The following is a 57,118-nucleotide window of genomic DNA, read 5'->3' as shown; positions in this document are numbered from 1 at the left end:
GTGGTCGATATCTTCGGCGAGATCCTTCTTGCTCGGATCGTCCTTGGCGGCGATGTAGATCGAGATACCGTTCGAGGTCAGGAACAATTCGCCCGACAGGAAGGCCTTGTTGTTGGAGGAGTCGTTCCAGGACGCCACGCCCGGAATGAAGGTCTCCGACAGCGCCTTGGCGTAGTCCAGCGCCTTCATGGTCTCGGGCGAGTTGATGATGACCTTGTCGTCCTTGTCGACGGTCCAGCCATTGAAGCCCCACAGGATGTTGTGCACCCAGGCGTTGGCGTCGCCGGTGGCATGGCCGAGCGCGAAGCCGGCCGGCGTGTTGTTCTTCTTCAGCGCCTTGCACAGCTCGAGATAGGCCGGGAAGTCGGACGGCACCTGCTTGAAGCCGGCCTTCTCAACCGCCGACTTGCGATACGTCAGGTAGCCGCCGACGGTCGCGACGGGAATGCCGAGCCAGTCGTTGCCCTTTTTGCAGGTCTTGGCAGCGGCGTCGGTCCAGCCGCCGTATTTCTTGCCAAGATAATCGGCAACGTCGTTCATCGGGAGGACCTTGGTCGGGAACAGCTGCGGCAGCGTGTGCAGGCCCCAGGCCAGATCGAGGCCCGAACCAGTGTTGGCGGCGACGGAGGCCTTGGGCTGCACGTCCTCGAAGGATTCCGAGAACACATTCATCTCGGTGCCAGTCGCCGCCTTGAAGGCCGCGACCATCGCGTTGAACGCATCGTCTTCCGACGGCACGAAGCGCTTCCAGCGCATCACCGTGAGCTTGGCGCCGGGCTCCGCCTTCCAGGGCGCGCTCTGCGCCCAGGCCTTGGCGAAGTCAAACAGTGCCGGCCCGGTGAGCATGCCGGTTGCCGCCAGCGCCGTGCCGCCCTGAAGTAGCGAACGGCGGGTAAAATCGTGCATCGTCCTTCCTCCCTGATGATTGTGTTTTTCTTGTTTTTGATCTGGCCTGTTGGTCGGCCATTAAGATCGATCAGTCGGTCAGCTATTCAGTCGCTTCCCCGTCGAATCGTCGAACAGATGAACCAGCCCGGGATCCGGCTTGAGCCGAACCTTGTCGCCTGGGTTGAAGAGATGGCGCTCGCGGAACACGGCGACGACCTGCTCGCCGCCGAGCTTGGCGAACACCTGAGTCTCCGAACCGGTCGGCTCGACCACCACGATCTCGGCCTCGGCGCCGTCATCGGCGATGGTGAAATGCTCGGGCCGCACGCCGTAGACCGCGGGCTTGCCATCGGAATCGGCCGGCGCCGATTTCAACGGCAGCTTGACGCCATTCGGCCCCTCGAAATAGGCGGCGCCGTTCACCTTCACATTGCCTTTGAGGAAATTCATCGCGGGCGAACCGATGAAGCCGGCGACGAACTGGTTCGCCGGCGTGTCGTAGAGCTCGAGCGGAGAGCCCATCTGCTCGACAATGCCGTCATGCATCACCACGATCTTGTCGGCCATGGTCATGGCCTCGATCTGGTCGTGGGTGACATAGACGGTGGTGGTGCGCAGCCGCTGGTGCAGCTCTTTGATTTCGGTGCGCATCGCAACGCGCAGCTTGGCGTCCAGGTTCGAGAGCGGCTCGTCGAACAGGAACACCTGGGGATCGCGCACGATGGCGCGGCCCATTGCGACGCGCTGGCGCTGGCCACCGGAGAGCTGGCGGGGATAGCGATCGAGCAGCGGCGTCAGCGCCAGGATTTCCGCGGCGCGCTTGACGCCAGTCGAGATTTCCTCGGGCTTGGCGCCGCGCAGCTTGAGCGAGAAGCCCATATTGTCGGCGACCGTCATGTGCGGATAGAGCGCGTAGTTCTGGAACACCATCGCAATGTCGCGCTCTTTGGGCTGGACATTGTTGACGACACGGTCGCCGATCGAAATCGTGCCCGAGGTGATGTTCTCGAGCCCCGCCAGCATGCGCAGCAGGGTCGACTTGCCGCAGCCGGAGGGGCCGACCAGAACGACGAACTCGCCGTCCTCGATCGGGATCGACACGCCGTGCAGGACCTCAAAACTGCCGAACGATTTCCGCACGTCGCGAATCTGGACCGACGACATCCACTTCCCTCCTCAAGTTCCCGACGACGTACGACGAGTGCCGCCACCGCTCTGTTTTGTTCCGGCCGCACTGGGTGCGCGGCACTATCCGACCGACGTTATTGTCCGCAGTTTATCCGGTTTTGGCAATCGTTCGATTAGCAATCGCTTGGTAGCGCTGTCAATATCGGTTTGTCTGCGACGAAGGTCGTGATATGAGCGGCAAATGGCCCGAAAGCGCATCACGCCAGGCAAGATCCGGCTCGCCGAAGTTGCAAAGCTCGCCGGTGTCAGCCCGATTACGGCCTCACGTTTCTTCAGAAATCCGGAAGCGCTCTCGGCCGGCAAGCGCGCGCGGGTCGAAAGTGCGGCAAAAGAACTCGGTTACGTGCCCAATCTCGCGGCACGCGCGCTTGCGTCGCAGCGTACCGAGGTGATTGGTGTCCTGATCCCGTCGCTGACCAACAACGTGTTCTCCGACGTGCTGCGCGGCATCTATGACGCGCTCGACGGCAGCCGCTACAGCATCCAGCTCGCCAACACCCGCTACAGCATCCTCCAGGAAGAGCGCCTGTTGCATCTTTTTCTGGCACAGAAGCCGGCAGGCCTGATCATCACGGGGATCAATCAGACTCCCGATTCACGGGCCGTCATGAAGACGGTCGATTGCCCGATCGTCCAGATCATGGAGGTCGGCCCCTCCCCGATCGACATGATGATCGGATTCTCGCATTTTGACGCAGCAAAAGCCGCGATCGGCCATCTGCTTGCACAGGGCTACCGGCGGATCGGCTTCCTCGGCGCGCGGATGGATCCGCGGGTGCAGCGCCGGCTCGACGGCTATCGCGCCGCGATGACGGACGCCGCGCTGTTCGACCCGCAGCTCATCGTCACCACGGCGATTCCGACCTCGGTGACGTTGGGCGGAACGTTGTTTGCCGACCTGCTCGCCAAGGCCCCGGACATCGACGCGGTGTTCTGCGTCAATGACGACCTCGCACTCGGCGCGCTGTTCGAATGCAAGCGCCGGCACATGGCGGTGCCCGAGCAGATGGCGATTGTCGGCTTCAACGACCTCGAATTCATGGCGTCGAGCGAGCCGACGCTGAGCAGCGTCCGCACCAATCGCTACGAGATGGGCAGAAACGCCGCCGCGATGGTGATCGAGACGCTGGAGGGCCGCCGTCCCACTGTGCCCATCGTCGATCTCGGCTTCAGCGTCATGGAACGGCAGAGCTCGGCGCGACGCGGTTGACATCCGCCCGACACAAGGAAGCGAAAATGACAAAATGATAGCGCAACCAAGTCCCTTCAACTAAGGTCCAATCCACCGAGTGAAACACCAGTGCGTGATCGTCGAGGTTTGTAATGCGCGACGATTTGCGCAAGGTAGAACAGCGTTGAACCAGAGCCCTTGAATGGGCCCATCAAGAATTTGCATTGCGGGAGAAATCAATGACAAAACCCCACACCAATGGGCACAGCGCCGCAGGCGAGACCAACAAGGGCAAGGGCCGCAGGCTCCGCTCCCAGGAATGGTTCGACAACCCGCACAATCCGGGCATGACCGCGCTCTACCTCGAGCGCTACCTCAATTACGGCCTGACGCGCGAAGAATTGCAGTCGGGCAAGCCGATCATCGGCATCGCCCAGACCGGCAATGATCTGTCGCCCTGCAACCGGCATCACCTCGAGCTTGCGCACCGCGTCCGCGAGGGCATCCGTGCGGCCGGCGGCATCGCGATGGAGTTTCCGACCCATCCGATCCAGGAGACCGGCAAGCGCCCGACCGCGGCGCTCGACCGCAACCTCGCCTATCTCGGCCTGGTCGAGGTGCTGTTCGGCTACCCGCTCGATGGCGTGGTGCTGACGACCGGCTGCGACAAGACCACCCCGGCCTGCATGATGGCAGCGGCGACCGTCAACCTGCCCGCGATCGTGCTGTCGGGCGGGCCGATGCTGAACGGCTGGCACGAAGGCCAGCGCACCGGCTCCGGCACAGTGGTGTGGAAGGCGCGCGAGCGCCTCGCTGCCGGTGAGATCGACTACGAGCAGTTCATCGAGATCGTGGCCTCCTCGGCGCCCTCGGTCGGCCATTGCAACACCATGGGCACCGCCTCCACGATGAACTCGCTCGCGGAAGCGCTCGGCTTCTCGCTGCCGGGCTGCGCGGCGATCCCGGCGCCCTATCGCGAGCGCGGCCAGATCGCCTATGAGACCGGCAAGCGCATCGTCGATATGGTCTGGGAAGACCTCAAGCCGTCGGACTTCCTGACCCGCGAGGCGTTCGAGAACTGCATCGTGGTCAACTCCGCGATCGGCGGCTCGACTAATGCGCCGATCCACATCAATGCGCTGGCGCGGCATGTCGGCGTCGAGCTGTCGATCGACGACTGGCAGAAATACGGCCACGACGTACCGCTGCTGGTGAACATGCAACCGGCCGGCTTCTATCTCGGCGAGGAATACCACCGCGCCGGCGGCGTACCCTCGGTGGTGCGCGAGCTGATCAAGCACAAGCGCATCCATGAGGGTGCCCTCACCGTCAACGGCCGCACCATGGGCGAGAATTGCAAGGAAGCGCCGAAGCCCGACGGCGATGTGATCTGGGGCTACGACAAGCCGCTGGTGAAGGATGCCGGCTTCCTTGTCTTGCGCGGCAATCTCTTTGATTCCGCGATCATGAAGACCAGCGTGATCTCGAAGGAGTTCCGCGACCGCTATCTGTCCAACCCGAAGGATCTCAACGCCTTCGAGGGCCGCGCCATCGTGTTCGAGGGGCCGGAGGACTATCACGCGCGGATCGAGGATCCCGCGCTCGACATCGACGAGCACTGCGTCCTGTTCGTCCGCGGCACCGGCCCGATCGGCTATCCCGGCGGCGCCGAGGTCGTGAACATGCAGCCGCCGGCGTCGCTGATCAAACGCGGCATCCTGTCCCTGCCCTGCATCGGCGACGGCCGGCAGTCCGGCACCTCGGGCTCGCCGTCGATCCTCAACGCCTCGCCGGAGGCCGCCGCCGATGGCGGGCTCGCTATTCTCAAGACCGGCGACAAGGTGCGCATCGACCTCAACAAGGGCAGCGCCAACATCATGATCTCGGAGGATGAGCTGCGCACCCGCCGCTCGGAGCTGAAGGCCAAGGGCGGCTTCCCGCACCCGGCCAACCAGACGCCGTGGCAGGAGCTCTACCGCCAGACCGTCGGTCAGCACGCGACCGGCGCCTGCCTCGAGCTTGCGACGCGCTACCACGACATCGCCGGCAAGGTCGGCGTGGCGCGGGATAATCACTGATATCTCAAGCCGTCATTGCCGGGCTCGACCCCGCAATCCATCGCTCTTCGCAAGATGGATGCGCGGGTCAAGCCCGCGCATGACAGCGGAAAAGCATACAAGAGCTGAAGGGAGAACGTCATGTCCAATCGACTGAAGGGAAAGCGCGCCGTTGTCACCGCCGCGGCAGCCGGCATCGGGCGTGCATGCGCCATCGCATTCGCGCGTGAAGGCGCCACGGTGATCGCGACCGACGTCAACGAGAGCGGCATCGCCACCCTGGGCAAGGAAGGCGCCACCGAGATCGCCCGTCTCGACGTTCGCAACACCGCTGAGGTCAACAGTTTCGCCAAGCGCGTTGGAAAGATTGACATCCTGCTCAATGCGGCGGGGTTCGTGCATCACGGCACCATTCTGGACTGCTCGGACGAGGACTTCGATTTCTCGTTTGATCTCAACGTCAAATCCATGCACCGGACCATCAAGGCGTTTCTGCCGGCGATGCTGGAAGGCGGAGGCGGCAGCATCGTCAACATTTCGTCTTGCGCGGCCCTAAGGCCGCCGGCGAACCGCTATGTCTACAGCGCGTCCAAGGCGGCAGTTTCGCTGCTCACGCGCGCGGTCGCGCTGGACTTCATCACCCAGGGCATTCGCTGCAACTCGATCTGCCCCGGCACCGTTGAGACGCCCTCGATGCTCGAGCGCGCGGCTGCCGCAGGCCCGGACGGACGCGAGAAATTCGTCGCCCGCCAGAAGATGGGCCGGCTTGGCACCGCAGAGGAAATTGCGGCGATGGCGGTCTATCTTGCGAGCGACGAAGCCGCATTCACCACCGGCGTCGACATGGTCGTCGACGGCGGCTTCATGCTCTGATGTCCCCGATCAAAGGCATTCAGCAATGAACAAGATCGATCTCAACGGCCGCTGCGCTGTCGTCACCGGCGGCGCGCAAGGGTTCGGCCGCGCCATTACCGAGCGTTTCGTCGCATCCGGCGCCAAGGTCGCGATCTGGGATTTCGACCAGCCGCTCGCCGAGAAGACCGCCAGGGCGATCGGCGAGAACGTGATCGCGATCAAGACGGATGTCACCGATCCCGCCGCGGTCGACGCCGCGCGCGATCAGACGCTGCGGACGTTCGGCAAGATCGACATTCTCGTCAACAACGCCGGTATCACCGGAGCCAACAAGCCGGTATGGGAAACCGACCTCGACGACTGGCGCAAGGTAATGCGCATCAATCTCGAGGGTCCCTTCATCTGCTGCAAAGCGATCGTGCCGACCATGATCGGCCAGAATTACGGCCGTATCGTCAACATCGCCTCGATCGCCGGCAAGGAAGGCAACCCGAACGCCGCGCATTATTCGTCGTCGAAGGCCGGCCTGATCGCGCTGACGAAGTCGCTCGGCAAGGAACTCGCGCAGCACGACATTCTGGTCAATGCGGTGACGCCGGCCGCGGCGAAGACCGCGATTTTCGACCAGATGACCCAGCAGCACATCGACTTCATGTTGTCGAAGATTCCGAAAGCCCGCTTTGTGTTGGTCGAGGAGCTTGCCTCGATGGCGGCGTGGCTGGCCTCGGAAGATTGCGCCTTCTCGACCGGCGCGGTGTTCGACATTTCCGGCGGACGGGCGACGTACTAACTCCCTCGCCTCGCCGGCTGCCGAAGCGCCGTGACGAGATGATCGGCCAGCAGTGACGCAGCGCGCGCGAGGTTCGGCGCGCGGTGCAGCCGGATCTCCGCGCGCGGCAGTCGCGGCAGGCCGTCGCGCGAAGTCAGGCGGCGCAGCGTCGGCGGAAAGGTGCCCGACTTCACCACGGTCACGGCGAGGCCCTGCGCCGCGATCGCCTCGACCGCGGACAGGCTGTGGCTGACAAAGGCGAGCCGCCATGGCCGGTTGGCTTCGTCCAGCGCCTGCATCGCCCAGCTCCGGAACAGGCAGCCCTGCGGATAGAGCGCGACCGGCAGCGGATCGAGCTGTTCGGCGCGATGCGACGCGCTGGCGGCCCACACCGCCTGTTCGGTGCGCAGCAACTCGCCCTCGCCGCGCCCCTCGGGGTGCATCGCGATCACGAGGTCATAGGCTTCGCCGAGCCGATCCGTCATCGACGACGTCAGTCCCGTCTCCATCTCAACATGGATCAGCGGATAGCCCGCGATGAAGTCCTTGAGCAGCGGTGGCACGATCAACGTGCCGTAGTCGTCCATCACGCCCAGGCGAACCCGCCCGCCGGTGCCGTGCGCGCGGACCCGGCCGACCGCCTCCGCATTGAGGTTCAGGATACGTCGGGCGTAACCGAGCAGCCCTTCGCCGGCCGCGCTCAAATCGACACTGGACGTGCTGCGGTGAAACAGCTCGGCCTGCAACCGCTCCTCCAGCCGCTTCACCTGCATGCTGACGGCCGATTGCGTCCGGTTCAGCGCGGAAGCGGCCCGGGTGAAGGAGCGATGGTCCGCCACCGCGACGAAGGCCTGCAGGAGATCGGGATCCAGGATGGGTGCATTCATAACGATTCGTGATTTGATGGATCAAATCTATTCCATTCCCTGATTATGTCCTCTTCCCTAGATTGCGCAAGCGAAACAGAGGGATCGAAACGGGATGGGCGAGATCTTGGGAGTGTTGGCCGCGGTCGCTTCGAGCGCGCTCGGCGGAACCTCGATCGGGGCGACGCGGTTTCTCGTCGGCACAATCGATCCGCTGGCGATCGGCGCGTTCCGCTTCGGCATCGGCGTGTTGCTGCTGCTGCCGCTGGCACTGCTGCAACGTGGAAGTTGGCCGCCGCGGCGGGACTGGGTCAGTGTCGCCGGCCTCAGCCTGCTGTTCTTTGCGGCGTTTCCGATCCTGTTCAACGCCTCGCTGATTTTCACGACGGCCGCCCGCGGTGCGCTTGCGCTCTCGACGCTGCCGCTGCTGACCATGCTGGTCGGCGCTGCGCTCGGTGCCGAACCGCTCACCGCGCGAAAGACCGTCGGCGTGCTGGTCACCATCCTGGGTGTCTCGATGGCGCTGCTCTCCGGCCTGGCCACCGCGCCGCCGGGTGCCTGGCGCGGCGACCTGTTGATGGTCGCGGCCGCGCTGTGCATGGCGCTCTACAGCATCTGGTCAAAACCCTGTATCCGCCGCTCCGGCCCGATTCCCTTCACCACCCTCGCAATGGCCGCCGGGGCCGCGGTCCTCATAACGGCCTCGCTGCTGCGCGGCAGTTTCGCGCCGGTCGCGGATTTTGGCGCACCGCAATGGTTCGGCGCGACCTATCTCGGCGCCTTCGGCGCAGCGCTCACCTTCTATCTCTGGGCCTTCGCGCTGGAGCGGACGACGCCCACCCGGGTGGCGATATCCGTCACCGTCAATCCGATCTCAGCGTCGCTGGTAGGCGCAGCACTGCTCGGCGAGCCACTGAGCTGGCATCTGATGGCCGGCATCGTCACCGTGTTCGCCGGCATCTGGATCGCGACCACCCAGCCGCAACAGGCGCACGCGGCCGCGCCCGCCGTCGCACCGGACGCGCGCTGAGCCGGAGCGCCACGAGCCAAAGGCGTTACCGAATCCGTGCTAGCCTGACGATCCGGTCCCAGCGAACCCGAGGCGGCACGCAATTGAATATTTCCCTCTACGACGTCTCCGTCTGGGTGCTGCCGATCATCATCGCCATCACCTTCCACGAGGCGGCGCACGGCTTCGTCGCGCATCGGCTCGGCGACAACACCGCCTGGCAGCTCGGCCGCGTCAGCTTCAACCCATTGAAGCACATCGACCCGTTCGGCACGCTGATCCTGCCCGGCATGCTGCTGCTCGCACATTCGCCGTTCCTGTTCGGCTACGCCAAGCCGGTGCCGGTGAACTTCCGCAAGCTCAACCATCCCAAGCTCGACATGGTGTGGGTGGCGTTGGCCGGCCCTGTGACCAACATCATCCTGGCAATCGCGGCGGCGCTGGCATTCCACGCGCTGCCATACGTGCCGGCAGATGCGGCAAAATGGACCGCGGACAACCTGAAAAACGCGTTCCTGATCAACGTCGTGCTCGCGATCTTCAACATGATGCCGATCCCGCCGCTGGATGGCGGCCGGGTCGCGGTCGGGCTGTTGCCAAAGCCGCTGGCGATCCCGCTCGCCCGGCTGGAGCCCTACGGCATGCTGATCCTGATCGGGCTGTTGATCCTGCTGCCGGTGATTGGCAGGCAAGTCGGCCTAAATCTTGATGTTATTTCAACGATACTGCGAACTCTGACCGGCTATGTGATCAATGCCCTTCTCCTCATTACGGGAAACACATAGCCTTGCTTTAGGCATGATCCGATCGGAAAATCGGTACACATCTTTCCGGGCCATGCGCGGAGACAGGAACGCTTCGAGGCCATGGTGATCAAAGCTGCCGATATGCTGATTGCACGACGCGCCGACACCCGCGCGCGGGCAGACTTTGCGACCTGGAAGATGATGGCCAAGCTGAATGGCGCCTCCGCTTTGCCGCCGGACGCTCAGAATTCCTTGGCCATCTACAACAAGCTGCTGGGACAGATGAGCGAAGCCGACGCCAGCGAGGCGACCATCCAGGAGATGTATCGCACCTACTATGCGGAGATGGGTGGTGCCGGCAAGGCGCCCGAGGTTCCGGCGCGCTCGCGCGAACCGGTCGCCGACACCGGAAACGTCACCGCGTTCCGCCGCCTGCCCGCCAGGAAGACGAGCGCATCCGATCCGAACGCCAAACGTCCGATGCCGGTGGCGCTGATCTTCGCCTGCCTCGTCGTGGTCTACGTCGCGATCCGCTACTACTGGCGGTAGCGCCGTCAGCGCTTCACCTCGTCCGCGATTTTCATGATCGACATCGACGCGCGGATGCCGTGGCATCCCGTCGCGCGTGACCGGCCGTTCAATCGCCGCAACACGGAATATCGCGTGCGATCGATCGCGCCATGCGCCCTAGGCGATAAGCCCGATGCCGGGCATACTACGAAACTCAAAAAACAAAATCATACTGGAGGGAAGATGAAGCGTTCCATTGCAGCCCTGGTCATGACCACGAGCCTGGTGTTTACCGGCAGCGCGTCGACGCAGACGATGGACAAGGTCGCCAGGGTCGGCGCCCTCGGCGATCAGTCCGGTCTCTATCAGGATATCGGCGGTCCCGGCTCGACGGTGGCGGCGCAGATGGCGATCGAGGATTCCGGGCTGCTGGCAAAAGGCTGGAAGATCGATGTGATCTCGGCCGATCACCAGAACAAGCCCGACGTCGGCGTCAACATCGGCAAGCAGTGGATCGATGTCGAGAAGGTCGACGTGTTCGTCGACCTTGCAAGCTCGGGCGTCGGACTTGCGATCGCCAACCTCGCCAAGGAGAAGAACGTCGTCAACCTGAACTCGGGCTCGGCTTCATCGGACCTGACCGGCGCGCAGTGCTCGCCGAACACGGTGCACTGGGTCTACGACACCTACATGCTCGCCAACGGCACCGGCAAGGCGCTGGTGAAGTCCGGCGGCGACACCTGGTTCTTCCTCACCGCGGACTACGCGTTCGGCCAGGCGCTCGAGCGCGACACCGCGGCGGTTGTCACCGCGAATGGCGGCAAGGTGCTCGGCAGCGTCAAGCATCCGCTCAACAACGCCGACTTCTCGTCCTTCCTTCTCCAGGCCCAGAGCTCGAAGGCCAAGATCGTCGGACTGGCCAATGCCGGCGGCGACACCACCAATGCAATCAAACAAGCGGCCGAGTTCGGCATCGTCGCCGGCGGCCAGAAGCTTGCGGGAATGCTGATGTTCCTGACCGACGTCAACGCGCTCGGCCTCAACGTCGCGCAAGGCCTGAACTTCACCGAGACCTTCTACTGGGACCTGAACGACCAGACCCGCGCCTTCACCAAGCGCTTCATGGAGCGCTTCAAGAAGAACCCGCCGACCATGGTGCAGGCCGGCGTCTATTCGTCGCTGATCCACTATTTCAAGGCGCTGGAGGCGCTCGGCGGCAATCCGCATGACGGCCGCGCCGTGGTCGCCAAGATGAAGGAGATGCCGACCGACGATCCCTTGTTCGGCAAGGGCTCTATCCGCGTCGACGGCCGCAAGATCCACCCGGCCTATCTGTTCGAGGTGAAGAAGCCGTCGGAGTCGAAGTATCCGTGGGACTATTACAAGCTGGTCGCCACCATTCCAGCGGACGAAGCTTTCCTGCCGCTCGAGAGGAGCGTCTGCCCGCTGGTGAAGAAGAGCTGAGCCGCCGTCATCCGGGCCTCGCGAGACGAGAGCCCGGAATGACAGCGACTACTTCGGCTTGTGGTAGTTGACGTCGAGGCTGAAGGAGAACTGATCTTCGGGCAGTGCGGCCGGTGGTGCCGGGACCGGATCGGAACGGTGCACCATCGAGATCGCTGCGTCGTCGAAGGCGGCATCTCCCGACGATTCCAACACGGCAACCGACAAGACCTTGCCGACGCGATTGAGCACGAGGGCTATTTTCACCTTGGCCGCCCTGGCCTTGCCGCTCTCCGGGAATTTCTTGTGCAGGTCGAGATAGGCGCTGATCTTCTTGCCCCATTTGGCGGTCAGCGCGAGCTTGTCCTTGCCGATCCCGGGGTTGGGCGCCTTTGTCGTCTCCGACTGGCGCGCGTCGTCCAGCTTGGTCGGTGCGGCCGCCTCCGAGGCCTGTTGCGCTTCCTGGGCATTGGTCTCGACCTTGGCGACCTTGGCCTCGTCTTCCTTCTGCTTCTTGGCGGTATCCTCCGTCACGATGCGATCGGGGTCGTCGGCCTCCATCGGCTTGGCCTGAGGCAGATCGGTGTCCTTCACCTCGGCCTTCTGCTGCGCCATTTCCTGCACGGCCTGCTGCTCGTCAGCCGGCGCGCCGGGAGGTGCTGCATCATCGGGCACATCTGGCGAGGCGAGCTCGACGGCGTATTCCGCGCCGGCGGCGCCAAGCCCCTCGTCGCCGTCGTCGCCGCGCAAATTGGTCAGCGCCAGCGCCGCACCGCCCAGATGCAGCCCGACCGCCGTCACCGCGGCGATCACCCAGAGCCGCTTGGACGTCCTCAGATCGAGATCGGGGTTGGTGGACATCGCTGTTCGCCGTCAGGGTTTGGCCGGCTCGGCCTGCGCCGCCGCAGGCGCTCCCGGAACGCCCTCGAGCGTGACCAGCTTCACATGCGTGTAGCCACCCATTCGCAGGAGCTCCATCACGCCCAAAAGCTCGCCATAGGGCACCGCCTTGTCGGCGCGCAGGAACACGTATTTGTCCCGGCTCATGTCGGGCACCGCATCCAGCGAATTGACCAGGTCGGCCCGCTTCACTGCGTTCTCCCCGATCGCCAGCGTCAGGTCGGGCTTGATGCTGAGATAGGTCGGCTTGTCCGGCTTCTTCTGCGGCGTCGCACTGGAGGTCGGCAGATCGATCGGAAGGTCGACGGTCGAGAGCGGCGCAGCGACCATGAAGATGATCAGCAGCACCAGCATGACGTCGATGAACGGCGTGACGTTGATCTCGTGGGATTCCGAGAAATCGTCGTCGCCATCGTTCTCGGAGATCGAGACTGCCATCGCCTACTCCGCCGCCGCCGCGCGCGGATGCGCGCCGCGCGGAACGTCGCCATGGGTGCGATCGAGATCGCGCGACAGCAACCGTCCCGCGGCGCCCGAGGCGCGGTTGACGAGTTCGAGGTAAACCTTCGTGACGCGCGAGAAATGGTTGTAGATGATGACCGCCGGGATCGCCGCAACGAGACCGATCGCGGTCGCGAGCAGCGCTTCCGCGATGCCCGGCGCCACCACGGCAAGGTTCGTCGTCTGCGACTTCGAGATGCCGATGAAGCTGTTCATGATGCCCCAGACCGTCCCGAACAGGCCGACGAAGGGCGACGTCGCGCCGATGGTCGCAAGCAAGCCCATGCCGATGCGGATCTTGCGGGCTTCGGCGCGCACGATCTCGGCGAAGCTCGATGCCGCGCGCTCCTTGATGCTGCTGTCGCTGGAAATACCCGCCGACAGACGTCCCTCGCGCATCGCCGCGGCGATGAACGACGACAGCACGCTGCCCTTGGCGCCGAGTGCGAACTGCGCTTCCGCCAGCGACCGCGATTCAGCGATCTTGGCGAGCGCGCCGCGCAGCTTGCTCTGCGCCACTGTCAGCTCGACCATCTTGGCGATGAACACCGTCCAGGTGACGAGCGAGGCGAAGGCCAGACCGAGCATCACCGCCTTCACGATGATGTCGGCGTTCAGGAACATATTCCACGGCGACAACTCGCGCAGGCCGGTGGCGGTCGACTTCATCGATTTGCCATCACCGCCGGCGGGCGCGGCCGACGCATCGAGAGCCGTCGGTGCCGGAGCCGCCGCGGCGGGCGCCGGCGCGGCCTGCACTTGCGAAGCCGCGGGCGCCGGCGCGGTCTGGGCGGCGGCCGCAGGCTGGGCCGGGGCAGCCGGCGCTTGAGCCGCGGGTGCGGGCTGAGGCCGGGTCACGGGTGCGGGCTGCGTGGCAGGCGCCGCTTGCTGCTGCGCCGAACACGGCGCGGCCAGCATCAGCATCGCCAGCGAGGCGATCATGGCGGATGCAGCAGGGAACTTAAATGTCATCATCAGTTACACTTCAGCCCAGTGACGGATCAGGTTGTGATAAATCCCGGTCAATTTGACCGTTTCAGGGTCATCGCGCCCCAGCCGCTCCACCAGAGCCTGGATCGCAGCATCGAGATCAAAGATCAGGCTGCGCGCGTGTGCATCCCGTACCATGCTCTGCAGCCAGAAAAAAGACGCTACCCGGGTCCCCCGCGTAACCGGCGTGACCAAATGCAAGCTGGAAGCAGGATAAAGTACGAGATCGCCTGCCGACAGCTTGATTTCATGCGATCCGTAGAGATCCTCGATGACGAGCTCACCGCCATCATAGTCTTCCGGCTCCGATAAAAACAGCGTGACCGACAGGTCGGTGCGGATCCGCAAGCCCGTCAGGTGGTCGCCGCGCACCGCATTGTCGACATGCAGGCCGAAATGGTGGCCGTCGCTAGCGGCGTAGCGGTTGAACAAGGGTGGAAAGATTCTAAGCGGGATCGCCGCCGAGATGAAGCGCGGGCTCGCCGACAGCGCCGACAGAATGCGGTTGCCGAGCTGCCGTGCGACCTCGCTGTCGGGCGGCAGCTGCTCGTTGCGCTTGACCATCGCGGAAGCTGCGCCCGCGGTCGAGCGGCCGTCCTCCCATCCGCTGGCATCCATGATGCGGCGGAAGTCCGCCACATCAGCCTTGCTCAATACATTGGGAATACAGACCAGCATCTTGTGCCGCGAAGCCTCCCTCAGTAACGCGCAGAAACAACCAGATACACCGCGCGTCCTGGCGCTTCGAGCACGAACGGCGCTGCGCTCTGGTACAGCGCGTCGTAGTAGCGCTTGTCGAAGATGTTGTTGACGAACAGCTTCATGGTCCAGTGCTTGTCGATCTTTGCCTCGGCAAAGGCGTCGAAGCGCCAGTAGCTCGGGATCGACGTGCCCTGGTTCGCGGCGAGCAGCGTGCCGCCATAGACCTTCGAGCGATAGACCGCCTGTCCGCCGAGCTCCCACATGTCGGTGAGCTGGTACTTCGTCAGCATGCTGAACGACTGATGCGCGACGTTGGCGAGCGGCAGTCCGACATTGCTTGAGTACAGGATCGTGTTGGCCGGCGGCGCAAGCGACTTCGTGACCTCCGACTGCATCAGCACGAGACCGCCGAACACGCTCCATTTGTCGGTGATCTTGCCGCCGACGCCGAGATCGATGCCGCGGATGCGGTAAGCGGCGCCCGCGGTGATGCAGGAGACGTTGCCGGTCGTGCCGGCCGGATAGACGCATCCCGGGATCGCCGCGGCTGCAGTGGTACTGCCGACATTTTGCGCTTCGCGCGCGTTTTCCTTCTCGGTCTGGAACAATGCTGCCGTCACCAGCAAATGGCGATCGAACAGCTCCCATTTGGTGCCGACTTCAATGGCCTTGTTCTTCTCCGGCCCGAAGATCTGGTTATTGCCACCGTTGAGAACCGGATTGATGCCGCCATAGGCGGTGCTGGTGCCATCGAATTCGGCGCCGACAGGGTTGGACGAGGTCGCGTACGCCGCATAGACGCTGCCGTTCGGCAGCGGCTTCAACGTGAGGCCGACGTTGAAGTTCGGCATCCCGAACTCGGCCGACTGCTGGCCGAGCGTGCCATTCGTCGCGAATGCGGATGTGTTGATCTTGTAGTCATCGTAACGGACGCCGCCATTGAGAATGACGAAGTCGTTGTAATTGGCGGAATCCATGACGTATCCGCTCACGGTGTCGATATCGACCTTGGTCGGTCTTCCCGCGAGCGAGGGGATTCCGAACGGCTGATTTGTAAATTGCGGATTGAAGACGCTGACGCCGGAGAGCGAGCCGCCCCCTGTGAAGGCCGATGTGCCGGTCGTTATTTCGGAAGCAAGGCCGGTGTAGCTGTCGATCGAAGACCGCTCGTTGTCGTATTCGACGCCGGCCGTCGTCGTGTGCTTGAACCCAAGACCGTCGACCGACTTGTAGGTCGCCTCGGTCTGGTTGGCGAACACGTCGGTGACCTGGTAGCGGCTTTGCGGGTTGGCCGTGAGCGTATAGCTCGAGAACGGGGCGCCGGCGGCGAGCGTCGGCGATTCAGGCAGCGTGCCGATATAGTTCTGGGTCGAGCGCGATTCCCGGATCTTGTTGCTGATCGTCAGGTCCGGCGTGACCTGCACCTCGGCATTGATCGTGCCGATGTCCTGCCCGGTCCTGAAGAAGTCGCGATTGACGAAGCCGTAGAAATTGTTGCGGTTGACGCCGAAGTCCGGGAACGGACCGCCGGCCGTGCTCGCGGTGCTCGGCCGGTAGTACGGCACACCGAAGTCCGGGATGCCGGTGAGCTCGGTGTGAATGTAGTTGCCGGTGATCTTCACCGCGTCGACCGGCTTCCACGTTCCGGCGACGAACGCGCCATCGCGATTGTCGGTGACGTAGCTGCGGCCGGCGACGCCGGCATCCTGGAACAGGCCGCCGGCGCGGATCGCCAGCGTCGGACTGATCACCTGGTTGACATCCAGCGTCACCCGCTTGGTGCGATCGGTGCCAAATGTGGTGTCCATGTTGTAGAAGCTGTTCTCCGTCGTCGCCTGCTTGGTGACGATGTTGATCGCGCCGCCGGTGGTACCGCGGCCTGCAAAGGACGAGCCGGGGCCGCGCAGGATCTCGACCTGCTCGGTGAAGAAGTTTTCGCGGACGCTGACACCGGCGTCGCGCACGCCGTCGATGAAGATATCGTTGCGCGCGTCGAAGCCGCGGATGAAGAAGCGGTCACCGAACGCATTGCCGCCCTCGCCCGTGCCGAGCGTGACGCCGGCCGTGCTCAGGATCGCCGATTTCAGCGAGGTGGCGTTCTTGTCTTCGAGCACGTCCTTGGTCAGCACCGTGACCGATTTCGGCGTGTTCAGGATCGGCTCTGGATACTTCCCGGATGCCTGCAAGCGGTCGCCCTTGTACGGCGCGGCCGGATCGGCGTAGCGGTCGCGGTCAGCGGGAAGACCGCCTGCGTTGGGAAACGGTACCGGTGCCTGCTGCGCCTGCTGGTTGCTGCGGCGCGCGGCGCGTCGCAATGCATTACGGGCGCGGACCTGGTCCGACGTGGGCTTTGACGTGACGGGTCGCGGGCGCGCGACCGGGGCATCGACATTCACCGGCGGCAGGTTGGATTGCTGCGCTTCGGCCCCCGAAAACGACGCCACGGCGATCAGGCTCGCGACCGCGGAGACCTTCGTTGAGGAATAACTGGTATCTTCAGCCGAACCGATCGCCGCACCGAAGCGCAGCGATCTCGGCGCCTTCTCATTGCTCATGTCTTGCACGCCCCAGATCTTGCACGCCCCAGAAAACTTAGTTCGTGCGCGAAATCGCGGTGCAACGAACTGTCTCCATCGGTTATCGAGCGTGACTTTTTTTATCAATGCGATCAGCGCCACAGTCCGCTTGAATCGCCCCAATTCAAAGCGATTCTAATCTGTGGTTTGAAACCGTTCTAAACTCTAGTTTTTAAGTATTCTAATAATCGTTCTAAACTGATGCTCGCGCGCACTGGCCGCCCTCCTGCAAGCGCAGGTTCGTATGTCTTCCGATCACTCGGCGCTTGGCGGCTTCATCAGCGAAAACAGCTCGTCGATGGTCCGCTGCGCGACCTGTCGCACACTGTCGCTGTTCTCGAGGCCGGCGATATTGACGCCGTTGACGACTGCTTTGATCTCATCGCGGAAGTCGGTCAGGAAGCGCAGCGGGTCTCGCTGCTCACTAGCAACGCGTGCGATCAGTCCGGTGACCAGGATCTGGCACGCCATCATGCGTCCGTTCAACTCATCCATCGCTGCCCTCATCCGCTCGCATCGTCGCTGCGCGATATGAACGACATCGCGCTGTGTTTCAACCGGGTCGCGCAAGCTGCGACGGGTGAGCGGATGGAGAGCAAGTCTGCGCGCGTCGAGACGCACGCTATTTCGCAGCGACGCGCTCCGCCTCCTCGCTGAGCACCTTGATGCGATCCTTGACCTCGCGAAGCGTGGCGAGGCCGCTTTCGACATGCTTATCCGAGACGTCGCGCAGCACGTCGCTGGCGATCGCATCGCGCAAGCCGTCGAGATCGTCGACGAGGCGGCGCCCGGTCCTGGTCAGGAACAGGCGATTGGCGCGGCGATCCCTGGGATCGGGACGGCGTTCCAGCAGGCCATGCTCGACGAGGCGGTCAAGCAGCCGCACCAGCGAGATCGGCTGCAGTTCGAGTACGTCGGCGAGATCGACCTGGGACAGCCCCTCCTGCTCGCGCAGGCGGAAGAGCACGATCCACTGGGCGCGCGTGGTGCCTCGCGCCTTGGCGCGATGATCGATATAATTGCGCAGCAGCCGGGAACTCTCGACGAGCTGCGCAATGAACTGGCGTTTGAGATCGAGCGACATAGGGGTCCTCGGTGGGTTTCCTAGACGGAATGTTTCCGCTCGTTTCTGACCTAAACCTTTCCGAATGTTTAGGATTCTCAAGCCTTGGTGTGTTTACACATTAAGTGCACGCATATTATATCCGCAAGCTCTGTGAACCGTTTCAATCACCCTTTATTGTTACGTCGAACCCAAGAGTCCGCATGTCAAAGTCACGCACCATCGGTTGGGTTTTAGTGATCGTTGCGGTCGGCACGGCCGGTTATTTCGGCTGGCAGAAACACACCGGCAGCCAGCAAGCGGCCGAAGCGGCGCAGAAGCGTTCCGTCCAGCGCCCCGCCGTTCCGGTCAAGATCTCGCCGGTCGAGAAGGCCGACTTCCCGGTCTATCTCACCAGTCTCGGCACGGTGCAGGCGTTCAACACTGTCCAGGTCCGCACCCGGGTCGATGGCCAGATCACCAAGCTCGGCTTCAAGGAAGGCCAGTTCGTCAAGGCGGGGGACACGCTGGTTGAGATCGATCCGCGGCCCTATCAGGCCGCACTCGACCAGGCCAAGGCCAAGAAGGCCCAGGACGAGGCCAATATCGCCAACGCCAATCTCGACCTGCAGCGCACCACCAAGCTCGGCGAATTCGCGACGCGCCAGCAACTCGATACACAGCGCTCCACCGTGGCCCAGCTGACCGCCCAGATCGCGGCCGACGACGCTGCCATCTTCAACGCCCAGACCCAGGTCGACTACGCCACCGTGAAGTCGCCGATCGACGGGATCGTCGGCCTGCGACTGGTCGATATCGGCAACATCGTCAACGCCTCGGCCCAGACCGGCATCGTGACGATCACCCAGATCGAGCCGATCACGGTGATTTTCACGGCGCCCGAAGACCAGCTGCCCGACATCAAAGCGGCGCTGGCCGTGGCACCGCCCAAAACCATTGCCCTGACCACCGACGGCAAGCGGGTGCTGTCTACCGGCACGCTCGCATTGATCAACAATCAGGTCGACACCACCAGCGGGACTGTTCGGCTGAAGGCGGTGTTTGATAACAAGGACCATGCGCTGTGGCCGGGCCAGTCGGTCTCGACCCGGCTGCTGGTCAGAACCTTGAAGGATGCAACCGTCGTCCCCGATGACGCGGTGCAGCATGGCACCGAAGGCCTCTACGCGTATTCAGTTAATCAGGAGAACAAGGCCGAGCTTCGCAAGATCAAGGTCAGCCAGTCGATCGACGGCAAGTCGGTCATCGACGAGGGCTTGTCGCCGGGACAGCAGGTGATCACCGCGGGCCAGTACAAGGTCTCGCCGGGAACCCTGGTGACAACGGCGGTGGCGAGCTCGGATCCGTCGCAGTCGAAGGTTACGCAGGAATGAGCGCCGGAATATCCGCACCATTCATTCGCTTCCCCATCGGCACCTCGCTGCTGATGGCGGGCATCCTGTTCGTCGGCCTCGTGGCCTATCCGCTGCTGCCGGTCGCGCCGCTGCCGCAGGTCGACTTCCCCACCATCCAGATCACCGCGACGCTCCCGGGCGGGAGCCCGGAGACCATGGCAACTTCGGTCGCCCAGCCGCTGGAACGCCAGTTCGCGCAGATCCCCGGCATCGCGCAGATGACTTCAACGAGTTATCTGGGCACGGCATCGGTCACGATCCAGTTCGATCTCAACCGCAGCATCGACGGCGCCGCCAATGACGTGCAGGCCGCCATCAACGCCGCCAGCGGCCAGTTGCCGAAGAACCTTCCCTCGCCGCCGACCTATCGCAAGGTCAATCCTGCCGACGCGCCGATCATGCTGCTGTCGGCAACCTCCGACACGCTGCCGCTGACCACGGTCAGCGACGCCGTCGACGCCCAGCTTGCCCAGCAGATCAGCCAGATTTCCGGCGTCGCACAGGTCATCATCGGCGGCCAACAGAAGCCATCGGTCCGCGTCCAGATCGACCCGGCCAAGCTGGTCGCAAAGGGCCTGTCGCTGGAAGACGTCCGCTCTGCGATCAACATCGCTACCGTCGACAGCCCGAAGGGCAATATCGACGGCACCACTCGCGCCTATACCATCTATGCCAACGACCAGCTGCTCACGGCAGACCCGTGGAATGACGTCATCATCGCCTACCGCAATGGCGGACCGTTGCGCATCCGTGACGTCGGCCATGCCGTCACCGGGCCGGAGGACGCCAAGCAGGCCGCCTGGGCCAACGGCAAGCGCGGTGTGTTCCTCGTCATCTTCAAGCAGCCCGGCGCCAACGTCATCGACACCGTAGACAAGATCAAGGCGACGCTGCCCAGGCTGGTGGCGGCGATCCCGCCGGCGATCAAGATCGAGGTCATCTCCGACCGTACCACCACGATCCGCGCCGCAGTGGAGGACGTCCAGTTCACCCTGCTGTTGACCATTTTCCTGGTCGTCATGGTGATCTTTGCCTTCCTGCGCAGCTTCTGGGCGACCGTCATCCCTGCCGTGACGGTGCCGCTGGCACTGCTCGGCGCCTGCGCGCTGATGTGGGTGTTCGGCTACACCCTCGACAATCTGTCTCTGATGGCGCTGACGATCGCGGTCGGCTTCGTGGTCGACGACGCCATCGTGATGCTCGAGAACATCAGCCGCTACATCGAAGAGGGTGAGAGGCCGATGGCCGCCGCCTTCAAAGGGTCGCAGGAAATCGGCTTCACCATCGTCTCGATCAGCATTTCGCTGGTCGCGGTGCTGATCCCGCTGCTGCTGATGGGCGGCATCATCGGCCGCCTGTTCCGCGAATTCGCCGTCGTGCTGGCGATGACGATCTTCGTCTCGATGTTCGTGTCGCTGACGCTGACCCCGATGATGGCTTCGCGCTTCCTGCGCGCCCATAATGAGCAGAAGCATGGCCGCTTCTACCAGCTCAGCGAGCGCGGCTTCGACGCGATGCTGCGCGGCTATCAGTACGCGCTGGACGTTGCGCTGCGGTGGAAGTTCACGACACTGATGGTCTTCTTCGCGACGCTGGCGCTGTCGGTCTATATGTTCGTCATCATCCCGAAGGGCTTCTTCCCCCAGCAGGACGTCGGCCTGATCACCGCGACCTCGGAAGCCGGCCAGGACATTTCGTTCGCTGAAATGAAAGGGAAGCAGGAGGAGCTCAGCAAGATCGTCATGCAGGATCCGGGCGTGGCGACGGTGGCGATGGCGATCGGCGGCAGCGGCCGCGCCGGCAACAACGGTAACATGTTCATCACGCTCAAGCCGCTCAACGAGCGCGATGCCAACGCGCAGCAGATCATCGCCCGCCTGCGGCCGAAGCTCGAGAAGGTGCTGGGTGCCCGGCTGTTCATGCAGGCGGCACAGGACGTTCGCCTCGGCGGCCGTCCGACCCGCACCCAGTTCGAATTCACCCTCCAGGATGCCAACCTCAGCGAGCTGAACGAGTGGGCACCGAAGATTCTCGGCAAGATGCAGACGCTGCCGCAGCTGCGCGACGTCGCCACCGACCAGCAGACCAACGGCACCACGCTGGAGCTGAAGATCAACCGCGACACCGCCTCGCGTTACGGCATCCAGCCACAACTGATCGACGACACGCTCTATGACGCGTTCGGCCAGCGCCAGGTGACGCAGTACTTCACCCAGCTCAACAGCTACCACGTGATCCTCGAGGTGCTGCCGGAGCTGCAGGGGTCGATTGATACGCTGAACAACATCTACATCAAATCGCCGCTGACCGGCGAACAGGTACCGCTGTCGACCTTTGCGAAGTGGACCACCGTGCCGGTGCGGCCGCTCTCCATCAGTCACCAGGGCCAGTTCCCGGCGATCACCATCTCGTTCAACCTCGCGCAGGGTGTCGCGCTCGGTCAGGCGACGGAAGCCGTGCAGCAGGCAATGGTCGACCTCGGCGCGCCGCCGACCCTGAGCTCGAGCTTCCAGGGCACCGCGCAGGCGTTCCAGCAATCGCTATCGAGTGTGCCGCTGTTGATCCTGGCGGCGCTCGTGGTCGTCTACCTGATCCTCGGCATTCTCTACGAGAGCTACATCCACCCGATCACCATTCTGTCGACGCTGCCCTCGGCCGGCGTCGGCGCGCTGGCGATCCTGATGGCGGCGGGCTTCGACTTCTCGCTGATCGCGCTGATCGGCATCATCCTCCTGATCGGCATCGTGAAGAAGAACGGCATCATGATGGTCGACTTCGCGATCGCCGCCGAGCGCGACCAGCATATGGAGCCGGTGGCGGCGATCCGTCAGGCCGCCCTGCTCCGCTTCCGCCCGATCATGATGACGACGATGGCCGCAATGCTCGGCGGCGTGCCGCTGATGCTCGGAACCGGCACCGGCTCCGAAATTCGCCAGCCGCTCGGCTACGCCATGGTCGGCGGCCTGATCGTCAGCCAGGCGCTGACGTTGTTCACGACGCCCGTCGTTTATCTCTATCTCGACAGGCTCTCCAACGCGTTTGCGAACTGGGGCCGCTCGCCGCGCGCCGACCACGACGCGGACGACGGCGAGGATGGATCGGTCAAGCAGGCGGCCGAGTGACTTGACTTTGCCCACATACCGGCACATCCGAAAGATGTTCATTTCGGAGCCGGTACCGTGAAGATTGTCGCAACGTCGCTCTTCGTCCTGTTCACCGTGTTCGGTGCGGCCGGCCTCGGTCATGCCCAGGCGCCCAAGGGAAGGATTGCTCCGGCAGCCGCTCCCGCCGCGCCTCAAGGCGAGGCCGCGTCCTCCAGCAATTCCGGCTGGGTCGCGCGCTGCACCAGCGCGAGCCGCGAGGCGCCGCTCGAATGCGCGATGGAGCAGACCGCGGTGCTCAGCAAGACCGGCCAGCTCGTCGTGCTGGTCAATATCCGCGTTCCCGGCGACACGCGCACGCCGGTGGTGCTGATCCAGCTGCCGCTCGGGCTGAACCTGCCGGTTGGCGCCAAGCTGCAGGTCGATGACGGCAAGGCCGTCGACATGCCGATCCAGACCTGCGAGGCGCGTGGCTGCTACATCAATGCGCCGATCGCCGCCGATGTCCTGACCCAGCTGAAATCGGGCAAGCAGCTCAAAGTGTCGTTCCAGAATCTCGGCAAGGAAACCATCAGCATCCCGATGCCGCTCGCAGATTTCGCGACGGTGTACGACAGGATCAAGTAGCTCCGCGCAGCGAGCCGTCCGCTATCGCTCCCGCTTGTAGAGGAACGCGTTGTCCGGCTGCGGCATGCCGATGGTCTTGTAGAATCCAATCGAGTCAGGCGCCGACAGCAACAGGCACATCGACTCGGGTCCAGCGAGGCGCCGCGTTTCCGCGATCAGGCGCTTGCCGATACCGTGCCCCTGATACTCCCGATCGACCGCGAGATCGGACAGATAGCAGCAATAGGCGAAATCGGTCAGCGCGCGCGAGACGCCGACAAGCTTGCCCGCCTTCCGTGCCGTCACGATCAGGTTAGCATTGGCGATCATGCGCGCCATCCGGTCGGTATCGGCCAGCGGACGCCGCTCGCCGAGGCCCGACTGCTGCAGCACCTCGATGAACTCATCGACCCCGATCGACGACTCGCGGGCATAAAGAATTTCGTCCATCAGCTTAAACCTCCGTCGCAACGGTCAAGACCACACGCGCGAGACCATGGTGGATCACGCCGGGCTAATCCACCCTTGATGCCGTGATGGCACACGCGGCGTTACGACCGGTCCTCGCATCAGGAACGGGCCTTGCCCGGCAAATCTCATTGGGATTTTGGAGGATAGTCGCGCCACAAAAGCAGATTGGCTGGGGAACCTGGATTCGAACCAAGACAAACAGAGTCAGAGTCTGTTGTGCTACCGTTACACCATTCCCCAAGAATTGCCCACAAAATCAACAACTTAGTTGAATGATTGGACATCTCGGTGCAGCGGGTTCGCCTGCCAAATCAGCGCCCGCGCGAGTGCGACCTTCTACCTGCTTGGTTGTGGGCTTGGCAAGCATTGTTGGCCGCGAATGGGCGTGAAAATCGCAGCCGAAAGGGAGGCGATCGGCGGCGGCCAGAGACGTTACATTCCGGCGAGCAGTTCAAGGAGCACTTCAGGGCAGGCGGCAAGCAGGGCTCCAGCGCCAAATCCTGCGGTGCCGAACCCGATAGCGCCGACCCAGCCGCAACACCCCAATCCGAGCACCGCGCCCATCAAGGTTGCAGCTCCGACTACTGAAACCGTCCAGATTACCTGAACCACGGCGACCAGTGTTTGTATTGGTCTCACGCACAATCGATTGTCAGAGCAATCGCCTCCGAACCCCAGACGCCGCCTCGCTTCCGCGCGGACTTCGCGACCGCCTTCTCTATTTGGTGCGCCTCATCGGCAAACTGTTCACGCACCTCCCCCGGAGTTGATCGCCCAGAGGCAGCCGAGCATCAGCGCGACGGCAAGTACCGCGAGGCGCAGGCCTTGCTTCTTGCCGCGCGACATTGACGGCCTGTCGATCAGAAAATTGATTGCCATCACGGTGATGGCGCCAGACACGACTGCCATGCGCACGCCCCTGCATTGCCAACGCTACGCCTATGCGGGGCCGCTCAAAATAATCCTTCGCAACTCATTAAAATGCTGCACAAGGCACGCCGTCTGGCGTGTCACGCTGCCGCAGCATGCCTGCTCACGAAAGGTCGAGCCGCGGCATTTGGTCGACCGCCCTGCCGTTTAGCCTCAGTACAGCCCGCCCGTCCCCGACCGCATGACGGCCCGATCCGCGTCCGGCGAGATTCCCTGCTGGGTGCCGTCGATCACATCGGTGCCGGCGACCAATGTCGGATCATAGAACGGCGGCGCCTGGCCCGGCTTGAAGGCTTCGAGCACCACGCCCCGGCTCTGACCAGGCGTGGCGCGCAGGCCGGTCTTGGCATCGACCAGGACGAGCCGGATGCCGACCGGCTGCTTGAACGGGGTGGCGGGCTTGTCGGCCAGCGCGAGCTTCAGGAAGTCGCGCGCGATCGGCGCCGCAGTGTGGCCGGCCTGCGCGTTGCGGCCGAGCGAGCGCGGCTTGTCGTAGCCGACATAGAGACCGACCACGAGGTCCGGCGAGAAGCCGACGAACCAGAGGTCCTTGGCCTCGTTCGAGGTGCCGGTCTTGCCGGCGAGCGGCTTGCCGACGTCCTTCAGCGCGGTGCCGGTACCGGCCTGAATCACGCCCTCCATCAGCGAGGTGATCTGGTAGGCCGACATCGCGTCGAGCACGCGCTCGCGGCGGTCGACGAGCTGCGGCTCCGGCTGGTTCTTCCAGCCCTCGGGGGCGTCGCAGCCGCGGCATTCGCGCTGGTCATGCCTGAAGATGGTGTGACCGTAGCGGTCCTGGATGCGGTCGATCAAAGTCGGCTTCACGCGGATGCCGCCATTGGCGATCATCGAATAGGCCGTGGCCATCCGCATCACCGTGGTTTCGCCCGCGCCGAGCGCGTAGGCGAGATAGTTCGGCAGCTCGTCATAGACGCCGAAGCGCTTCGCATACTCGCCGATCAACGGCATGCCGACTTCCTGCGCCAGCCGCACCGTCACGGTGTTGAGCGACAGCCGCAGCGCATTGCGCAGCGTCACCTGGCCCTGGTACTTGCCGGTCGAGAAGTTCTCCGGACGCCAGACATTGCCCTGCCCCTGGTCGATCTCGATCGGCGCGTCGATCATGACGGTCGAACCGGTATAGCCGTTGTCGAGCGCCGACGAATAGACGATCGGCTTGAAGGTCGAGCCGGGCTGCCGGTAAGCCTGCGTCGCGCGGTTGAACTGGCTCTGGTCGAACGAGAAGCCGCCGACCATCGCGAGCACGCGGCCGGTATGCGGATCCATCGCCACCATCGCGCCCGACAGTTCGGGGACCTGGCGCAGCCGGTACTGGCCATCGACGGGGTGGCCATCCTTGAACAGCGGATCGGCGTAGATCACGTCGCCGGGCTGTAACACCTGCGCCACCGATGTCGGCGTCTTGCCCTTGTACGGTCCGGACAACGCCCTCGCCCATCTCACGCCTTCGAGCGTGACGATGCCGGTCTCGCGCTGCTTGCTGATGGCGCCGCCAAGCTCGCGACCGGGCTGGAAGCCGATCCGCGCCGACTGCTCGTTGCTCTCCAGCACCACCGCCATCCGCCACGGCGAGATGTCGGAGAGCGACTTGATCTCGGCGAGCGGCACACCCCAGTCGGCGGAAACGTCGAGCTTCTGGATCGCGCCGCGATAGCCCTGCTGCTCGTCGTAGTTCACGAGCCCCGTCACCATGGCCTTGCGCGCCATGACCTGGACCTTGGGGTCGAGCGTGGTGCGCACCGACAGGCCGCCCTCATAGAGCTTCTTCTCGCCATAGCGCTCGAAGATGTCGCGGCGGACTTCTTCCGAGAAATATTCGCCGGCGAAGGTGTGCGCGCCGTTCGAGCGGCTCGTGACGGTCAGCGGCTCCTTGCGCGCCTTGTCGGCGTCGGCAGCGGTGATCCAGCCGTTCTCCTGCAGGCGGTCGATCACGTAGTTGCGCCGCTCGATGGCGCGCGCACGGTTGCGCACCGGATGCAGGCTGGCCGGCATTTTCGGCAGCGCCGCCAGATAGGCCGCTTCCGCGATCGTCAGTTCATTCACGGACTTGTCGAAATAGACCAGCGAGGCCGCCGCGATGCCGTAGGCGCCGAGGCCGAGATAGATTTCGTTGAGATAGAGCTCGAGGATCTTGTCCTTGGAATAGGTCCGCTCGATTCGCATCGCCAGCAAGGCTTCCTTGATCTTGCGGGTGAACGACACCTCGTTGGTCAAAAGGAAGTTCTTGGCGACCTGCTGCGTGATCGTGGAGGCTCCCTGCGGGCGGCGGTTGGAACCGAAGTTCTGGATGTAGGCGACGCCGGCGCGCGCCATGCCGGTATAATCGACGCCGCCGTGCTCGTAGAAATTCTTGTCCTCGGCAGCAAGGAAGGCGTTGATCACGAGCTTCGGCACCGCCTGGATCGGCAGATAGAGCCTGCGCTCCTTGGCGAATTCGCCGAGCAGCGAGCCGTCGGCCGCGTGCACGCGGGTCATCACCGGCGGCTCGTAGTTCTGGAGCTGCGAATAGTCGGGCAGGTCCTTGGAAAAATGCCAGAACAGCCCTGCCACCGCGGCCAGACCAGCCAGGAACAGGATGGTTCCTGCGGTGAACAGGAACCCGAAGAACCGCAACAGAAATTTCATCGACCAGATTTCCGTGGCGAATACGTCGCTCGTTCTGAGCGCGCTGCGTGCCACTTAGGCCGCCCGGTATATCGGTCGCTCCAGGGACCTGCAATTCAACACCGGAGAATTAAAGCGAGCCCTGCGTCAAACTTATGCCATAGAGCCCGGCTCGCGCGCGCGGCCAAATCAGCAGGCCAATCTGTCGCCCGCTGCTCCCCGCCGCCGATTCGATCCTCCGCACTCCGCTCCTCGATTCGCGCCGCCTCACCGAATGGCGTTCCAGTCTCCGATCACTGCGCTTGCGCGGAAAGCGAGTTACGAAGGAAAAGCGCAGGCCGGGCCGTCGCTTTCACTACCTGGCTGCCGTTCCGGGCGCGGCGTCGTCAGAAACCGGTGGACAGTGCCGCCGGGCCGACAGGATTAATGATTTGTCAACTATAACTACCGCAAGTTGTTGTCATCGACATGACTCGCGACGGGCTGATTTCCATGGCACTGCGCGGATTTAGACGGCCTTTCACCGCCGACCCGACTGTCCTTGGGTTTCCAAGGCCACCCACATCGGCGATGGGCACCGAAGCCTTGGACCTCGTCTATCAGGCGGCGGATCTGTTCCGCAGCATCGAGGACAGGGCCCGCGCCGGCGAAGCGCGCGCCGAGGCCGCCGAACAGGCGCAGCTCGAAATCATCGCCGCCACCGAGCGCAAGCTGAGGGACGCGTCGCGGGCGCTTGAGGAAGCCCGGCGGCGCATCGAGTCCCAACAGGAGCAGCTCGATGCCGCCGAATTCCGCGCCCAGGCCGCCGAAGCCGAGGCACGCGAAGCCAGGCAATCGCTCGCCCTGGTCGAAGATGCGATCCGCCGGCGCTTGCTGCTGACGAGCGGGCACGACGACGGCAGGTCGACCGCCGTCGCCTGACGCGAGATCGATCAGGCGGCGGGCCCTGCCCGACCGCCATCACTCGACCGCACAACGACAATCAATATCCGGCGGCAAGCCCTGAATTGCGGCGCGGGTCGTTCGCACCATAGAAGCGGTTGCTGCCGACCGGCTCACCGCCCAGCGACGGCGCGCCGACGATGATCACCGCAAGGTGATTGGCCGGCTGCGGCGGGCCGAATTTGTGGCCCATGCCTTCCAGAATCTTCCGCGTGTCCGGCGACAGCGTGTAATCCTCGAGGTTGGTTGCCTCTGGTAGCCACTGCTGGTGGAAGCGCGGCATGTCCACGGCCTCTTGCGCGCTCATGCCGTAATCGATGGCGTTGATCATCGTCAGCAGCACGGCCGTGATGATCCGGCTGCCGCCCGGAGTACCCAGCACCATCACCGGCTTGCCGTCCTTGGTAACGATGGTCGGGCTCATCGAGGACAGCGGCCGCTTGCCCGGGACGATGGCATTGGCCTCGCCCTGCACCAGGCCATAGAGGTTCGGCACGCCGACCTTGGCCGTGAAGTCGTCCATCTCGTCGTTGAGCAGCACACCTGTCTTGGCTGCGGTTACCTTGGCGCCGAACCAGTCGTTCAGCGTGTAGGTCACCGACACCGCGTTGCCGTCCTTGTCGGCGATTGAATAGTGCGTGGTATTGCTGCCCTCGTGCGGCGGGACGCCCGGCTTGATGTCCCTGGACACGCCGGCCCTGGCCGGGTCGATCGCGGCGCGGATCTTCGCGGCGTAGTTCTTGTCGAGCAGGCGTTCGAGCGGATTCTTCACGAAGTCGGGATCGCCGAGATAGCTGTTGCGATCGACATAAGCATGGCGCATCGCCTCGATCTGGTAGTGCACTGCCAGCGCGGAATGGTAGCCGAGCTCCTTCAGCGGATAGCCCTCGAGGATGTTCAGCATCTCGCAGATCACCACGCCGCCCGAGCTCGGCGGCGGCGCCGAGACCACGTGGTAGCCGCGATAGTCGCATTCGACCGGCGCGAGCTCGCGAACCCTGTAATTGTCGAGGTCCTCCTGCGTGAGCAGGCCCTTGCCGGCCTGGTTCGCGGCAACGATGGCCGCCCCGACCCAGCCCTTGTAGAAGCCGTCGGTGCCGCGCTTGCTGATCTCGCGCAGCGTCTCGGCGAGTTCGTGCTGCGCCAGCCGCTCACCGACCTGAAACGGCTTGCCGTTGTTGAGGAAGATCGCGGCCGAGGGCGGGTCGTCCTGAAAATCCTTGGTCGTGGTCTGCAGCATGCTGACGTCGCCCTGGTCCAGCACGAAGCCGTCCTCGGCTAGTTGCAGCGCCGGCGCGATCACGTCGGCGCGCTTCATCGTGCCGTATTTCTCGCGCGCATATTCCATGCCTGCCACCGAGCCCGGCACGCCGACGGCGAGATGCCCCTTTGTGGAGAGGCCGCTGACGACGTTGCCCTCCTTGTCGAGATACATGTTGGCGGTGGCGCCCTTCGGGGCGGTCTCGCGGAAATCCAGGAACGTCTTGCGGCCGTCGGCAAACTGGATCGTCATGAACCCGCCGCCACCGAGATTGCCGGCGGCAGGATAGACCACCGCAAGCGCGTAACCGACGGCGACCGCCGCATCGACCGCGTTGCCGCCCCGCTTCAGCACCTCGACGCCGACCTGCGTCGCGAGATGCTGCGCGGCAACCACCATGCCGTTCTCGGCGGCGACCGGCGCGACCGAGGCTGCGCGACCTGGAGCAACCGACACGATGCAGATCGAGACAATCGCGGCGATCATCGATCGCGCACGCGCCGTTGGATTTTGCATGGAGGCCTCCGGGGAACGCCGACGTGTCGCGGCTTGCTGTGCTATCTCAACGCGTATGTCTAGCAGGCGGCACGTGTGCAGACTATAGGCCCGCGCTGCCCTCGCCACTCGCCCGCAGCCGGCTGTGGCGTCTGCCGTAGGCCGCATAGATCACAAGCCCGATCACCAGCCACACCGCGAGCCTGATCCAGGTGTCGAGCGGCAGGCCGAACATCAGGAACAGCGATGTTCCGGCGGCAGCCGGGGCCACCAGCCAGATCGCGGGCGCCTTGAACGGGCGTGGCAGTTCCGGATCGCGCACGCGCAGCACCAGGGTGCCGATCGAGACCACGGTGAATGCGAACAGCGTACCGATAGAGACGAGTTCGCCGACCAGCCCGATCGGCAGCAGCCCGCCGAGCACGGCGGCGACGGTGCCGGCGAAGATGGTCGAGACATGGGGGGTCTGGAAACGCGGATGGATCTTTGCGGCAAAGCCCGGCAGCAGTCCGTCATGCGCCATGGCGCGAAAGATCCGCGGCTGCGCCAGCAGCATGATGAGGATCACCGATGTCAGTCCGAACAGGATGCCGAGCTTGATGATCGGACCGAGCCAGCCGATGCCGATCGCATCGATGCCGACCGCGATCGGGTCGGGCACGCTGAGCCGATCATACGGCACGATGCCGGTCAGCACGAAGCCGACGGCGACATAGAGCGCGGCGCAGATGACCAGCGAACCGAGAATGCCGATCGGCATGTCGCGCTCCGGCGTCTTCGCCTCCTGCGCCGCGGTCGAGATTGCGTCGAAGCCGATATAGGCGAAGAACACCACGGCCGCGCCGCGGATCACGCCGGACCAACCGAACGCACCCGGACCGGCATTCGGCGGGATCAGCGCGCCCTCCGGATTGCTCGCCGTCACCCAGTTCGCCAGAGTCACCGAGGAAGCCGCGGTCGCGAGAAACAATGCGATGACGACGAGCTTGACCACGACGACGAAGCTGGTGAAGCGCGCGGACTCACGGATGCCGACCACGAGCAGCGTGGTGACGAAGGCGATGATCGCCATCGCCGGGATGTTGATGACTGCGCTGGTCGACGACCACGTGCCGGTGTTGACGTCGTAGGCGAGCGGCGCCGAGGTGAATTGCTGCGGCAGGTTGATGCCGAAATCGCGCATGAAGCTGACGAAATAGCCGGACCACCCGACCGAGACCGCGATCGCGCCGACCGCGTATTCGAGGATCAGGTCCCAGCCGATGATCCAGGCGATCAGTTCGCCGAGCGTGGCATACGCGTAAGTATAGGCGCTGCCGCAGATCGGCACGGTCGACGACATCTCGGCGTAGCACAGGCCGGCGAAAGCGCAGGCAACGGCGCCAAGCATGAAGGAAAGCGTGACCGCGGGACCGGCATTCGCAGCGGCCGCGTGCCCCGTGAGCACGAAGATTCCGGCGCCGATGATGCCGCCGATGCCGAGCGTGACCAGTTGCAACGCCGAGAGCGAGCGCTTGAAGATCGGCGTCGCGGCGTCGCCGTCGGCCCGCGCCGCCTCCCGCAATAGCTCAGAGGTCGGCTTTCGATCCCAGAAACCGGCCAGGGTGTCGGTCACGTCGGGTGCCCTCCGCCGCTCGGACCCGCCAGGGCCCGATACGATCGGCAGACTATAACGCGCCGAACGCACCGTCGTTCGAGCGCCGGGCAACCGCCGGTGCCCTTATCCACCGCCAAGCGTGGTGCGGGGCCTATTGGCAGGGATGGCGCCGGCCATCGCGGCCAAGAAAGGTGCCGGACGCTGGATCGAATGAACGGTAACGTACGCAAGAGGAGGACGGCGCCGAAGGCATGGCGCCATAGGCGTTCGCCGGGTTGCCGCTACGTTTCGCTGCCGCCTGGGCCTCGCCCCACGGCGTCAGCGCGCCGCCGCTGATCGCGCTACGCCCCGGATTCTGCGCGTCAAAGAGTGCAGGCTCCGATATCTGAGCCGAGACCGGCGCGAACGTCATTCCCACGAGCAGCACAGCGGCTGCGACGGCCCTGAATTCGGCCATTTGATCTCTCCGGTGCATCAATTGAAAACTGTCCAAGGGCGGCAGCGCCGCCCTTGTGCCCGCCATCGATGTGGTGGCGGCCAAATTCCGCGCACAGGGGACCAGGAAGTCACAATGCCGAGAGCCTCCTCAGCGTGGCAGCGGTCGGCGACGGATGTCCAGCCCGCGCTTCAGTGATTATGCACGTCAGGCCGCGGATCGGAGACGAACCCGTCGCGGTTCGGCATCTTGACGGCGGCGAGCGACTTGGCGTCGAGCACGGCATTGGACGGCACGATGCCGTTGAGGCTGAGGATGTAAGCGGACACCGCGTAGACATCCTCGTTGCTCAGCGACTGCGGCGCGTTCTGCGGCATCGCGCGGCGGATGTAGTCGAACAACGTCGAGGCGTAGGGCCAGTAGCTGCCGACGGTGCGGATCGGCTTTGGGCTCGCCAGCGTGCCCTGACCGCCGACCAGACGATCGCCAACGCCGCCCTGCCCGCTGTCGCCGTGGCACGCCGCGCATTGTTCGCTGAAGACAGTGCGGCCACGCTCGACACCGCCGCTGCCGGGCGGCAACGCCGCACCGTCACGGCCGATATCGATGTTCCAGCCGGCGATCTCCGCCGGCGTCGCCGCCCGGCCGATGCCGTAGCGCTCCTCGGCATGCGCGGCGACGCCGAGCATCGCGATCGCACTCACAAGCACCGCGGCTTTCAGTTTACGCCTGGCCATTGGTCACCTCGCCATTTGCATCGATGCGCCAGGGCCAGATTGCGTTGTTGTGGTAGAACGAGTTGAGACCGCGCACCGCCACCAATTCCGCCAGTGTCGGCTGCACGTAGCCGGTCTCGTCGATGGCGCGGCTCTGGATCACCGCGGGACTGCCGTCCCAGTGCCAGGGCAGCCGGAAGCGCGTGAGTGCGCGCGTCAGCACCGGCTCCTGGAGCTCTGCCTGCTGCCAGCTCTTTCCCTCGTCGAGCGAGACCTCGACGCTCTTGATCTTGCCGTGGCCGCTCCAGGCGAGCCCGGTGATCTCGTGAAAGCCATGCGTGGTCAATTTCTGACCGCCGGATGGCCGCGTGATGATCGACTTGGCCTCCATATAGAAGGTGAATTCGCGCGACGTTCCGTCAGGCATCGGGTCTGTGTATTTCGAAGTCTCCTCGCGCGAATAGGCCGGCTCGGCGACGACCTTGAGCCGGCGCAGCCACTTCACGTTCATGTTGCCCTCGAAGCCCGGCAACAACAGGCGCAGCGGATAACCCTGCTGCGGACGCAGCCGCTCGCCATTCTGGCTGTAGACCAGCATGGCGTCGTCGAGACATTTCTCGATCGGGATCGAGCGCGTCAACGCCGCGGCATCGGCGCCTTCGGCAACGATCCATTTGGCGCCCGCCTGCAGGCCCGCCTCGTCCAGCACGGTCTTGAGCGACACGCCCGTCCATTCCGCGCAGCTCACCAGGCCGACGAGGTCGGAGGCCGTCTTGCCATAGGGCTTGGTGTAGACCGGGTTGCCGGAGCACTCGATGAAATGGATGCGCGACTGCGATGGAAAGCGGCGGATGTCCTCCATCGTGAACACCAGCGGACGATCGACCAAGCCGTGCAGCATCAGCCGGTGCTCGGCCGGATCGATGGTCGGCACCCCGCCATGGTGGCGTTCGTAGAACAGACCATTCGGCGTGATGATGCCGTCGAGCTCCTGCAACGGCGTGCGGCCCGAAGCGGAGATATATTGCGGCAGCGTCTTCGAGATGTTCTTGATGACGCCCTTCTCGTGGACCGATGGCGTGCCATAGGGCTGGCTTCCCATCGGGTCGCCGGGCGCTTTCATCCACTCCGGCACGTTCGGCGGAAGATTATTCCCCTGTTCGGCAAGCGCGGTAGAACCGGCCACTCCCGCCATCGCGGAGCCACCGGCCAGTGCTGCACCCGCCTGAAGGAATCGCCTGCGAGACGCCTCTCGCACGCGCTTGTCCGCCGTGTGTTCGCTCATCGACGTTTTCCTCTGACGTTACGAGGTGCAGCCTAACACCAAACGCCCGAGGCGAGGCAATGATCCAGCGCGCAGAGCTGCGTCGACTGCTGCGCGCAACGGACACACAAGACCGAAATGCGCAGTTGCGTGCGCGGCGCGGCGAACGCGCCTCAGTCTTCCACTGGCGGCGTGCCGTGGGTGTGGAAAGACTCGATCGTCTTCAATCCCCACGCCTGCCCCTTCTTGCGCTCCTCTTCGGTCCACACGATCGGCTTCCAGTCCGGCGCGAGGATCAGGCGGGCCCCGGCATTGGCGACCTCGATGCGGTTGCCGCCGGGCTCATAGACATAGAGGAAGAAGGTCTGCTGGATCGCGTGCTTGTGCGGTCCGGTCTCGATATGCACCCCGTGCTCGAGGAAAATATCCGCGGCCCGCAGGATCTCCTCGCGGCTGTCGAGCGCGTAGGTCAGATGATGAAAGCGGCCGCGCTTGCCGTAATGGTCGCGCGTATAGGCGAAGTCGTAGCTCTTGTTCGACATCGTCATCCACATCGCCGCTTCCGTGCCGTCGTTGAGCACGATCTGCTCGGTGGTGCGACATCCCAGGTAGTTCTCGAAGAACAGGCGGTTGGCCTTGATGTCGACCGCGAGGCAGTTGAGATGGTCGAGCCGGCGGGCATTGACGCCGCGCGCCGGAAAGCGCTGTGCCTGGTTTTTCAACGCTGGCTTCAGCTCGGCCGGCGCCTCGTACCACTCGGTCTCGTAATAGAGCTCGACGACGTGGCCGTCGGGATCGCGGCAGCGGAATGCCGGTCCCTGCCCCATGTCGGCATCGACCCAACCGATATCGAAGCCCGAGCCTTTCAGCGCGACGACGCGGCGTTCGAGCGCCTGCGGGCTGCGGGCCCGCAGGGCCATGTGCTCCATCCCAGAGGTCTTCGACGCGGTCAGCTTCAGCGAATAGCGCTCGTAATCGTCCCAGCCGCGCAGATAGACCGACTCGCCCTGTCGGCCGCTGACGGTCATGCCCATGACATCGACGAAGAACTTCAGGCTCTCGTCGGGCTTCGGCGTGAGCAGCTCCATGTGCCCGAGATGAGCGAGATCGACGATCGGTTCCGGCTGCATGGGCGGTCTCCTTTGCGCGACGACGCCGGACCGACGTCATTCCGCTCGGGCGGGCCAGCGGCGGCGCGTCAATTTGTACTAGTGTACAAGGGATTAGGTCCCGTCAACAAATTGTTGAATCGGCGCCAGTCAAGCGACCGAAACCGCCTTCTCGCGATGCGACGACAGGAGCTTGCGGATTTCGACATCCGACACCGGCCGGCTGAACAGATAGCCCTGCATCTCGGTGCAGCCGAGGGTGCGAAGCAAATTGCGCTGCTGCTCGGTCTCGACGCCTTCGGCGGTCGTCGTCATGTCGCTGGCGGCGGCAATGTTGACGACGGCCTGGACGATCGTGGACGAGGCGCCGGTCCCGGCGAGATCCTTGATAAAGGCGCGGTCAATCTTGATCTTGTCGAAGGGAAAGCGCTGCAGGTAGCTCAGCGACGAATAGCCAGTGCCGAAATCGTCGAGCGCGATGCGCACGCCGAGGTCACGAAGCTGATGCAGGATGTCGAGCGCGGCCTCGTCGTCGCGGATCAGCACGGCCTCGGTGATCTCGAGCTCGAGCCGCGACGGCGCGAGCCCGGACGCGGCCAGCGCGGCGGCGACGTTCAGCGCCAGCGTCTGGCTCTTGAACTGGATCGGAGACACGTTGACCGCCACGTGGATATGGTCCGGCCAGTTCACGGCTTCCCGGCATGCGGTGTTGAGCACCCAGTGCCCGAGATCGTTGATCAGGCCGGTGTCCTCGGCGACCGGGATGAAATCGGCGGGCGAGACGGTGCCGCGTTCGGGATGGCGCCAGCGCAGCAGCGCCTCGCAGCAGCTGACGCGACTGTCCTCGAGATGAAGCAGCGGCTGATAATGCAGCTCAAAGCTGCCGTCGACGATGGCCTGGCGCAGCTCCAGCTCGAGGCTGCGCCGTGCGTTGGCGCGCTCATCCATGCCGGCCTCAAAGAAGCGGTAGGTGCGGCGGCCGTCGCTCTTGGCTCCATAGAGTGCGAGGTCGGCGTTGCGCAGCAATTGATCAAGGTCGAGGCCGTCAGCGGGTGCAACGGCGATACCGATGCTGGCATCGGTGGTGATCAGATGCCCGCTGCAGTCGATCGGCCGGCGGATCGCCTGATAGATCGCGGCGAGGAGCTGCATGGTCTCGGTCTGATCGCGGACGGCGGTCTGGATCACGGCAAACTCGTCACCGCCGAGTCGCGCCGCGACGTCGGTTTCACCAACGCAGCCGCGCAGCCGATCGGCGATTGCGCTGAGCAGTTCATCGCCGATCTGATGGCCGAGCGCGTCGTTGACGCTCTTGAACTCGTCGATGTCGATATACATGACCGCGAGCTGCTGATCCGGACCGATCGCTTTCAGCGCCTGCTCGAGGCGCTGGCGGAACAGCACACGGTTGGGCAGATCGGTGAGCGCATCATAGTGCGCCATATGCGCGATCTTGTTCTCAGTGCGCGTGCGCTCGGTGACATCCTCGATGGTCGCAACCCAGCCGCCTTCCGGCAGCGGCTTGTTGACGATCTCGATCGCGCGCCCGCCCGGCGCCTGCGTCAGCTGACGCGTGGCTCGGCCGAGCTTCACGTTGCCGATGATGGCATCGCAGAACTCGTCGACATTGCCGTCGAACGAGCCGGTCTCCCGGCGGTGCGCGATCAGGCGCTGCATGGTGCAGCCCGGCTTCGCCACTTCGGGCGAAAGCCCGAACATCTCGATGTAGGGACGGTTGCAGATGATGATGCGCGCCGAGGCATCGTAGAGCACGAGCCCCTGCGGAATGTTGTCCACGGCGGTCATGAGATTGCGACGTTCGGTGGCGAGCCGCGCGTCGGAGATTTCATGCCGCTTCAGCAGCAGGAAGACGATCACGGCCATGATCGCAAACGCCGCCATCAGCAGGCCTTCGCGCTCGCTCCATTGTGCGGTCGCACTTCCGAGCAGGCTGCCGACCAATAGGCCGGCACAGAACGCCAGCCCCTTGGTCGAGCCGGCGTCGGCATGTTCTGACGATGAATTGCGTTGTTCGATGCGCACTCTGATCTCTCCCGGGCGCGGCATCGTTACGCAGGACAAATGGAAAGGTCGTTACAACTCGCAGTTAGCAATCGGTTACGCGATACCTCGAGACAATGCGCGGCGAATCCCGCCGATCCCCCGTAAGCCTACGGTGCTGCCGATGCACTCCTCGGAGATGGTGAATGCCGTATTAACGGAAAAACCGCGAAACAAACGCGGCTGTGCCGGAAAGCGACGATTTCGCCTCCGATGCGCGCGACTGAATGCAATCTCGCGGCACGACAGAAACAATTCGTCACCGGGAAGGTGTAGATTTAGCCGATGCGGAACCCCGGCGATTTAACGGTTTTTCCAATCCCGGGCGGGCATATTGGTCCGGACATTTAGATTTTGAGAACGAGCCAGGCTGGAACTGTGACATCCTTCGGACGTGTGATCTCTGTGCGCGGCTCGCAGGCCCGGGTTGGGCTGCTGGCAGGCGGCCAGATTCAACTTTCAGAAATGCGCGCGACCGTCGGCCGGTTCGTCAGTATCCGCTGCGCGAGCTCGGTCATCGTTGCCATGATCACCGAGGTCTCGTGCGAGAACCTGCCGGCGTCCGACGCGTACATGGCGACCGCCTCGGTCGACCTGCTCGGCGAAATCCTGGGCGGCGATCGCCCGAAATTCCAGCGCGGTGTCACCCACTATCCGACCATCGGCGACAGCACCGATCTGATCACGAACCAGGAGCTGCGCACGGTCTATGCGCCGAGCGGCTCGGACCAGATCAATGTCGGCACGCTGCAGCAGGATCGTTCGGTGATCGCCTATGTCGACGTCGAGGAAATGCTCTCCAAGCACTTCGCGGTGCTCGGCTCGACCGGCGTCGGCAAATCCACCGGCGTGTCGCTGCTGCTCAACGAGATCCTGAAGTCACGACCGAACCTGCGCATCTTCCTGCTCGACGTGCACAATGAGTACGGCCGCTGCTTCGGCGAGCGCGCGCAGGTGCTCAACCCGCGAAACCTGAAACTGCCGTTCTGGCTGTTCAACTTCGAAGAGATCGTCGACGTGCTGTTCGGCGGCCGGCCGGGCGTACCCGAAGAGCTCGACATCCTCGCCGAAGTGATTCCGATGGCGAAGGGCATCTACACCCAGTACCAGAACTCCGACCGGGTCGGTCTCGGGCTGAAGCGGGTCGACCCCAAGCAGGTCGGCTACACCATCGATACGCCGGTGCCCTATCGCCTCGTCGACCTGATCTCGCTGATCGACGAGCGCATGGGCAAGCTCGAGAACCGCTCCTCGCGCATCATCTATCACAAGCTGATCTCGCGCATCGACACGGTGCGCAACGATCCGCGCTACGCCTTCATGTTCGACAATGCCAATGTCGGCGGCGATACCATGGCCGAGGTGATCAGCCATCTGTTCCGCCTGCCCGCCAACGGCAAGCCGATGACCATCATGCAACTCGCCGGCTTCCCCGCCGAAGTCGTCGATTCCGTGGTGTCGGTGCTGTGCCGCATGGCGTTCGATTTCGGGCTGTGGAGCGACGGCGTCTCGCCGATGCTGTTCGTCTGCGAGGAAGCGCACCGCTACGCCTCCGCCGACCGCAATATCGGCTTCGGACCGACCCGCAAGGCGGTGTCGCGCATCGCCAAGGAAGGCCGCAAATACGGCGTCTATCTCGGCCTCATCACCCAGCGTCCGGCCGAACTCGACGCGACCATCATCTCCCAGTGCAACACGCTGTTCACGATGCGCCTCGCCAACGACCGTGACCAGGCGCTGCTGCGCTCCGCGGTCTCGGACGCTGCCGCCAACCTGTTATCGTTCGTGCCCTCGCTCGGCACCCGCGAAGTGCTGGCATTCGGCGAAGGCGTGGCATTGCCGACCCGGCTGCGCTTCAAGGAGGTGCCGCCGCACCAGCTGCCGCGCGGCGAGGCCACCATCGCAACGGTGCCGTCGGTCACCGCCGGCCACGACATGCATTTCGTCAGCGCCGTGCTGGAGCGCTGGCGCGGCGCCACCTCGCATCGCGATACGACGCCGAGCGACACCAACTTCAACGCTCCGGCGCCGGCGCGCACCGAGGCGCCGATGCTGCAGCCGTCCCAGGGCCTTGATCCGGATCGCTTCTCACTCCTGAAGAAACCGCTGCGCTAGCATCATTGCGGCAAGGCACGATGCGCCTTGCGCCCAACCCGTCATCCACTATGGTTCCGCGTGACGCCGCATCCAGGCGGCATGCCGGAACCATCTCATGACGCAGCCGACCGCAAAACGTTTCCCGACGCCCGCTCTCGACAGGCTCCCCGAGGATATCCGCATCCGCATCCTGGCGGTGCAGGAGAAGTCCGGCTTCGTGCCGAACGTATTCCTTACTCTGGCCTATCGTCCCGACGAATTTCGCGCATTCTTTGCCTATCACGACGCGCTGATGGAGAAGGACTCCGGCCTCTCCAAAGCCGAGCGCGAGATGATCGTGGTGGCGACCAGCGCCGCCAACCAGTGCCAGTATTGCGTGATCGCCCATGGTGCGATCCTGCGCATCCGTGCCAAGAATCCGCAGATCGCCGACCAGATCGCGATCAATTATCGCAAGGCCGACATCACGCCGCGGCAGCGCGCGATGCTCGACTTTGCCATGAAGGTAAGCCGCGCGGCCGAGGAGGTTTCGGAGGCGGACTTCGCCGCACTCGCGACCCACGGCTTCAGCGACGACGACGTCTGGGACATTGCCGCGGTTGCGGCCTTCTTCGCGCTCTCGAACCGGCTCGCGAACGTCACCGGCATGCGGCCGAACGACGAGTTCTACATGCTCGGTCGGCAGCCAAAATAGAGGATCATTTGGCAGACTGGAGCGAGATCATCCTGCGGCTCGGCGCGGCCACGCTTGCCGGTGGCGCGATCGGGCTCGACCGCGACCTGCGCGGCAAGCCGATCGGCCTGAAGACGCTCGGCCTCGTCAGCCTCTCGACGGCCATGGTCGTGCTGCTGGCATTGCAGGCGGTCGGGCCCGGGCAGTTTACCGATGCGGTCAGCCGCGTGATCCAGGGCGTGCTGACCGGCATCGGATTTCTCGGCGCCGGCGTGATCGTCCGGCAGGGTGGCCGCTTTCAGGTCCGCGGCCTGACCAGCGCCGCATGCGCGTTCTTCGCCGCATGCGGCGGGATTGTCTGCGGCGCCGGACACTGGCCGATCGTCCTCACCTCCCTTGCGCTGGCGTTCCTGCTGCTGACATTCGGCAGGCGGACCGAGCGGTGGCTGCACCACGTGCTCGGCGGCAAGGAGGATCCGCCCAGACCGGAGGCCGCGCCCGGTCAGTCGTCGGATGCCGGCCCGCACCAGCCGGGTAAATAGACCGCGTCCTTGCCGCGGCCCAGCGCCAGCCCCTTCTCCAGCGCCTTGGCGAAATTGTTCTCGACCGTCTTGCGCGGAATGTGGCGGCGCAGGAAATCGGCCCAGAGGAATTCGCTGAACGGCGTCGTGTCCTTGGCGAAACCGCCGGCCCGGCGCATCTCGCCGGCGAGGCTGCGGAACGGATCGTCCCTGAGATCCTTGATCGATTTCGGAATGTCCCTGAAGTGCCGGCGCTCGCCCTTGGAGTCGTAGGGATAGACCCAGCGCTTGTTGTCCATCACGCCCCAGAACACGTCACGCTCGACCATCGTGAGATCGCCGATCACCGTGACCAAGATGTCCTTGACGCCCTCCTCGTGCAGCGCCCGCGCCATGTGATGATGATCGACCACGTAGTAGCGATCGTCGGGACCATGGACGACCGGGATCATGTGCTTGCCGAGAAGTTCGGCGCGTTTCTTGTCCGACTTGTGCTCGCGCCAGCGCTTCCGTTTCTCCTTTACCTCATGCATGCCGACCGTCATCTGGGTCGGTCGCAGCGACATGATCGGGACCGGTTTGACGTAAGGCTCGCGCGTGTGGGCCATGATTTATGCTCCCGTTTGACCCGGCACTCCGGAATGGGTTCCATTATGACATGATGTCTCAGGCAGGCGAAAGAGCCGGTTCGGCGGAATGGCTTTGAGCGCAAGCGATCGCGGTCCGCCTCGGCAACCGCGAGGTCGTGACCGAGGGACCTGAGCTCAGTTTCTGGACAGACATCAGCCATCGCTGCATGACGGCATCCTGGCCCGCCTTTGTCGTCGGTGCAGCATTGGTGTTCATCGCCTTTAACGCCGTCTTCGGCTTGTTCTACTGGCTCAGCGATCATCCGATCGCCAACATGCCTGACGGCCAATACATCGACTACCTTTTATTTCACATCGAAACACTTTCGACCGCCGGCTACGGCGACATGTATCCGCAGACGCATTACGGACATTTCATCGCCGCCATCGAGCTGTTCACCGGCATCTTCTCGATGTCACTGATGACCTGATTGATCTTCGCGCGCTTCTCGCGGCCGAGCGCGCGCTTGCTGTTCGCCGACAATCCCGTGATCTCGAACCATGAGGGCCAGCTCACGCTGCACGGCCTCGACGCCGCGGACCTCGAAGCCGTCAATGCCGGGCTCGGTCTCTTCGTATCGGGCTATGACGACGTTGCAGCGCAAACTGTGCATGCGCGAAAATCCTACGAACATTCCGACATCCGATTCGGCCATCGCTACGCCGAGATCGATCCTGCAAGCGACCGACGACGGCGGTCTGCGGATCGACTACGGTCGGTTCCACGAGACGATCGCAGAATGAATACCACCTCTGCGCGCATCAAGATTTTAGGTGAGAAGCGCGGCGAACATGCTAAATATAAGTGGCGATGCGACCGGACTGACAGCAGTGAAGACGCAGCGGCCAATTTCCTCGGATGACGAGCACGTCGTGCTCAAATTCCGGCCGCGTACCTCGGCCCAGCCGCCCGGCAAGCGCGAGGAGCCGTCTAGGTCTAGCCGCCCCGCTTCCGTCGCCAACGACCTCTCCCGCTATGAGAGACCGCGCGAGGAGCCGGACGATTTCCGCCAGCGCATGCTCGCCAACATCGCCGCCTTTGCGTTCACCGTGGCGCTCACCGCGATCGGCATCTGGCTCGCCATGAGCATCGCCGATTTGCGGAAGGCCCAGGACTGCGTGCTGATGGGACGCCGAGATTGCGCGAAGATTACGGTGATGCCACGCACCTAGGCTGGCTGGAACCGTGCCCAAAAACCGTCCTTGCCGTGCCGGCCAAGCTCCATTGAACTAACGGCCCTGCTCCGATATACGGGCACACGACTCCGGCAGCAGCAATAGGGCATTCCGGGGCAACGCGCCCGCCTCCTCCGAGCCGACCTGGAATTACCTTCAATATATCAAAGGCTTAATGATGTCCTCCACATTCGAGCAGATCGCCAACATTATCGCGGAGACCTGCGACATCCCGCGCGATACGATCAAGCCGGAGAGCCACGCGATCGACGATCTGGGGATCGACAGCCTCGACTTCCTCGACATCGCCTTTGCCATCGACAAGGCCTTCGGGATCAAGATGCCGCTCGAAAAGTGGACCCAGGAGGTCAACGACGGCAAGGCCACGACGGAGCAATACTTCGTGTTGCAGAATCTCGCCGACCGCATCGACGAGCTGGTTGCGGCCAAGAACGCGGGCACGGGCTCGGGCTCGTAATCGCCCATCATGCAGCTTGAAACTTTTCAGCTGATTGATCGGATCGTCGACCTCAACCTCGACGCAAGGACCATTGTCGTCGAGGCTGATGTCCCTCCGGACAGCCACTCGGTGTTCACGGGGCACTTCCCGGGCTATCCGATCATGCCCGGCGTGCTGCTCACCGAAGCAATGGCCCAAAGCTCGGGCTGGCTTATCCTCGGTCTGACCAAGTTCGAGCGCATGCCCTTCCTCGCCATGGTCAGGGAAGCCAAGATGCGTGGCTTCGTCAGCCCCGGCTCGCTTCTGACGATCGAGGCCAAGATCGAGCACGAAGGTTCAGGCTTCGCCGTGACCTCGGCGAAGGTTCGCGTCGGCAAGGAGCTCAAGTGCAATGCCGAGCTGACCTTCCGTCATATCCCTTTCCCCAGCCCGGACTTGCGTGTGCACATGGACGCGATGGCCAACAAGATCGGGTTTCCGCTGCAGGCAATGAGTAATGGCTGAGAAGGAAGTCTGGATCACTGGCGTAGGCCTGCTCTCCTCGCTCGGCGAAGGGCTGGATGCGCACTGGGAGGCGCTCGGCGCCAAACGCGTCAATGCCGACGAGAAGCGTCTCGCGCCATACGTGATCCATCCGATCGCCCCCGTCAGCTTCGACGCCCAGATCCCGAAGAAGGGCGATCAGCGTCAGATGGAGACGTGGCAGCGGATCGGCACCTATGCCGCCGGGCTGGCGCTTGATTCCGCCGGCGTCAAAGGCAATCAGGAAATCCTGTCGCGGATGGACATGATCATCGCAGCCGGTGGCGGCGAGCGTGACCTCAATGTCGACCTGGCGATCATGAACGCCGACGCGCAGGGCAACCTGCCGCCCCGCCTGCTCAACGAAAAGCTGATGAACGAACTGCGCCCGACGCTGTTCCTGGCACAGCTCTCCAACTTGCTCGCCGGCAACATCGCAATCGTTCACGGCGTGTGCGGGACGTCGCGCACCTTCATGGGCGAGGAAGCCTCGAGCATCGACGCTGCGCGGATCGCCGTCGCGCGCATCGGCGCCGGACAGAGCGACATCGCGCTGGTCGGTGCGGCCCACAATGGCGATCGCGGCGACCTGCTGATGCTCTATTCATTCGGCGATTTCGCCCTCAAGGATCAATACAAATCGGTCTGGGCCCGCCGGAACAACCCGGGCTTCGCCATCGGCTCCGCCGGCGCCTTCCTGGTGATGGAGTCGCGCGAGCACGCCGAGGCGCGCGGCGCGAAGCCGTACGCCAAGCTGACCAAGGTGGTCGCCGATCTGGCCAAGCGCAAGCAGCCCGGCGCAGTGACGAAGTCGCTGCAGGCGATGTGGCCGCAGCTCGGCGTCAGCAACGACAACGCCATGCTGATCACCGGCGCAACGGGCGCCGAGCCTGCGACTGCCGAAGAGCGCGAATTCCTTGGTCAGCATCCCGGCCTTGCCGTGCGCGCCACCGGAACGACTTTTGGGCATACCATGGAGGCGCAGTTCCCGCTCGGGCTCGCGCTGGCCGCGTTGTCGATCTCGCGCGGCGCGCTCTATCCGGCTAACGACCCGACCGGGCTGGAGGTTGAAAAGACCGAAGCGCCAACCCAGATTGTTGTGCTGGGGGTCGGCCACTGGCAGGGCGAAGGCATGGCACTGGTCGAGGCCGTCAGTTAGGCAAGCACCGACGGGGACACCATGACAGCACCACGCGATAAATTCGGCCGACCGATCGTTGTCGTGACCGGCATGGGAATCGTGACGTCGCTCGGCGGCGGCAAGACCGACAATTGGAAGCGCCTCACCGCGGGCGAGTCCGGCATCAAGACCGTGACACGCTTCCCGCTGGACAGTTTGAAGACGACGATGGCCGGCGCCGTCGATTTCGTCACCGTCGACCCGTTCTCCTCGACCAGCCTGTCGCAACGCCTGGCGGAGATCGCGACAGAAGAGGCACTGGAGCAATCCGGCATCGGCAGCAAGGGCGACTTTCCGGGCCCGCTGTTTCTGGCGGTCGCACCGATCGAGACCGAGTGGCCGCAGCGGCTCGAGGTCGCACGCGAGGTTCCGACCAAGGACTTCGGCATCATCGAATATCTGGCGACCTGCAGCGGCGGGAAGTTTGCACACTTCCACCGGCGCTTCACCTTCGGTTCGGTCGCGCTCAACCTCGCCGAGACCTTCGGCACCAAGGGGTCGCCGATTTCGCTTTCGACGGCTTGCGCGTCCGGCGCGACCGCGATCCAGCTCGGCGTCGAGGCGATCCGCCGCGGCGAAACCGATGCAACGCTGTGCATCGCGACCGACGGCTCGGTGAATCCGGAAGCCCTGGTGCGCTTCTCGCTGCTCTCGGCGCTCTCCACCCAGAACGATCCGCCGCAGGGCGCCTCGAAGCCGTTCTCGAAGAACCGCGACGGTTTCGTGATGGCCGAAGGCGCCGGTGCGCTGGTGCTCGAGAGCTACGACGCCGCGATAGCCCGTGGCGCGCGTATCCTCGGCGTCGTCGCCGGTTGCGGCGAGCTGACCGACTCCTTCCACCGCACCCGCTCGAGCCCGGACGGCAAGCCGGCAATCGGCTGCGTGCGCAAGACGCTTGCCGACGCCGGCATGGAGCCCCAGCAAATCGATCACATCAACGCGCACGGGACCTCGACGCCCGAAAACGACAAGATGGAATATCTTGCGACCGCCGCCGTGTTTGGCGAACACACCAAAAATATTCCGGTGTCGTCGAACAAGTCGATGGTTGGCCACACCATCTCGGCTGCCGGCGCGGTCGAAGCGATCTTCTCGCTGCTCACGCTCGAACATCAGCGGATTCCGCCGACGATCAATTACGAGGTGCCTGATCCCGCGATCCCGTTCGACGTGGTCGGCAACAAGGCGCGCGACGCCAAGGTGACCGCCGTGATGTCGAACTCATTCGGGTTCGGCGGGCAGAACGCCTCGCTGATCCTGACGCGCGAGCCGGCCTGAGCCGGCGCCCGCGCCTCATCAGATGAAACGCCTGTTCCTTCGCACCAGGGCGCAATTGCGTGACGCCGCAAAGCCCGTGACCGATGCGGCGATCGGCGGGCTGACGATCGGCCTGCTGCGCACCACGCGTTATTTCGATCCGGAGAAGACCGCGCGGTTCTTCGGCCGCGCCGCGCATTTCATCGGCCGCCGGCTGCGCGAGGACCGCATCGGCCGCGAGAACCTCACGGCGGCCTTCCCGGAGAAGTCACCGGAGGAGATCGAGACGATCCTGACCGGGGTCTGGCACAATCTCGGACGCATCGGCGCTGAATTCGCTCACATCGACCGCATCTGGGATCACGATCCCCGGAATCCCGACAAACCGGGTCGCGTCGAATTCTCGGCGCGCAGCAAGCAGCTGTTCGACCAGTTGCGTGACGACGGCAAGCCGGCCTTGTTCTTCGCCGCACATCTCGGCAACTGGGAGCTCTCTCCGATTGCCGCCGCGGCGCATGGGCTCGACGCCACCATCATGTTTCGGCGGCCGAACATCGAAGCCGCCGACCGCGCCATCGAACGCATTCGCGCGGTCAATCTGGGCACGCTGGTGCCGGCCGGCCGCGACGCGCCGCTCAAGCTGGCGCAGGCGCTGAAGAACGGCCAGCACGTCGCGATGCTGGTCGACCAGTATTTGACCAACGGCGTTCCCGTCACCTTCTTCGGCCGCAAGACCACCGCTAACCCGCTGCTGGCGCGCCTGCGCCGGCAGATCGATTGCCCGATCCATGGCACGCGGATCATCCGCCTGCCCGACGGCCGCTTCCGTGGCGAGGTCACCGAGGAAGTGAAGCCTGCGTTCGACGCATCCGGCCAGATCGACATCCAGGGCACGATGCAGGCGATCACCGACATCGTCGAGGGCTGGGTCCGCGAGTATCCGGATCAATGGCTCTGGCTGCACCGGCGCTGGCGGTAGGCTAGAGCATGATCCGGAAAAGTGTGAAGCGGTTTTCCGAAAAGATCATGCTCAAACAAATGAGCTAAAGCGCGATGGCGATTCAACCCAATCTCATCGCGCTTTAGCAGCAGCCCGATCCCGTCATTGCGAGGAACTCGCGACAAAATTGCGAAGCAATTTTGCGCTGAAGCGACGAAGCAATCCATGGTTCAGCATGTGTGGCGAGATGGATTGCTTCGCGGAGCCTCGGGCGCGCGTTGACGCGAACCGTTGGCTCGCAACGACGGCTCATACAAGCCATGATGCTTCGCGTCACTTCCCGGTCTTCACGCGAGTCCACAGGCGGTTGATGATCCGCTGCGTCGCAGGTTCGCGCGCCGTGATGACGAACAGCTTCTTCTGCATCGCCTCGTCGGGATAGATGTTCTTGTCGTTGAAGATCGTCGGATCGATCAGCTTCTGGCTCGCCAGATTGCCGTTGGCGTAGGACAGGAAATTCGAATTCTTCGCCGCGACCTCAGGTCGGTAGAGATAGTTGATGAGCTCATAGGCTTCAGTGACGTTCTTCGCATCCGACGGAATCGCCAGATTGTCGAAGAACATCTGCGCGCCCTCCTTCGGGATCGTGTAGCCGATCTCGACGCCGGTCTTGGCTTCCGCCGCCCGGCTGCGCGCCTGCATGATGTCGCCCGACCATCCGACCACGAAGCAGATTTCGCCCGAAGCCAGCGCGCCGAGATATTCGGACGAATGGAATTTGCGCACATAGGGCCGGATCTTAATGACGAGATCGGCCGCCTTCTCGAGGTCGGCCTGCTTGGTCGAGTTCGGATCAAGGCCAAGATAGCCCAGCGCCGCCGGCAGGATGTCATCGGCGGAATCCAGCATGTGGATGCCGCAATCCTTGAACTTGGCGAGATTGTCCGGCTTGAACACCATGTCCCAGCTGTCGATCTTGGCGTCGGGCCCGAGGATTTTCGCCGCCATCTTGACGTTGTAGCCGATGCCTGTCGTACCCCACATGTAGTTGGCGCCGTAGGCGTTGCCGGGGTCGTAGGTAGCAAGCTGATGCGTCACCACGGGCCATGCATTGGCGAGATTCGGCAGCTTCGACTTGTCGAGCTTCAGGAACACCTTCGCGGTGATCTGGCGCTGCAGGAAATAGCCGGTCGGCACCACGACGTCATAGCCCGACTTGCCCGCGAGCAGGCGCGTCTCCAGCGTCTCATTGGCGTCGAACGTATCGTAGACGACCTTGATGCCGGTTTCCCTGGTGAAGTCCTCGAGGACTCCCGGCGCCATGTAATTCGACCAGTTGTAGAAGTTGACCGTTCGCTCCTCGGCCCTCGCAGAGGCAAAGAGCAGCAGGACCGTCGCGACCGCGCCGACGAAGCTGACGAGACGACGATTCTGCTCTCGCATTCTGGCCTACCTCTTGCGGCGGTGAACCGCGTCCGACAACCGCTCCAGCGCGGTGTCGAGCGTCGAGTCCTTCTTGGCGAAACAGAAGCGCACGACCGACGTCACCGCGTCCTGCTCGTAGAACGCCGACACCGGAATCGCCGCGACCTTGTAATCCTGCACGATCCGCCAGCAGAACTCCGCGTCGGTCTCGTTGAGCCCGAGCGGCGACAGGTCAACGGTGAGGAAATAAGTCCCCTGCGACTTCAGCACCGGAAAGCCGATGCTCTCGAGCCCCTTGGTCAGGCGGTCGCGGCTGCGCGCCATATCCTTGCGCATATCGAAGAAATAATCGTCCGGCTTGTTGAGGCCGTAGGCCACCGCGGCTTGCAGATTGGGCGCTGTCGTGAATGTGAGGAACTGGTGTACCTTCGCAGCCACGCGCAGCAGCGGCGGCGCGGCGCACACGAAGCCGATCTTCCATCCGGTCAGTGAGAAGATCTTGCCGGCGCTGCCGACCTTGATGGTGCGGTCGCGCATGCCGGGGATCGTGATCAGCGGGATATGCTCGCGACCGTCGAACACGACGTGCTCCCAGACCTCGTCGCAGATCGCGACCACGTCGAATTCCTGGCAGAACCGCGCCAGCAGTTCGAGGTCCTCGCGCGGATAGACCACTGCCGCCGGGTTGAGCGGATTGTTGAACAGAACCGCCTTGGTCCTGTGGTTGAAGACGCTGCGCAGCATCTCCTCGTTCAGCCGCCACTCCGGCGGCTCGAGCCGCAAGAGGCGTGGAATGCCGCCGGCCTGGCGGATGATCGGCAGATAGGAATCATAGACCGGCTGGAAGCACACCACCTCGTCGCCCGGCTCGACCACGGAGAGGATCGAGGACGTCAGCGCTTCGGTGCCGCCGGAGGTCACCATCACCTCGGTCATCGGATCGAGCTTGAGCCCGTGCCAGTGGCCGTAATGCGATGCGATTGCCTGACGGAGCTCCGGAATGCCCATCATCGACGGATATTGATTGTAGCCGTTGACGGAAGCATCCGCGGCGGCGCGGCGGATATCCTCCGGTCCGGGATCGTCGGGAAAGCCCTGTCCGAGATTGATGGCGTTGTTGTCGCGCGCAGCCTGCGACATCGCCTCGAAAATGGTGACGGGAAGGTCTGCGAAGACCTTGTTCATGGAGGTCATGTCAGGGATCAGCCGCCCGTCTTGGTGGGCAGTCCCGCCGCCTTCCAGCCGATGATGCCGCCCGCCAGATGCTTGTCATAGGGCAGGCCCGCGGCCTGGGCGGCCAGCGAGGCCGTCACCGAGCGCTTGCCGGAGCGGCAGGCGAACACCACCTGCTTGCCCTGCGGATCGGGAATCGCGGCCGGATCGAAGGTCGACAGCGGCACTACGACGCCGTCGGGATAGGCTTCGACCGCGACTTCATTGGGCTCGCGGACATCGACGAGGAGATAGCGGCCTTCCGCTATGCCCTTCGACACCTCGTCCGGAAACAAATCTTCCACCTTGTGGTCCGCCACGGAAACATCCTCCCGATATCAGCTTGGCGAGCGTCACGCGGCTCGCAGGTCCGAGCCGCAAAGTCGCCTCTCGCGCGGAGAAAATCAAGCGTCCGAAACGGGTTAGATGCCGCGCAGAAACGCTGGATCGTGGACCCTAGATCGTGACCTGCGTGCCGACTTCGACCACCCGCCCGGTCGGGATCTGGAAATAGTCGGTGGCATCGTTCGAGGAGCGGCTCAGTGCGATGAACAGATGGTCCTGCCAGCTCGGCATGCCCGAATGCGCCGCCGGCTTTAGCGCGCGGCGGGACAGGAAGAACGAGGTCGACATGATGTCGAACTGCCAGCCGAGCTTGCGAGCGATCGCCAGCGTCTTCGGCACGTTCGGCTGTTCCATGAAGCCGAACTTCAGCGTCACCTTGGAGAAGGTCTCGCTCAGCTGCTCCATCCGCACCCGCTCGGACGGATCGATGCGCGGCGTCGGCGCGGTCTCGATGGTCAGGATGACGTTCTTCTCGTGCAGCACCTTGTAGTGCTTGAGGCTGTGCATCAGCGCGGTCGGAGCACTGGCGGGATCGCTGGTCAGGAACACCGCGGTCCCGGAGACGCGCTGCGGCGGCCGCTTCTCGAGCATCGCCACGAGATCGGCGAGCGGGAATTCCAGCTTGCGCGACTTCTCGAACAACAGCCGGCTGCCGCGCCGCCAAGTGTACATCACCAAGATCATAACCCCGCCGAGCGCAAGCGGCACCCAGCCGCCCTCGAACACCTTGAGCAGGTTGGCGGCCAGGAATGTGATGTCCAAAAACAGGAACGGCGCCACCAGCGCGGCGGCTGCGATCGGCGACCAGCGCCAGACCCGCCAGATCACCACAAAGCCCATCATCGCCGTCACCACCATGGTGCCGGTCACCGAGATGCCATAGGCCGACGCCAGCGCGCTCGACGAGCGGAACATCAGTACCAGCACGATCACCGCGATGAACAGGAAGCGGTTGATGCGCGGCATGTAGATCTGCCCGGAATGCGCTTCCGAGGTGTGGCGGATCTCGAACCGCGGCAGCAGGCCGAGCTGGATCGCCTGCCGGGTCAGCGAATAGGCGCCGGTAATGACGGCCTGGCTCGCGATCACGGTCGCCATGGTGGCAAGCGCGACCATCGGGATCAGCGCCCAGTCCGGGAACATCAGGAAGAACGGGTTCTCGATGCCCTTGGGATTGCCGATCAGAAGCGCGCCCTGCCCCAGATAGTTCAGCGCCAGCGACGGCAGCACGATGAGCAGCCAGGCGGTCTGGATCGGTCGCTTGCCGAAATGGCCGAGGTCGGCATAGAGCGCCTCCGCGCCGGTCACGGCGAGAAACACGGCACCGAGGGTGATGAAGCCGACCACGCCGTGATGCAGCATGAACGACACCGCAAGGACCGGGTTGAGCGCGTACAGCACCTCGGGGTGCCGCACGATCTGCGGCAGCGCCGCGATCGCGATCACGGCGAACCACACGCACATCACCGGCCCGAAAAAGGCCGCGACCCGCGCGGTACCGCGCGACTGCACCGCGAACAGCACGACGAGGATGATCACCGTGAGCGGGACGACATAGGGATCGAAGGTCGAGGTGACGAGCTTGATGCCTTCGATCGCCGACAGCACCGAGAGCGCCGGCGTGATGACGGCATCGCCGTAGAACAGGGCGCCGCTGATGATGCCGAGCAGCACGATCGCGCCGGCACCCTTGGTCGCGGCGCGCTGCGCCAGCGCCATCAGCGCCAGCGTACCGCCCTCGCCATTGTTGTCGGCGCGGAGCAGGATCACGACGTATTTCAGCGTCACGACCACGACCAGCGCCCACAGGATCAGCGAGAGCACGCCGAGCACCGCATGCGCCGTCACGGCGCCCTCGCCGCCGGCAGCCGCAACGACGGCTTCGCGCAGCGCGTAGAGCGGGCTGGTGCCGATGTCGCCATAGACGACACCGATGCTGCCGAGCATCAGCGCCTTGAAGGTGGCGGTCGAATGCGCCTCGCCATGGCCGTTTGCCGCCGGCGTTTCCGCCGCGGTGATCGCACTCTCGGATGACATGGGAAGCTGCGCCTCTGTCTTCTGCCGCACTGCACAATGCCGGGTCGCAGGGCTATACTCCCGGCAGGAATGCATAGGTTAGCCCGGATTCAGGCCTCCGCCATGCACATCACGCATGGATCACGGCTTTTCAACTGTGGAATCCGTTGCCGCATCAGATAGTTACCTGGGTACCCACTTCAACCACCCGCCCGGTCGGGATCTGGAAATAGTCGGTGGCATCGTTGGCGGACCGGCTCATCGCGATGAACAGATGGTCCTGCCACTGCGGCATGCCAGACTGGGCCGCCGGCTTCAGCGAGCGGCGCGACACGAAGAACGAGGTCGCCATGATGTCGAACTGCCAGCCAAGCTTGCGCGCGACGGCTAGCGCCTTCGGCACGTTCGGCGATTCCATGTAGCCGAAGCGCAGCCGCACCGCGGTGAACTTTTCGCTGACCTTCTCCATGTTGACGCGCTCGGACACGTCGACGCGCGGCGTCGGCGCGGTCTCGATGGTCAGGATCACGTTGTGCTCGTGCAGCACCTTGTTGTGCTTGAGATTGTGCAGCAGCGCGGTCGGCACGAAGCTCGGGTCGCTGGTCAGGAACACTGCGGTGCCCTTGACGATGTGCGGCGGCCGCTTCTCCAGACTGTGGATCAGGTCGCGCAGCGGCACCTCGATGCGGCGGGTCTTGGCGACCAGGATCGCGGCGCCGCGGCGCCAGGTCCAGATCATCGTGGCCATGATGGCGCCGAACAACAGCGGCACCCACGCGCCCTCGAACAGCTTCAGCAGATTTGCGCTGAAGAAGGTCATGTCGACGATCACGAACGGCAGGATCAAGGCGGCAGCCGATGCCATACGCCAGTTCCACAGCTTCCAGATCACGATGAAGCCCATGATGCCGTCGGCGACCATCGTGGTGGAGACGGCGATGCCGTAGGCCGAGGCGAGCCCGCTCGAGGTGCGGAACAGCAGCACCAGCAGCAGTACGCCGATCAGCAGCAGCCGGTTGACCCGCGGCAGATAGATCTGCCCGGCATGGGTCTCCGAGGTGTAGCGGACCTCGAAGCGCGGCAGCAGCCCGAGCTGCACCGCCTGGCTGATCAGCGAATAGGCGCCGGTGATGACCGCCTGGCTCGCGATCACCGTTGCAGCGGTGGCAAGCCCGACCAGCGGCAGCAGCAGCACGTCGGGCACCATGCGATAGAACGAGTTCTCGATCGCCGAGGGATCGGACAGCACCAGCGCGCCCTGCCCGAAATAGTTCAGCAGCAGCGACGGCAGCACGAAGAACAGCCAGCCGGACTGGATCGGCTTGCGGCCGAAATGCCCGAGATCGGCATACAGCGCCTCGCCGCCGGTCACCGCGAGGAACACCGCGCCCAAGGTCACCAGGCCGATGGTGCCGTGGGTCAGCATGAACTGGAGCGCGTAATAGGGATTGATCGCCGCCAGCACCGACGGATCGTCCATGATGTGGACCACCCCCATCACCGCGAGCGAGGCGAACCACACCACCATCACCGGCCCGAAGGCGGAGGCGACGCGCGCGGTGCCCGAGCTCTGCACCGAGAACAGCAAGACGAGGATCAGGATCGTCAGCGGCACCACATAATGCTCGAGATGCGGCGTGGCGAGCTTGAGGCCTTCGACCGCCGACAGCACCGAGATCGCCGGCGTGATCATGGAATCGCCGATGAACATCGAGGCGCCGACCACGCCGAGCGCCATCAGCGGCCAGCTGCGCCGTCCGAGCGCGCGCTGGCCGAGCGCCATCAGCGATAGTGTGCCGCCCTCGCCATTGTTGTCGGCGCGCAGCAGCAGCAGGACGTATTTGGCGGTGACGACGGTGAACAGCGCCCACAGGATCAGGCTAAGCACACCGAGCACCATGATGCGGGTGACCGGCTGGCCGTGCGCGGCGCCGCCGACCGCCTCGCGGAATGCGTAGAGCGGCGAGGTTCCGATATCGCCGAACACCACCCCGATGCTGCCCAGTGTCAGGGCCCAGAAGCCGGAGGTGCCTTGGCCTGTTCCTTGGCCCGAGCCTTGACCCTCCTGGGCTTCGGTGGATGAGACGCTGACAGCCATGGCGAGGTTGGAACGCCCGATCGGTTGATTTGATCCGCGCGGCTATCGACGCTTCCGCTCCGCGTGTCAACCGCGCAACAGCGTTAGTTGACGGTAGTATGGTAACCTGGAGCTACGGCTTCAGGTCCGGCGGCAGCGGTGGATTTTCCCGCATCAACGTGATGGTCACGCGACGGTTCGCCGGCAGCGTCGGATCGTCGGGAAACAGCGGCTGGCCGTCCGCCTTGCCGGAAACCGCGAAAATATGCGAGGGCGGCAGCCCTTCCCGCTCCAGGATCTGCCGCACCGCGTTGGCGCGGTCTGCGGACAGGTCGAAGCCGTCATAATCGCTGCGCGCCGGCACGAAGCCTGCGGCTGTATGCCCCACGATCGCGATCCGCAGCGGCGTCGCCTTCAGCGGCGCGGCGAGCTTCTGGATCAGCCGGCGGGTGCGCTCATACGGCTCCCTGGACCCGTCGGCGAACATCGAGCGGCCGTCCTGGTCGACGATCTCGAGGTTGAGCCCCTCCTTGGTCTCCTCGAACATGATGTTCTTTGAGATCTCGGTCAGCTCCGGCATGTCCTGCAGCGCCTGCCGGAGCGAAGCGGAAGCGAGCGCGAATTCGCGGTCGATCTTCAGCCGCGCGCCGTTGATCTGGCTGCGCTCCTTCTCGTCCGGCGTCGGATTGGCCGAGGAATCCTCCGGCGAGATGTGCTCGACATTCTTCAGCTTCGGCCGGGTCGGCAGGCCGTCGGACTCGACGATGCCGGAATAGCGCACATTGGTCTGCACACCGAAGGCGTCGCGCATCGAGCCCGCGACGATCTTCAGCTTGTTGTTGTCCATGGTGGAGAACGCGACGAGCATCACGAAGAAGCTCATCATCAGGCCCATCAGGTCGGCGAAGGTCACGAACCAGCCGTGACCTCCGGTATGGGCGTCGCCGCGCTTTTTCTTGGCCATCGCTGCCTTTCCCGAAAGCGCCGACCGGTCAGGCCGGAACCGGCTCGCCTTCCTCGTGGCGATGCTTCTCCGGCAGATAGGCCAGCAGCATCTCGCGCACCAGCGCGGGGCTCTTGGAGTCGCGGATCATCAGGATGCCGTCGATGATCAGCGTGCGGTTGGTCTCCTCGTCGAGCAGCTTGCCGTGCAGCTTGTCGGCGATCGGCAGACAAAACAGGTTGGCGACCAGCGCGCCGTACAGCGTCGCGAGCAGCGCGGTCGCCATGAACGGACCGAGCTTGGAGGGGTCGGTCATGTTGGCGAACATCTGCACCATGCCGATCAGCGTACCGATCATGCCGAAGGCCGGCGCGCAGTCGCCGATCGCGCGGTAGATCTTGCTGCCCTCGTCGAGGTGCATCAGGAAATTGTCGCGGTCGCGCTCCATGTTGTCGCGGATGAATTCGAGGTCGTAACCGTCGGCGACGTAGCGGATGCCCTTGGCAAGGAACGGCTCGTCGGTCTCGACCTTCTCCAGGCCGACCGGGCCCTGCTTGCGGGCGATCTCGGCGATGCGGGCGAGCTCGTCAACGAGGTCGCGCGCCGACAGCCGGCTCATGGTGAAAGCATATTTGGCGCCGAGCGGCAGGCCGTGCAGCATCACGCCGAGCGGAAAGCGGATCATCGTCGCCGCGATCGAACCGCCGAAGATGATGATGATCGCGTGTTCGGAGATGAACATGTGCAGGTCGCCGCCCATGAACATCATCACCCCGATGACGACGATGCCGGCCAATAGCCCGGCGCCTGTCATGATATCCATGAAAAACTCCAACGCGAACGCAACCCGCCTGTCCTGGACGGCGCGCAGCCCAGGGCGGGCCGCGTGGAAAAACCCTAGCGTTAATGCCATTAAGGACGCGTTACCGAATTTGGTAGGGATAACAACGGGTAAACGCCTGTCTTTTCGCGATGTTGTTGAAGATGCTGGCTTTCCGCATGCGACGCTGTCGCTGCATGCGCAAAAGCCCTCCCCGTAGAACAACGGACATGCGATAGGTTCGTGCAGGGGAAACCAACCAACGAGCAGGACAGGATGAAGGCGGTCGTCGTCGAGCAATATGCGCCTATCGATCAGATCGAGCTGAAGCAGATCGCCACGCCCGAACCTGGCCCCGGACAGATCCGCATCCGGGTCCGCGCCGCGAGCATCGGCTTCGTCGATGGGCTGAAGGTCGAGGGCCGCTACCAGACCAAGGATGCCCTGCCCTTTACACCCGGCGCGGAATTCGCCGGCGTGGTCGATGCGGTCGCCGGCGACGTCGCCAGCATCGCGCCGGGCGCGCGGGTGATGGGCGCGGCGCGCTCGGGCGCGCTGGCCGAGCATATCGTGGTGCCGCCTGCCGCGGTCGAGATCATGCCGGACGGGTTGTCGATGGAGGCGGCGGCGGCCTTTCGCACCAACTACCTGACCGCGCTCTATGCGCTCGGCGAACGCGGCTCGCTCAAGGCCGGCGAGCAGTTGCTGGTGCTCGGTGCCGCCGGTGGCACCGGGATCGCCGCGATTCAGGTCGGCAAGCTGCTCGGCGCGCGCGTCGTCGCCGCGGCCTCGACCGACGCGAAGCGCAGCTTCGCCGCAAGCTTCGGCGCCGACGCCGTCGTGGACTACACCCGGCCCGATTGGCGCGACGCGCTGAAGGACGCGACCGGCGGCCATGGTCCCGACGTGATCTTCGATCCGGTCGGCGGCGAGGTCTCGTTGCAGGCATTCCGCTCGATCGCCTGGAACGGCCGCCATGTCGTAGTCGGCTTTGCCGCCGGCCAGATCCCCGCTTTGCCGTTCAACCTGCCGCTCCTGAAGGGCGGGCTTCTGATCGGCGTCGACGCCGCCCAGATCGCACGCCGCGAGCCCGAGGCGCAGGCGCGCGTGATGAAGCAATTGTCGGCATGGCTGAACGAGGGCGCCCTGACGCCGGTGGTCGGCAAGGTATTCGCGTTCGAGGATTTTCGCGCGGCGTTCACCACGATGCAGACCCGCGCCGCGCTCGGCAAGATGGTGGTGCGGATCGGATAGTGAGGGAGGCACCGCTATCGCCTCATCCTCGCTGTCGTCCCTGCGACAGCAGTGACCCATACTCCGCGGCGGATGTCGTGAACGGGACTCGTCATTCCAGCGAAGCACACCAATCAGCACTTGTGGCTATGGTCCCGGCTCAAGGCCGGGACGACACCGAGGGTGTGGCACGGCTGGTGAGTCACACATCCGCATTCTCGCGACATGATTGTCCGAGCTTTGCTGTTCGTTTCACCCTCTCTAGAACAGAGGGCGCAGGGAAAGCCGGGTGCCGATCGCACCCATGGGCCCCGAGCAAAAGGTAGAAAGCTCGGGGGTAGGACCACAGG

At 64.1% G+C, this 57,118-nt stretch carries 52 protein-coding genes and 1 tRNA gene (1 of these 53 cut by a window edge); 24 read left to right on the top strand and 29 right to left on the bottom strand.

What is annotated here, in order from left to right:
• Positions 1–906, bottom strand: the 5' portion of a protein-coding gene (locus tag ABIB78_RS03895; protein ID WP_429021675.1) for an ABC transporter substrate-binding protein. It extends 414 nt beyond the left edge of the window; the window shows 906 of its 1,320 coding nt (coding positions 1–906); it begins with the start codon at positions 904–906; the stop codon falls past the left edge of the window.
• Positions 907–984: 78 nt separating this feature from the next.
• A complete protein-coding gene (locus ABIB78_RS03890) occupies positions 985–2,052 on the bottom strand; it encodes an ABC transporter ATP-binding protein (RefSeq protein WP_429021673.1) in 1,068 nt (355 codons plus the stop codon).
• A gap of 205 nt (positions 2,053–2,257) precedes the next feature.
• Between ABIB78_RS03890 and ABIB78_RS03885 the strand changes: the two genes are divergently transcribed.
• From ABIB78_RS03885 to ABIB78_RS03870, 4 genes are all read left to right on the top strand, one after another.
• Positions 2,258–3,286, top strand: a complete 1,029-nt coding sequence (locus ABIB78_RS03885; RefSeq protein ID WP_429021670.1) for a LacI family DNA-binding transcriptional regulator — start codon at positions 2,258–2,260, stop codon at positions 3,284–3,286.
• Positions 3,287–3,486: 200 nt separating this feature from the next.
• The gene (locus ABIB78_RS03880; RefSeq protein ID WP_429021667.1) at positions 3,487–5,325 is read left to right on the top strand and encodes an IlvD/Edd family dehydratase; all 1,839 of its coding nucleotides are present in this window, start codon (positions 3,487–3,489) and stop codon (positions 5,323–5,325) included.
• A 120-nt stretch (positions 5,326–5,445) separates the two neighbouring features.
• Positions 5,446–6,177 (top strand): SDR family oxidoreductase, encoded by a 732-nt coding sequence (locus ABIB78_RS03875; protein ID WP_429021665.1) that lies wholly within the window; start codon positions 5,446–5,448, stop codon positions 6,175–6,177.
• Positions 6,178–6,202: 25 nt separating this feature from the next.
• On the top strand, positions 6,203–6,949 hold the full coding sequence (locus ABIB78_RS03870; RefSeq protein WP_429021662.1) for an SDR family NAD(P)-dependent oxidoreductase: 747 nt from the start codon (positions 6,203–6,205) through the stop codon (positions 6,947–6,949).
• Here the strand turns inward: ABIB78_RS03870 and ABIB78_RS03865 are convergent.
• Positions 6,946–7,815, bottom strand: coding sequence for a LysR substrate-binding domain-containing protein (locus ABIB78_RS03865; protein ID WP_429021660.1), 870 nt, complete (start codon positions 7,813–7,815; stop codon positions 6,946–6,948). The two genes, ABIB78_RS03870 and ABIB78_RS03865, sit on opposite strands and share 4 nt — an antisense overlap.
• 94 nt (positions 7,816–7,909) lie before the next feature.
• Here ABIB78_RS03865 and ABIB78_RS03860 point away from each other — a divergent pair, with 94 nt between their 5' ends.
• The 4 genes from ABIB78_RS03860 (at position 7,910) to ABIB78_RS03845 (ending at position 11,523) form a co-directional block, all read left to right on the top strand.
• Positions 7,910–8,824 (top strand): DMT family transporter, encoded by a 915-nt coding sequence (locus ABIB78_RS03860; RefSeq protein WP_429021658.1) that lies wholly within the window; start codon positions 7,910–7,912, stop codon positions 8,822–8,824.
• 83 nt (positions 8,825–8,907) lie between these two features.
• A complete protein-coding gene (locus tag ABIB78_RS03855) occupies positions 8,908–9,588 on the top strand; it encodes a site-2 protease family protein (protein ID WP_429021655.1) in 681 nt (226 codons plus the stop codon).
• A gap of 102 nt (positions 9,589–9,690) precedes the next feature.
• On the top strand, positions 9,691–10,098 hold the full coding sequence (locus ABIB78_RS03850) for a hypothetical protein (protein ID WP_429022983.1): 408 nt from the start codon (positions 9,691–9,693) through the stop codon (positions 10,096–10,098).
• A 204-nt stretch (positions 10,099–10,302) separates the two neighbouring features.
• Positions 10,303–11,523, top strand: a complete 1,221-nt coding sequence (locus tag ABIB78_RS03845; protein ID WP_429021652.1) for an ABC transporter substrate-binding protein — start codon at positions 10,303–10,305, stop codon at positions 11,521–11,523.
• A 48-nt stretch (positions 11,524–11,571) separates the two neighbouring features.
• On the opposite strand, the gene ABIB78_RS03840 is transcribed toward ABIB78_RS03845, so the two are convergent.
• The 7 genes from ABIB78_RS03840 to ABIB78_RS03810 all read right to left on the bottom strand — a co-directional run bounded on the left by ABIB78_RS03840 (position 11,572) and on the right by ABIB78_RS03810 (position 18,255).
• A complete protein-coding gene (locus ABIB78_RS03840) occupies positions 11,572–12,363 on the bottom strand; it encodes an energy transducer TonB (RefSeq protein ID WP_429021649.1) in 792 nt (263 codons plus the stop codon).
• Positions 12,364–12,375: 12 nt separating this feature from the next.
• A complete protein-coding gene (gene exbD, locus ABIB78_RS03835; RefSeq protein ID WP_429021646.1) occupies positions 12,376–12,840 on the bottom strand; it encodes a TonB system transport protein ExbD in 465 nt (154 codons plus the stop codon).
• Between the two features lie 3 nt (positions 12,841–12,843).
• Entirely contained in the window at positions 12,844–13,878 is a 1,035-nt protein-coding gene (exbB, locus tag ABIB78_RS03830; protein ID WP_429021643.1) for a tonB-system energizer ExbB, read from the bottom strand.
• Between the two features lie 3 nt (positions 13,879–13,881).
• Positions 13,882–14,571, bottom strand: a complete 690-nt coding sequence (locus ABIB78_RS03825) for a Fe2+-dependent dioxygenase (protein ID WP_429021641.1) — start codon at positions 14,569–14,571, stop codon at positions 13,882–13,884.
• Positions 14,572–14,591: 20 nt separating this feature from the next.
• Positions 14,592–17,150 carry a TonB-dependent receptor gene (locus tag ABIB78_RS03820; protein ID WP_429021638.1) on the bottom strand — a complete coding sequence of 853 codons (2,559 nt, stop codon included), beginning with the start codon at positions 17,148–17,150 and terminating at the stop codon, positions 14,592–14,594.
• A 276-nt stretch (positions 17,151–17,426) separates the two neighbouring features.
• Positions 17,427–17,666, bottom strand: coding sequence for a hypothetical protein (locus ABIB78_RS03815; protein WP_429022981.1), 240 nt, complete (start codon positions 17,664–17,666; stop codon positions 17,427–17,429).
• A 127-nt stretch (positions 17,667–17,793) separates the two neighbouring features.
• Entirely contained in the window at positions 17,794–18,255 is a 462-nt protein-coding gene (locus tag ABIB78_RS03810) for a MarR family winged helix-turn-helix transcriptional regulator (protein WP_429021635.1), read from the bottom strand.
• Between the two features lie 182 nt (positions 18,256–18,437).
• Here ABIB78_RS03810 and ABIB78_RS03805 point away from each other — a divergent pair, with 182 nt between their 5' ends.
• Genes ABIB78_RS03805 through ABIB78_RS03795 form a run of 3 tightly spaced genes read left to right on the top strand, consistent with a single transcriptional unit; the run spans position 18,438 to position 23,356 of the window.
• Positions 18,438–19,607: an efflux RND transporter periplasmic adaptor subunit gene (locus tag ABIB78_RS03805; RefSeq protein ID WP_429021632.1), complete on the top strand. Its 1,170-nt coding sequence runs from the start codon at positions 18,438–18,440 to the stop codon at positions 19,605–19,607.
• A complete protein-coding gene (locus tag ABIB78_RS03800; RefSeq protein WP_429021629.1) occupies positions 19,604–22,750 on the top strand; it encodes a multidrug efflux RND transporter permease subunit in 3,147 nt (1,048 codons plus the stop codon). Before ABIB78_RS03805 ends, ABIB78_RS03800 begins: the two co-directional genes overlap by 4 nt.
• Before the next feature lie 57 nt (positions 22,751–22,807).
• Positions 22,808–23,356, top strand: a complete 549-nt coding sequence (locus ABIB78_RS03795; protein WP_429021627.1) for an invasion associated locus B family protein — start codon at positions 22,808–22,810, stop codon at positions 23,354–23,356.
• 21 nt (positions 23,357–23,377) lie between these two features.
• Here the strand turns inward: ABIB78_RS03795 and ABIB78_RS03790 are convergent, their stop codons facing one another.
• From ABIB78_RS03790 to ABIB78_RS03775, 4 genes are all read right to left on the bottom strand, one after another.
• A complete protein-coding gene (locus ABIB78_RS03790) occupies positions 23,378–23,785 on the bottom strand; it encodes a GNAT family N-acetyltransferase (RefSeq protein ID WP_429021625.1) in 408 nt (135 codons plus the stop codon).
• A gap of 187 nt (positions 23,786–23,972) precedes the next feature.
• A tRNA-Gln gene (locus ABIB78_RS03785) sits at positions 23,973–24,046 on the bottom strand.
• Positions 24,047–24,553: 507 nt separating this feature from the next.
• Positions 24,554–24,715 carry a hypothetical protein gene (locus ABIB78_RS03780; RefSeq protein WP_429021623.1) on the bottom strand — a complete coding sequence of 54 codons (162 nt, stop codon included), beginning with the start codon at positions 24,713–24,715 and terminating at the stop codon, positions 24,554–24,556.
• 174 nt (positions 24,716–24,889) lie between these two features.
• The gene (locus tag ABIB78_RS03775; protein WP_429021621.1) at positions 24,890–27,382 is read right to left on the bottom strand and encodes a penicillin-binding protein 1A; all 2,493 of its coding nucleotides are present in this window, start codon (positions 27,380–27,382) and stop codon (positions 24,890–24,892) included.
• A 549-nt stretch (positions 27,383–27,931) separates the two neighbouring features.
• On the opposite strand from ABIB78_RS03775, the gene ABIB78_RS03770 reads away from it, so the two are divergent.
• Entirely contained in the window at positions 27,932–28,282 is a 351-nt protein-coding gene (locus ABIB78_RS03770; protein WP_092112972.1) for a hypothetical protein, read from the top strand.
• A 61-nt stretch (positions 28,283–28,343) separates the two neighbouring features.
• Here the strand turns inward: ABIB78_RS03770 and ggt are convergent, their stop codons facing one another.
• From ggt to ABIB78_RS03735, 7 genes are all read right to left on the bottom strand, one after another.
• A complete protein-coding gene (gene ggt / locus ABIB78_RS03765; protein ID WP_429021618.1) occupies positions 28,344–30,080 on the bottom strand; it encodes a gamma-glutamyltransferase in 1,737 nt (578 codons plus the stop codon).
• 82 nt (positions 30,081–30,162) lie between these two features.
• Positions 30,163–31,662, bottom strand: a complete 1,500-nt coding sequence (locus ABIB78_RS03760; protein ID WP_429022979.1) for an amino acid permease — start codon at positions 31,660–31,662, stop codon at positions 30,163–30,165.
• Between the two features lie 145 nt (positions 31,663–31,807).
• A complete protein-coding gene (locus ABIB78_RS03755) occupies positions 31,808–32,113 on the bottom strand; it encodes a BA14K family protein (RefSeq protein WP_429021615.1) in 306 nt (101 codons plus the stop codon).
• Between the two features lie 170 nt (positions 32,114–32,283).
• Positions 32,284–32,829 (bottom strand): c-type cytochrome, encoded by a 546-nt coding sequence (locus ABIB78_RS03750; RefSeq protein ID WP_429021612.1) that lies wholly within the window; start codon positions 32,827–32,829, stop codon positions 32,284–32,286.
• Positions 32,816–34,093, bottom strand: coding sequence for a sulfite dehydrogenase (soxC, locus tag ABIB78_RS03745; protein WP_429021609.1), 1,278 nt, complete (start codon positions 34,091–34,093; stop codon positions 32,816–32,818). Before soxC ends, ABIB78_RS03750 begins: the two co-directional genes overlap by 14 nt.
• Positions 34,094–34,245: 152 nt before the next feature.
• Positions 34,246–35,202: a catechol 2,3-dioxygenase gene (locus tag ABIB78_RS03740; protein WP_429021606.1), complete on the bottom strand. Its 957-nt coding sequence runs from the start codon at positions 35,200–35,202 to the stop codon at positions 34,246–34,248.
• Positions 35,203–35,331: 129 nt separating this feature from the next.
• A complete protein-coding gene (locus ABIB78_RS03735; RefSeq protein ID WP_429021604.1) occupies positions 35,332–37,224 on the bottom strand; it encodes a putative bifunctional diguanylate cyclase/phosphodiesterase in 1,893 nt (630 codons plus the stop codon).
• 396 nt (positions 37,225–37,620) lie between these two features.
• Here ABIB78_RS03735 and ABIB78_RS03730 point away from each other — a divergent pair, with 396 nt between their 5' ends.
• The 3 genes from ABIB78_RS03730 (at position 37,621) to ABIB78_RS03720 (ending at position 40,554) form a co-directional block, all read left to right on the top strand.
• The gene (locus tag ABIB78_RS03730; protein ID WP_429021602.1) at positions 37,621–39,357 is read left to right on the top strand and encodes an ATP-binding protein; all 1,737 of its coding nucleotides are present in this window, start codon (positions 37,621–37,623) and stop codon (positions 39,355–39,357) included.
• A gap of 97 nt (positions 39,358–39,454) precedes the next feature.
• Positions 39,455–40,033 carry a peroxidase-related enzyme gene (locus ABIB78_RS03725; RefSeq protein WP_429021601.1) on the top strand — a complete coding sequence of 193 codons (579 nt, stop codon included), beginning with the start codon at positions 39,455–39,457 and terminating at the stop codon, positions 40,031–40,033.
• 8 nt (positions 40,034–40,041) lie between these two features.
• A complete protein-coding gene (locus ABIB78_RS03720; RefSeq protein ID WP_429021599.1) occupies positions 40,042–40,554 on the top strand; it encodes an MgtC/SapB family protein in 513 nt (170 codons plus the stop codon).
• Here ABIB78_RS03720 and ABIB78_RS03715 read toward each other — a convergent pair.
• Positions 40,515–41,141: a ParB-like protein gene (locus ABIB78_RS03715; RefSeq protein ID WP_429021597.1), complete on the bottom strand. Its 627-nt coding sequence runs from the start codon at positions 41,139–41,141 to the stop codon at positions 40,515–40,517. The two genes, ABIB78_RS03720 and ABIB78_RS03715, sit on opposite strands and share 40 nt — an antisense overlap.
• A gap of 137 nt (positions 41,142–41,278) precedes the next feature.
• Here ABIB78_RS03715 and ABIB78_RS03710 point away from each other — a divergent pair, with 137 nt between their 5' ends.
• From ABIB78_RS03710 to ABIB78_RS03675, 8 genes are all read left to right on the top strand, one after another.
• On the top strand, positions 41,279–41,593 hold the full coding sequence (locus tag ABIB78_RS03710; RefSeq protein WP_429021595.1) for an ion channel: 315 nt from the start codon (positions 41,279–41,281) through the stop codon (positions 41,591–41,593).
• Positions 41,594–42,025 (top strand): hypothetical protein, encoded by a 432-nt coding sequence (locus tag ABIB78_RS03705; protein WP_429021593.1) that lies wholly within the window; start codon positions 41,594–41,596, stop codon positions 42,023–42,025.
• Positions 41,994–42,335 carry a hypothetical protein gene (locus ABIB78_RS03700; RefSeq protein ID WP_429021592.1) on the top strand — a complete coding sequence of 114 codons (342 nt, stop codon included), beginning with the start codon at positions 41,994–41,996 and terminating at the stop codon, positions 42,333–42,335. The genes ABIB78_RS03705 and ABIB78_RS03700 overlap by 32 nt, the downstream gene beginning before the upstream one ends.
• A gap of 181 nt (positions 42,336–42,516) precedes the next feature.
• Entirely contained in the window at positions 42,517–42,816 is a 300-nt protein-coding gene (locus ABIB78_RS03695) for an acyl carrier protein (RefSeq protein ID WP_163152729.1), read from the top strand.
• A 9-nt stretch (positions 42,817–42,825) separates the two neighbouring features.
• On the top strand, positions 42,826–43,302 hold the full coding sequence (locus ABIB78_RS03690) for a 3-hydroxyacyl-ACP dehydratase FabZ family protein (protein WP_429021590.1): 477 nt from the start codon (positions 42,826–42,828) through the stop codon (positions 43,300–43,302).
• A complete protein-coding gene (locus ABIB78_RS03685) occupies positions 43,295–44,479 on the top strand; it encodes a beta-ketoacyl-ACP synthase (protein WP_429021588.1) in 1,185 nt (394 codons plus the stop codon). The genes ABIB78_RS03690 and ABIB78_RS03685 overlap by 8 nt, the downstream gene beginning before the upstream one ends.
• Before the next feature lie 21 nt (positions 44,480–44,500).
• Complete coding sequence (locus tag ABIB78_RS03680; protein WP_429021586.1) at positions 44,501–45,778, top strand: beta-ketoacyl-ACP synthase; 1,278 nt, start codon at positions 44,501–44,503, stop codon at positions 45,776–45,778.
• 22 nt (positions 45,779–45,800) lie between these two features.
• Positions 45,801–46,736: a lipid A biosynthesis lauroyl acyltransferase gene (locus ABIB78_RS03675; RefSeq protein WP_429021585.1), complete on the top strand. Its 936-nt coding sequence runs from the start codon at positions 45,801–45,803 to the stop codon at positions 46,734–46,736.
• A gap of 294 nt (positions 46,737–47,030) precedes the next feature.
• On the opposite strand, the gene ABIB78_RS03670 is transcribed toward ABIB78_RS03675, so the two are convergent.
• From ABIB78_RS03670 to ABIB78_RS03640, 7 genes are all read right to left on the bottom strand, one after another.
• On the bottom strand, positions 47,031–48,140 hold the full coding sequence (locus ABIB78_RS03670; RefSeq protein ID WP_429021583.1) for a polyamine ABC transporter substrate-binding protein: 1,110 nt from the start codon (positions 48,138–48,140) through the stop codon (positions 47,031–47,033).
• Positions 48,141–48,146: 6 nt separating this feature from the next.
• Positions 48,147–49,316: an aminotransferase gene (locus ABIB78_RS03665; RefSeq protein WP_429021581.1), complete on the bottom strand. Its 1,170-nt coding sequence runs from the start codon at positions 49,314–49,316 to the stop codon at positions 48,147–48,149.
• Positions 49,317–49,324: 8 nt separating this feature from the next.
• The gene (locus tag ABIB78_RS03660; protein WP_016848419.1) at positions 49,325–49,654 is read right to left on the bottom strand and encodes a rhodanese-like domain-containing protein; all 330 of its coding nucleotides are present in this window, start codon (positions 49,652–49,654) and stop codon (positions 49,325–49,327) included.
• Positions 49,655–49,790: 136 nt separating this feature from the next.
• Positions 49,791–51,716: a potassium transporter Kup gene (locus ABIB78_RS03655; RefSeq protein ID WP_429021578.1), complete on the bottom strand. Its 1,926-nt coding sequence runs from the start codon at positions 51,714–51,716 to the stop codon at positions 49,791–49,793.
• Positions 51,717–51,870: 154 nt separating this feature from the next.
• Positions 51,871–53,793 (bottom strand): potassium transporter Kup, encoded by a 1,923-nt coding sequence (locus ABIB78_RS03650; protein WP_429021576.1) that lies wholly within the window; start codon positions 53,791–53,793, stop codon positions 51,871–51,873.
• A 112-nt stretch (positions 53,794–53,905) separates the two neighbouring features.
• Entirely contained in the window at positions 53,906–54,736 is an 831-nt protein-coding gene (locus ABIB78_RS03645; RefSeq protein WP_429021573.1) for a flagellar motor protein MotB, read from the bottom strand.
• 28 nt (positions 54,737–54,764) lie between these two features.
• On the bottom strand, positions 54,765–55,538 hold the full coding sequence (locus tag ABIB78_RS03640) for a motility protein A (RefSeq protein WP_429021572.1): 774 nt from the start codon (positions 55,536–55,538) through the stop codon (positions 54,765–54,767).
• Positions 55,539–55,811: 273 nt separating this feature from the next.
• Between ABIB78_RS03640 and ABIB78_RS03635 the strand changes: the two genes are divergently transcribed.
• Positions 55,812–56,789, top strand: a complete 978-nt coding sequence (locus ABIB78_RS03635) for an NADPH:quinone oxidoreductase family protein (RefSeq protein WP_429022977.1) — start codon at positions 55,812–55,814, stop codon at positions 56,787–56,789.
• The last annotated feature ends 329 nt before the right edge of the window (positions 56,790–57,118 follow it).

The sequence above is a fragment of the Bradyrhizobium sp. I1.14.4 genome (assembly GCF_050435825.1).
Taxonomy (GTDB): Bacteria; Pseudomonadota; Alphaproteobacteria; order Rhizobiales; family Xanthobacteraceae; genus Bradyrhizobium.
Note: the sequence above shows the minus strand (reverse complement) of the source record. Positions and strands in the feature narration are given on the sequence as shown.

Excerpts from the sequence above, each read along its gene's own strand:
- ABIB78_RS03800 (WP_429021629.1), top strand. The coding sequence starts at position 19,604 with ATGAGCGCCGGAATATCCGCACCATTCATTCGCTTCCCCATCGGCACC.
- exbD (WP_429021646.1), bottom strand. The coding sequence starts at position 12,840 with ATGGCAGTCTCGATCTCCGAGAACGATGGCGACGACGATTTCTCGGAA.
- exbB (WP_429021643.1), bottom strand. The coding sequence starts at position 13,878 with ATGATGACATTTAAGTTCCCTGCTGCATCCGCCATGATCGCCTCGCTG.
- ABIB78_RS03755 (WP_429021615.1), bottom strand. The coding sequence starts at position 32,113 with ATGGCCGAATTCAGGGCCGTCGCAGCCGCTGTGCTGCTCGTGGGAATG.
- ABIB78_RS03740 (WP_429021606.1), bottom strand. The coding sequence starts at position 35,202 with ATGCAGCCGGAACCGATCGTCGATCTCGCTCATCTCGGGCACATGGAG.
- ABIB78_RS03675 (WP_429021585.1), top strand. The coding sequence starts at position 45,801 with ATGAAACGCCTGTTCCTTCGCACCAGGGCGCAATTGCGTGACGCCGCA.
- ABIB78_RS03805 (WP_429021632.1), top strand. The coding sequence starts at position 18,438 with ATGTCAAAGTCACGCACCATCGGTTGGGTTTTAGTGATCGTTGCGGTC.
- ABIB78_RS03890 (WP_429021673.1), bottom strand. The coding sequence starts at position 2,052 with ATGTCGTCGGTCCAGATTCGCGACGTGCGGAAATCGTTCGGCAGTTTT.
- soxC (WP_429021609.1), bottom strand. The coding sequence starts at position 34,093 with ATGAGCGAACACACGGCGGACAAGCGCGTGCGAGAGGCGTCTCGCAGG.
- ABIB78_RS03850 (WP_429022983.1), top strand. The coding sequence starts at position 9,691 with ATGCTGATTGCACGACGCGCCGACACCCGCGCGCGGGCAGACTTTGCG.
- ABIB78_RS03655 (WP_429021578.1), bottom strand. The coding sequence starts at position 51,716 with ATGTCATCCGAGAGTGCGATCACCGCGGCGGAAACGCCGGCGGCAAAC.
- ABIB78_RS03880 (WP_429021667.1), top strand. The coding sequence starts at position 3,487 with ATGACAAAACCCCACACCAATGGGCACAGCGCCGCAGGCGAGACCAAC.
- ABIB78_RS03725 (WP_429021601.1), top strand. The coding sequence starts at position 39,455 with ATGACGCAGCCGACCGCAAAACGTTTCCCGACGCCCGCTCTCGACAGG.
- ABIB78_RS03825 (WP_429021641.1), bottom strand. The coding sequence starts at position 14,571 with ATGCTGGTCTGTATTCCCAATGTATTGAGCAAGGCTGATGTGGCGGAC.
- ABIB78_RS03695 (WP_163152729.1), top strand. The coding sequence starts at position 42,517 with ATGTCCTCCACATTCGAGCAGATCGCCAACATTATCGCGGAGACCTGC.
- ABIB78_RS03840 (WP_429021649.1), bottom strand. The coding sequence starts at position 12,363 with ATGTCCACCAACCCCGATCTCGATCTGAGGACGTCCAAGCGGCTCTGG.
- ABIB78_RS03860 (WP_429021658.1), top strand. The coding sequence starts at position 7,910 with ATGGGCGAGATCTTGGGAGTGTTGGCCGCGGTCGCTTCGAGCGCGCTC.
- ABIB78_RS03690 (WP_429021590.1), top strand. The coding sequence starts at position 42,826 with ATGCAGCTTGAAACTTTTCAGCTGATTGATCGGATCGTCGACCTCAAC.
- ABIB78_RS03885 (WP_429021670.1), top strand. The coding sequence starts at position 2,258 with ATGGCCCGAAAGCGCATCACGCCAGGCAAGATCCGGCTCGCCGAAGTT.
- ABIB78_RS03775 (WP_429021621.1), bottom strand. The coding sequence starts at position 27,382 with ATGAAATTTCTGTTGCGGTTCTTCGGGTTCCTGTTCACCGCAGGAACC.
- ABIB78_RS03645 (WP_429021573.1), bottom strand. The coding sequence starts at position 54,736 with ATGGCCAAGAAAAAGCGCGGCGACGCCCATACCGGAGGTCACGGCTGG.
- ABIB78_RS03665 (WP_429021581.1), bottom strand. The coding sequence starts at position 49,316 with ATGACCTCCATGAACAAGGTCTTCGCAGACCTTCCCGTCACCATTTTC.
- ABIB78_RS03780 (WP_429021623.1), bottom strand. The coding sequence starts at position 24,715 with ATGGCAGTCGTGTCTGGCGCCATCACCGTGATGGCAATCAATTTTCTG.
- ABIB78_RS03790 (WP_429021625.1), bottom strand. The coding sequence starts at position 23,785 with ATGGACGAAATTCTTTATGCCCGCGAGTCGTCGATCGGGGTCGATGAG.
- ABIB78_RS03820 (WP_429021638.1), bottom strand. The coding sequence starts at position 17,150 with ATGAGCAATGAGAAGGCGCCGAGATCGCTGCGCTTCGGTGCGGCGATC.
- ggt (WP_429021618.1), bottom strand. The coding sequence starts at position 30,080 with ATGCAAAATCCAACGGCGCGTGCGCGATCGATGATCGCCGCGATTGTC.
- ABIB78_RS03810 (WP_429021635.1), bottom strand. The coding sequence starts at position 18,255 with ATGTCGCTCGATCTCAAACGCCAGTTCATTGCGCAGCTCGTCGAGAGT.
- ABIB78_RS03770 (WP_092112972.1), top strand. The coding sequence starts at position 27,932 with ATGGGCACCGAAGCCTTGGACCTCGTCTATCAGGCGGCGGATCTGTTC.
- ABIB78_RS03640 (WP_429021572.1), bottom strand. The coding sequence starts at position 55,538 with ATGGATATCATGACAGGCGCCGGGCTATTGGCCGGCATCGTCGTCATC.
- ABIB78_RS03870 (WP_429021662.1), top strand. The coding sequence starts at position 6,203 with ATGAACAAGATCGATCTCAACGGCCGCTGCGCTGTCGTCACCGGCGGC.
- ABIB78_RS03685 (WP_429021588.1), top strand. The coding sequence starts at position 43,295 with ATGGCTGAGAAGGAAGTCTGGATCACTGGCGTAGGCCTGCTCTCCTCG.
- ABIB78_RS03650 (WP_429021576.1), bottom strand. The coding sequence starts at position 53,793 with ATGGCTGTCAGCGTCTCATCCACCGAAGCCCAGGAGGGTCAAGGCTCG.
- ABIB78_RS03815 (WP_429022981.1), bottom strand. The coding sequence starts at position 17,666 with ATGGATGAGTTGAACGGACGCATGATGGCGTGCCAGATCCTGGTCACC.
- ABIB78_RS03865 (WP_429021660.1), bottom strand. The coding sequence starts at position 7,815 with ATGAATGCACCCATCCTGGATCCCGATCTCCTGCAGGCCTTCGTCGCG.
- ABIB78_RS03680 (WP_429021586.1), top strand. The coding sequence starts at position 44,501 with ATGACAGCACCACGCGATAAATTCGGCCGACCGATCGTTGTCGTGACC.
- ABIB78_RS03670 (WP_429021583.1), bottom strand. The coding sequence starts at position 48,140 with ATGCGAGAGCAGAATCGTCGTCTCGTCAGCTTCGTCGGCGCGGTCGCG.
- ABIB78_RS03635 (WP_429022977.1), top strand. The coding sequence starts at position 55,812 with ATGAAGGCGGTCGTCGTCGAGCAATATGCGCCTATCGATCAGATCGAG.
- ABIB78_RS03715 (WP_429021597.1), bottom strand. The coding sequence starts at position 41,141 with ATGGCCCACACGCGCGAGCCTTACGTCAAACCGGTCCCGATCATGTCG.
- ABIB78_RS03845 (WP_429021652.1), top strand. The coding sequence starts at position 10,303 with ATGAAGCGTTCCATTGCAGCCCTGGTCATGACCACGAGCCTGGTGTTT.
- ABIB78_RS03875 (WP_429021665.1), top strand. The coding sequence starts at position 5,446 with ATGTCCAATCGACTGAAGGGAAAGCGCGCCGTTGTCACCGCCGCGGCA.
- ABIB78_RS03750 (WP_429021612.1), bottom strand. The coding sequence starts at position 32,829 with ATGGCCAGGCGTAAACTGAAAGCCGCGGTGCTTGTGAGTGCGATCGCG.